Origin of the sequence: Pseudomonas sp. PA1(2017) (genome assembly GCF_001945375.1) — a bacterium.
In the GTDB taxonomy this organism is placed as follows: Bacteria; Pseudomonadota; Gammaproteobacteria; order Pseudomonadales; family Pseudomonadaceae; genus Aquipseudomonas.
This window is the reverse complement of the sequence record NZ_MSXU01000015.1, coordinates 547,798-604,046: the sequence shown is the minus strand read 5'-3', so window position 1 is coordinate 604,046 and position 56,249 is coordinate 547,798. Positions and strand designations below refer to the sequence as shown.

At 62.7% G+C, this 56,249-nt stretch carries 53 protein-coding genes, 2 tRNA genes and 1 pseudogene (2 of these 56 only partly in view); 34 read left to right on the top strand and 22 right to left on the bottom strand.

The window, feature by feature from the left end; translation table 11 throughout:
• Positions 1-1,102: the 3' portion of a cell division protein ZapE gene (gene zapE, locus BVH01_RS23375; protein ID WP_139317899.1), read on the top strand. It extends 29 nt beyond the left edge of the window; only the last 1,102 of its 1,131 coding nucleotides appear in the window; the start codon falls outside the window, past its left edge; its stop codon occupies positions 1,100-1,102.
• 4 nt (positions 1,103-1,106) lie between these two features.
• The gene (locus BVH01_RS23370; protein WP_075932597.1) at positions 1,107-2,048 is read left to right on the top strand and encodes an AEC family transporter; all 942 of its coding nucleotides are present in this window, start codon (positions 1,107-1,109) and stop codon (positions 2,046-2,048) included.
• A gap of 327 nt (positions 2,049-2,375) precedes the next feature.
• On the opposite strand, the gene BVH01_RS23365 is transcribed toward BVH01_RS23370, so the two are convergent.
• From BVH01_RS23365 to BVH01_RS23355, 3 genes are read right to left on the bottom strand one after another with little or no spacing between them, the layout of a single operon-like run.
• On the bottom strand, positions 2,376-2,996 hold the full coding sequence (locus BVH01_RS23365) for an NAD(P)H-dependent oxidoreductase (protein ID WP_075932596.1): 621 nt from the start codon (positions 2,994-2,996) through the stop codon (positions 2,376-2,378).
• The gene (locus BVH01_RS23360) at positions 2,989-4,383 is read right to left on the bottom strand and encodes a class II fumarate hydratase (protein WP_075932595.1); all 1,395 of its coding nucleotides are present in this window, start codon (positions 4,381-4,383) and stop codon (positions 2,989-2,991) included. The genes BVH01_RS23365 and BVH01_RS23360 overlap by 8 nt, the downstream gene beginning before the upstream one ends.
• Positions 4,384-4,443: 60 nt before the next feature.
• Positions 4,444-5,454, bottom strand: a complete 1,011-nt coding sequence (locus BVH01_RS23355) for a DUF2804 domain-containing protein (RefSeq protein WP_075932594.1) — start codon at positions 5,452-5,454, stop codon at positions 4,444-4,446.
• Between the two features lie 237 nt (positions 5,455-5,691).
• Here BVH01_RS23355 and BVH01_RS23350 point away from each other — a divergent pair, with 237 nt between their 5' ends.
• Positions 5,692-6,192 carry a DUF2059 domain-containing protein gene (locus BVH01_RS23350; protein ID WP_075932593.1) on the top strand — a complete coding sequence of 167 codons (501 nt, stop codon included), beginning with the start codon at positions 5,692-5,694 and terminating at the stop codon, positions 6,190-6,192.
• A gap of 50 nt (positions 6,193-6,242) precedes the next feature.
• The gene (locus tag BVH01_RS23345) at positions 6,243-6,548 is read left to right on the top strand and encodes a BolA family transcriptional regulator (protein WP_075932592.1); all 306 of its coding nucleotides are present in this window, start codon (positions 6,243-6,245) and stop codon (positions 6,546-6,548) included.
• A 161-nt stretch (positions 6,549-6,709) separates the two neighbouring features.
• Here BVH01_RS23345 and BVH01_RS23340 read toward each other — a convergent pair whose 3' ends face one another.
• Positions 6,710-7,723, bottom strand: a complete 1,014-nt coding sequence (locus BVH01_RS23340) for an NAD(P)-dependent alcohol dehydrogenase (protein ID WP_075932635.1) — start codon at positions 7,721-7,723, stop codon at positions 6,710-6,712.
• Positions 7,724-7,991: 268 nt separating this feature from the next.
• Here BVH01_RS23340 and BVH01_RS23335 point away from each other — a divergent pair, with 268 nt between their 5' ends.
• The 3 genes from BVH01_RS23335 to BVH01_RS23325 are packed head-to-tail and all read left to right on the top strand — an operon-like array spanning position 7,992 to position 11,340.
• A complete protein-coding gene (locus tag BVH01_RS23335; protein WP_075932591.1) occupies positions 7,992-8,933 on the top strand; it encodes a rhodanese-related sulfurtransferase in 942 nt (313 codons plus the stop codon).
• Positions 8,934-8,936: 3 nt separating this feature from the next.
• Complete coding sequence (locus BVH01_RS23330) at positions 8,937-9,569, top strand: DsbA family protein (protein ID WP_075932590.1); 633 nt, start codon at positions 8,937-8,939, stop codon at positions 9,567-9,569.
• Complete coding sequence (locus tag BVH01_RS23325; protein ID WP_075932589.1) at positions 9,562-11,340, top strand: ABC transporter ATP-binding protein; 1,779 nt, start codon at positions 9,562-9,564, stop codon at positions 11,338-11,340. The genes BVH01_RS23330 and BVH01_RS23325 overlap by 8 nt, the downstream gene beginning before the upstream one ends.
• Before the next feature lie 1,152 nt (positions 11,341-12,492).
• Here the strand turns inward: BVH01_RS23325 and BVH01_RS23320 are convergent.
• Positions 12,493-13,098 (bottom strand): hypothetical protein, encoded by a 606-nt coding sequence (locus BVH01_RS23320; RefSeq protein ID WP_075932588.1) that lies wholly within the window; start codon positions 13,096-13,098, stop codon positions 12,493-12,495.
• Between the two features lie 296 nt (positions 13,099-13,394).
• Here BVH01_RS23320 and hppD point away from each other — a divergent pair, with 296 nt between their 5' ends.
• The 7 genes and pseudogenes from hppD (at position 13,395) to BVH01_RS25360 (ending at position 21,130) form a co-directional block, all read left to right on the top strand.
• Entirely contained in the window at positions 13,395-14,489 is a 1,095-nt protein-coding gene (gene hppD, locus BVH01_RS23315; protein ID WP_075932587.1) for a 4-hydroxyphenylpyruvate dioxygenase, read from the top strand.
• 4 nt (positions 14,490-14,493) lie between these two features.
• Positions 14,494-15,633 (top strand): homogentisate 1,2-dioxygenase, encoded by a 1,140-nt coding sequence (locus BVH01_RS23310; RefSeq protein WP_075932586.1) that lies wholly within the window; start codon positions 14,494-14,496, stop codon positions 15,631-15,633.
• Positions 15,633-16,613 carry a fumarylacetoacetate hydrolase family protein gene (locus BVH01_RS23305; RefSeq protein ID WP_075932585.1) on the top strand — a complete coding sequence of 327 codons (981 nt, stop codon included), beginning with the start codon at positions 15,633-15,635 and terminating at the stop codon, positions 16,611-16,613. Before BVH01_RS23310 ends, BVH01_RS23305 begins: the two co-directional genes overlap by 1 nt.
• A 173-nt stretch (positions 16,614-16,786) precedes the next feature.
• Positions 16,787-17,437 carry a maleylacetoacetate isomerase gene (gene maiA, locus BVH01_RS23300; protein WP_075932584.1) on the top strand — a complete coding sequence of 217 codons (651 nt, stop codon included), beginning with the start codon at positions 16,787-16,789 and terminating at the stop codon, positions 17,435-17,437.
• Positions 17,438-17,518: 81 nt separating this feature from the next.
• On the top strand, positions 17,519-18,907 hold the full coding sequence (locus BVH01_RS23295) for an amino acid permease (RefSeq protein WP_075932583.1): 1,389 nt from the start codon (positions 17,519-17,521) through the stop codon (positions 18,905-18,907).
• 267 nt (positions 18,908-19,174) lie between these two features.
• Positions 19,175-20,275: pseudogene (locus BVH01_RS25365) on the top strand (HAMP domain-containing protein); the annotation flags it as partial.
• The gene (locus tag BVH01_RS25360) at positions 20,258-21,130 is read left to right on the top strand and encodes a methyl-accepting chemotaxis protein (RefSeq protein ID WP_371915622.1); all 873 of its coding nucleotides are present in this window, start codon (positions 20,258-20,260) and stop codon (positions 21,128-21,130) included. The pseudogene BVH01_RS25365 and the gene BVH01_RS25360, both read left to right, overlap by 18 nt.
• A gap of 147 nt (positions 21,131-21,277) precedes the next feature.
• On the opposite strand, the gene BVH01_RS23285 is transcribed toward BVH01_RS25360, so the two are convergent.
• Positions 21,278-22,405, bottom strand: coding sequence for a metal-dependent hydrolase (locus BVH01_RS23285; RefSeq protein WP_075932581.1), 1,128 nt, complete (start codon positions 22,403-22,405; stop codon positions 21,278-21,280).
• A gap of 145 nt (positions 22,406-22,550) precedes the next feature.
• Between BVH01_RS23285 and arfB the strand changes: the two genes are divergently transcribed.
• Entirely contained in the window at positions 22,551-22,964 is a 414-nt protein-coding gene (gene arfB / locus BVH01_RS23280) for an alternative ribosome rescue aminoacyl-tRNA hydrolase ArfB (RefSeq protein WP_075932580.1), read from the top strand.
• A 360-nt stretch (positions 22,965-23,324) separates the two neighbouring features.
• Here the strand turns inward: arfB and dkgB are convergent, their stop codons facing one another.
• Positions 23,325-24,128 carry a 2,5-didehydrogluconate reductase DkgB gene (gene dkgB, locus BVH01_RS23275; protein WP_075932579.1) on the bottom strand — a complete coding sequence of 268 codons (804 nt, stop codon included), beginning with the start codon at positions 24,126-24,128 and terminating at the stop codon, positions 23,325-23,327.
• 153 nt (positions 24,129-24,281) lie between these two features.
• Between dkgB and BVH01_RS23270 the strand changes: the two genes are divergently transcribed.
• The 13 genes from BVH01_RS23270 to BVH01_RS23210 all read left to right on the top strand — a co-directional run bounded on the left by BVH01_RS23270 (position 24,282) and on the right by BVH01_RS23210 (position 34,848).
• Positions 24,282-25,175, top strand: coding sequence for a LysR substrate-binding domain-containing protein (locus tag BVH01_RS23270; RefSeq protein WP_075932578.1), 894 nt, complete (start codon positions 24,282-24,284; stop codon positions 25,173-25,175).
• A gap of 162 nt (positions 25,176-25,337) precedes the next feature.
• Complete coding sequence (locus tag BVH01_RS23265) at positions 25,338-25,739, top strand: PA2779 family protein (RefSeq protein ID WP_075932577.1); 402 nt, start codon at positions 25,338-25,340, stop codon at positions 25,737-25,739.
• Positions 25,724-26,683, top strand: a complete 960-nt coding sequence (locus BVH01_RS23260; protein WP_075932576.1) for a PA2778 family cysteine peptidase — start codon at positions 25,724-25,726, stop codon at positions 26,681-26,683. The genes BVH01_RS23265 and BVH01_RS23260 overlap by 16 nt, the downstream gene beginning before the upstream one ends.
• Positions 26,684-26,993: 310 nt before the next feature.
• Positions 26,994-27,070 (top strand) — tRNA-Val (locus tag BVH01_RS23255).
• Between the two features lie 291 nt (positions 27,071-27,361).
• Positions 27,362-29,284, top strand: coding sequence for a threonine--tRNA ligase (thrS, locus tag BVH01_RS23250; RefSeq protein ID WP_075932575.1), 1,923 nt, complete (start codon positions 27,362-27,364; stop codon positions 29,282-29,284).
• On the top strand, positions 29,284-29,835 hold the full coding sequence (gene infC, locus BVH01_RS23245) for a translation initiation factor IF-3 (RefSeq protein WP_170833973.1): 552 nt from the start codon (positions 29,284-29,286) through the stop codon (positions 29,833-29,835). The genes thrS and infC overlap by 1 nt, the downstream gene beginning before the upstream one ends.
• Positions 29,836-29,894: 59 nt before the next feature.
• Positions 29,895-30,089: a 50S ribosomal protein L35 gene (gene rpmI / locus BVH01_RS23240; RefSeq protein ID WP_013791845.1), complete on the top strand. Its 195-nt coding sequence runs from the start codon at positions 29,895-29,897 to the stop codon at positions 30,087-30,089.
• 27 nt (positions 30,090-30,116) lie between these two features.
• Entirely contained in the window at positions 30,117-30,473 is a 357-nt protein-coding gene (gene rplT / locus BVH01_RS23235) for a 50S ribosomal protein L20 (RefSeq protein ID WP_013791844.1), read from the top strand.
• Positions 30,474-30,602: 129 nt separating this feature from the next.
• Positions 30,603-31,619 carry a phenylalanine--tRNA ligase subunit alpha gene (gene pheS / locus BVH01_RS23230; RefSeq protein WP_013791843.1) on the top strand — a complete coding sequence of 339 codons (1,017 nt, stop codon included), beginning with the start codon at positions 30,603-30,605 and terminating at the stop codon, positions 31,617-31,619.
• Between the two features lie 45 nt (positions 31,620-31,664).
• The gene (gene pheT / locus BVH01_RS23225) at positions 31,665-34,040 is read left to right on the top strand and encodes a phenylalanine--tRNA ligase subunit beta (RefSeq protein ID WP_075932574.1); all 2,376 of its coding nucleotides are present in this window, start codon (positions 31,665-31,667) and stop codon (positions 34,038-34,040) included.
• 3 nt (positions 34,041-34,043) lie between these two features.
• Complete coding sequence (gene ihfA, locus BVH01_RS23220; protein WP_013791841.1) at positions 34,044-34,346, top strand: integration host factor subunit alpha; 303 nt, start codon at positions 34,044-34,046, stop codon at positions 34,344-34,346.
• On the top strand, positions 34,327-34,683 hold the full coding sequence (locus tag BVH01_RS23215) for a MerR family transcriptional regulator (protein WP_013791840.1): 357 nt from the start codon (positions 34,327-34,329) through the stop codon (positions 34,681-34,683). Before ihfA ends, BVH01_RS23215 begins: the two co-directional genes overlap by 20 nt.
• Positions 34,684-34,771: 88 nt before the next feature.
• Positions 34,772-34,848, top strand: a tRNA-Pro gene (locus tag BVH01_RS23210).
• A 93-nt stretch (positions 34,849-34,941) separates the two neighbouring features.
• Here the strand turns inward: BVH01_RS23210 and BVH01_RS23205 are convergent.
• Complete coding sequence (locus BVH01_RS23205; RefSeq protein ID WP_075932573.1) at positions 34,942-36,141, bottom strand: tyrosine-type recombinase/integrase; 1,200 nt, start codon at positions 36,139-36,141, stop codon at positions 34,942-34,944.
• 35 nt (positions 36,142-36,176) lie between these two features.
• Here BVH01_RS23205 and BVH01_RS24750 point away from each other — a divergent pair, with 35 nt between their 5' ends.
• The 6 genes from BVH01_RS24750 (at position 36,177) to BVH01_RS23170 (ending at position 44,347) form a co-directional block, all read left to right on the top strand.
• Entirely contained in the window at positions 36,177-36,413 is a 237-nt protein-coding gene (locus tag BVH01_RS24750; RefSeq protein ID WP_075932572.1) for a hypothetical protein, read from the top strand.
• A gap of 292 nt (positions 36,414-36,705) precedes the next feature.
• Entirely contained in the window at positions 36,706-37,911 is a 1,206-nt protein-coding gene (locus BVH01_RS23190; protein ID WP_256562824.1) for a hypothetical protein, read from the top strand.
• A gap of 143 nt (positions 37,912-38,054) precedes the next feature.
• Positions 38,055-39,176, top strand: coding sequence for an AAA family ATPase (locus BVH01_RS23185; RefSeq protein WP_075932570.1), 1,122 nt, complete (start codon positions 38,055-38,057; stop codon positions 39,174-39,176).
• A complete protein-coding gene (locus tag BVH01_RS23180; RefSeq protein ID WP_075932569.1) occupies positions 39,173-39,607 on the top strand; it encodes a hypothetical protein in 435 nt (144 codons plus the stop codon). The genes BVH01_RS23185 and BVH01_RS23180 overlap by 4 nt, the downstream gene beginning before the upstream one ends.
• On the top strand, positions 39,607-41,439 hold the full coding sequence (locus tag BVH01_RS23175; RefSeq protein ID WP_075932568.1) for a hypothetical protein: 1,833 nt from the start codon (positions 39,607-39,609) through the stop codon (positions 41,437-41,439). Before BVH01_RS23180 ends, BVH01_RS23175 begins: the two co-directional genes overlap by 1 nt.
• Complete coding sequence (locus tag BVH01_RS23170; RefSeq protein ID WP_075932567.1) at positions 41,432-44,347, top strand: bpX6 domain-containing protein; 2,916 nt, start codon at positions 41,432-41,434, stop codon at positions 44,345-44,347. The genes BVH01_RS23175 and BVH01_RS23170 overlap by 8 nt, the downstream gene beginning before the upstream one ends.
• Before the next feature lie 355 nt (positions 44,348-44,702).
• Here BVH01_RS23170 and BVH01_RS23160 read toward each other — a convergent pair whose 3' ends face one another.
• The 14 genes from BVH01_RS23160 to BVH01_RS23095 form a co-directional block, all read right to left on the bottom strand.
• Positions 44,703-45,941 (bottom strand): type II toxin-antitoxin system HipA family toxin, encoded by a 1,239-nt coding sequence (locus tag BVH01_RS23160; RefSeq protein ID WP_075932565.1) that lies wholly within the window; start codon positions 45,939-45,941, stop codon positions 44,703-44,705.
• Positions 45,938-46,234: a helix-turn-helix domain-containing protein gene (locus tag BVH01_RS23155; RefSeq protein ID WP_017679281.1), complete on the bottom strand. Its 297-nt coding sequence runs from the start codon at positions 46,232-46,234 to the stop codon at positions 45,938-45,940. Before BVH01_RS23155 ends, BVH01_RS23160 begins: the two co-directional genes overlap by 4 nt.
• Positions 46,235-46,528: 294 nt before the next feature.
• Positions 46,529-46,783: a DUF2274 domain-containing protein gene (locus BVH01_RS23150; RefSeq protein ID WP_075932564.1), complete on the bottom strand. Its 255-nt coding sequence runs from the start codon at positions 46,781-46,783 to the stop codon at positions 46,529-46,531.
• A complete protein-coding gene (locus tag BVH01_RS23145) occupies positions 46,780-48,042 on the bottom strand; it encodes a TrbI/VirB10 family protein (protein WP_075932563.1) in 1,263 nt (420 codons plus the stop codon). Before BVH01_RS23145 ends, BVH01_RS23150 begins: the two co-directional genes overlap by 4 nt.
• 2 nt (positions 48,043-48,044) lie before the next feature.
• Positions 48,045-49,031 (bottom strand): P-type conjugative transfer protein TrbG, encoded by a 987-nt coding sequence (trbG, locus tag BVH01_RS23140; RefSeq protein ID WP_075932562.1) that lies wholly within the window; start codon positions 49,029-49,031, stop codon positions 48,045-48,047.
• A complete protein-coding gene (trbF, locus tag BVH01_RS23135; RefSeq protein WP_075932561.1) occupies positions 49,028-49,735 on the bottom strand; it encodes a conjugal transfer protein TrbF in 708 nt (235 codons plus the stop codon). Before trbF ends, trbG begins: the two co-directional genes overlap by 4 nt.
• A 12-nt stretch (positions 49,736-49,747) precedes the next feature.
• Positions 49,748-50,908 (bottom strand): P-type conjugative transfer protein TrbL, encoded by a 1,161-nt coding sequence (gene trbL, locus BVH01_RS23130; RefSeq protein WP_075932560.1) that lies wholly within the window; start codon positions 50,906-50,908, stop codon positions 49,748-49,750.
• Complete coding sequence (locus tag BVH01_RS23125) at positions 50,905-51,090, bottom strand: hypothetical protein (protein ID WP_075932559.1); 186 nt, start codon at positions 51,088-51,090, stop codon at positions 50,905-50,907. Before BVH01_RS23125 ends, trbL begins: the two co-directional genes overlap by 4 nt.
• A 12-nt stretch (positions 51,091-51,102) precedes the next feature.
• Entirely contained in the window at positions 51,103-51,837 is a 735-nt protein-coding gene (trbJ, locus tag BVH01_RS23120; protein WP_075932558.1) for a P-type conjugative transfer protein TrbJ, read from the bottom strand.
• Positions 51,834-54,263: a conjugal transfer protein TrbE gene (gene trbE, locus BVH01_RS23115; protein ID WP_075932557.1), complete on the bottom strand. Its 2,430-nt coding sequence runs from the start codon at positions 54,261-54,263 to the stop codon at positions 51,834-51,836. Before trbE ends, trbJ begins: the two co-directional genes overlap by 4 nt.
• Before the next feature lie 10 nt (positions 54,264-54,273).
• Entirely contained in the window at positions 54,274-54,546 is a 273-nt protein-coding gene (locus BVH01_RS23110) for a VirB3 family type IV secretion system protein (protein ID WP_075932556.1), read from the bottom strand.
• Positions 54,543-54,884, bottom strand: a complete 342-nt coding sequence (locus tag BVH01_RS23105; protein WP_075932555.1) for a TrbC/VirB2 family protein — start codon at positions 54,882-54,884, stop codon at positions 54,543-54,545. Before BVH01_RS23105 ends, BVH01_RS23110 begins: the two co-directional genes overlap by 4 nt.
• On the bottom strand, positions 54,856-55,824 hold the full coding sequence (gene trbB / locus BVH01_RS23100) for a P-type conjugative transfer ATPase TrbB (protein WP_075932554.1): 969 nt from the start codon (positions 55,822-55,824) through the stop codon (positions 54,856-54,858). The genes BVH01_RS23105 and trbB overlap by 29 nt, the downstream gene beginning before the upstream one ends.
• A 59-nt stretch (positions 55,825-55,883) precedes the next feature.
• A protein-coding gene (locus BVH01_RS23095; RefSeq protein WP_075932553.1) for a CopG family transcriptional regulator crosses the window boundary here: on the bottom strand, positions 55,884-56,249 show its 3' portion. It continues 69 nt past the right edge of the window; 366 of the gene's 435 nt are visible here — the last part of the coding sequence; its start codon lies beyond the right edge, outside the window; the stop codon is at positions 55,884-55,886.

The following is a 56,249-nucleotide window of genomic DNA, read 5'->3' as shown; positions in this document are numbered from 1 at the left end:
CGCCGAGCAGATCGACGCGCGCATCCACCAAGGTTTTACCGCAGCCCTCGAGGCCCGCGGTTTCCACGCCGACACCGAGCAGCAGCGCGCGATCGATACCCTGGGGCAGTGGCTGCAAGGTTGGTGCACCGGGCGGCGTGGCTGGTTGCGCAAGCCGGTTGCCGGCGTCTACCTGTGGGGTGGCGTGGGGCGCGGCAAGAGCTTCGTGATGGACGCCTTCTTCGCGGCGGCGCCATTGAGCGCCAAGCGCCGCGTGCATTTTCATGCCTTTTTGCAGGAGCTGCAGCAGCGCATGCAGGCCTTTGCCGGCCAGCCTGACCCGCTGGTGCTGGCGATCCGCGCGCTGGCCCAGGACATCCGCCTGCTGTGCTTCGATGAATTTCATGTGCATGACATCGGCGATGCCATGCTGTTGCGCCGTCTGCTTGACGTGCTGGTCGAGGAGGGCGTCGGCCTGGTGATGACTTCCAACTATCCGCCGGCCGGGCTGTGCCCCAATCCGCTGTACCGCGAGCGCTTCACGCCGGCCATCGAGATGTTCGAAAAGCGGTTCACGGTGATGAGCCTGGATGCCGGCACCGATTACCGCGAGCTGCCGGGCAACGCTCAGCAGTGGGGTGAGTACCTCTGGCCGCAATCGGCGGGCGGCCAGGCCTATCTGGAAAACTGGCTGGCGCTGGATGAGCAGGCGCAGCGCGATCAGCTGCTGACCGTCAATCATCATCCCTTGTCGGTGCGTGCCCTGGCGCCCGGTCGCGCCTGGCTGGAGTTCGCCGAGCTGTGCGGTAATGCCCACTCCACGGCAGATTTTCTCTGGCTGCTGCAGCGTTATCCGCGCCTTGCCCTGACCGGCGTGCCGACCCTGGATTCGCAGCCCACCGATGCCTGCCAGCGGTTCATCAACCTGGTTGATATCGCGTACGATGCCGGCGCCACGCTGCTGTTGTGCAGCGAATTCAGTCTCGAGCGCCTGTGCCGCGGCTCCGCCCATCAGGATTTCGTGCGAACCCGCAGCCGTCTTCGTCAATTGAGCAAACGAGAACTCGCGACGACCGAAGACACCGGCCTAGAGGCCCGCGCCACCTGCGACAAGGAATGCTGAACCCGTGCTGCAAATTCTCCAGATCACTGCGCCGATCTTCCTGCTGATCGGCCTCGGCTACCTCGCGGCCATGGGCGGCCTGCTCAATCGTGAGCAGGTGCGCGGCATCGGCGCCTTCGTAATCACCTTCGCCATGCCGGCGCTGCTGATCAAGACCCTGGGCACCTCGCCGATCCAGCAAACCATGGTGCCCAGCTACCTGATCGCCTATGCGTTCGGCTCCCTGGCGGCCTTTACCCTGGCGTTCGGCGTGTCGCGTTGGGTGCGTGGCGACAACCTGTCGGGCTCGGCCATCAACGCCATGGGCATGTCGGTTTCCAACAGCGGTTTCGTCGGCTACCCGCTGGTAGCGGCCGCCATCGGCTCGCCGGCGGTACTGGGCATGGCGATGGGCATGCTGGTCGAGAACCTGCTGATGATTCCCCTGGCGCTGGTGCTGGCCGAGGCGGGCAAGCAGCAGGGCGGCGGCGGCCTCAAGGTGTTGAGCATGACCTTCGGGCGGCTGCTGAAGAACCCGGTGATCATCGGCATCATCATCGGCCTGTGCGTCTCGCTGCTGGGCATCGAGATTCCGCCGCTGCTGTTCAAACCCATCGACATGCTGGCCGGGGTATCGGCGCCGCTGGCGCTGTTCGTGATCGGTGCCGGGTTGTTCGGCATGAAGGCCCGTGGCGTGTGGGTGGATGCCGCGTGGATTTCCGGCGGCAAGCTGATCCTGCATCCGCTGGCGGTGCTGTGCGCGTTCATGCTGGTGCCGGACGTCGACCCGGTGATGAAGGTGGTGGGCGTGCTGTTCGCCTGCTCACCGATGATGAGCATCTTCCCGATCCTCGGCCAGCGTTTCGGCCTGGAGGACCGCTGCAGCGCGACCCTGCTGGTGGCGACGGTGTTGTCGTTCGTCACCATCAGTGTGGCGCTGGTATTTATCGGCACGGGATCTTCGTAAGAGCGATTTATTTCCTAGATGGGGCGGGTCGTATAGGTGAAACCTTTCGAGGCCGCCTGATCGTTCCAGGAGCCCGTTCACGATCCTTCGGCTCGGCTTCGGCGTGTTGACTGCAATGTGGCGGTAGCGGCCGTTATCCGATCCATTGTGGGAGCCGCGACCTCGCGGCGAATCGCTCAGGCACCGCCGAAATAGGCAGTCAGGCTGCAATCGTTTCGCCCCGAGGTCGGGGCTCCCACAGGTTGGTTTGAGTGTCTGCTTCTGTCTTGTGGCAGCCTCTTTAGCGTTTCAACGTCGCCTAGAAAGATCGCAAGCAGAGTCCAACTATCAAACCCGACTACCCAGCAACTCCGCTCGCCTTATCCAGTTCTGTCGCTGATTCTCCGAAGAGGGACGCACCGGCGAGAACGTCTCCAGGCGGCGCGTTTTGATGCCGCAGAAGCCGAGGATGGTGCGCTTCATCTGCCGATGGGCCGGCGCGCCGTAGATCCAGTGAAAGTACCAGCGTGGCGTGTCGAGGGTGACCAGCAGGTCGGCGGTGCGGCCGCTGAGCAGCTTGTCCCAGAGCTGCGAATCGCTGCGGTATTTGAAGGCGAAGCCGGGCAGCAGCACGCGGTCGAAGAAGCCCTTGAGCTGGGCCGGCAGGCCGCCCCACCAGACCGGGTAGACGAATACCAGGTGCTGGGCCCAGTGAATCTGTCGCTGCGCTTCGAGCAGGTCCGGCTCCAGGGCCTGGCTCTGGCTGTAGCCCTCGTGCAGCACCGGATCGAAGCTCAAATCGCCCAGGCGGATCTGCCGCACCACATGGCCTTCGGTGCGCGCGCCCTGGGCGTAGGCCTCGGCCAGGGAATGGCAGAAGCTGTCGCTTTTCGGCGAGCCGATGATCATCAGGATCCGCTTGCCATCCCCCTCCAGCGGGGTGGCGCCACTCTTGGCGCCGTCAGTCATGTTGGCCGGCCTGCAGCATGGTTTCCGGGCGCACCCAGGCGTCGAACTGCTCCTCGGTGAGGTGCCCCAGCGCCAGGGCCGCCTCGCGCAGGGTGGTGCCTTCGCTGTAGGCCTTCTTGGCGATTTCCGCGGCCTTGTCGTAGCCGATATGCGGGTTCAGCGCGGTGACCAGCATCAGGCCGCGCTCCAGGTGCTCGGCCATGCGCGGGGCGTCGGGCTCCATGCCGAGCACGCAGTGCTCGCGGAAGTTACTGCAGCCATCGGCCAGCAGGCGGATCGACTGCAGCACGTTATGAATGATCACTGGCTTGTAGACGTTCAGTTGCAGGTGCCCCTGGCTGGCCGCGAAGCCGATGGTCACGTCATTGCCCATCACCTGGCAGGCCAGCATCGACAGCGCCTCGCATTGGGTCGGGTTGACCTTGCCGGGCATGATCGAGCTGCCCGGCTCGTTGGCCGGCAGGCGCACTTCGGCAAAGCCGCCGCGCGGGCCGGAGCCCAGCAGGCGCAGGTCGTTGGCGATTTTCATCAGTGCCACGGCCAGGGTTTTCAGGGCGCCGGAGAGGGCCGTCAGCGGCTCGTGGCCGGCGAGGGCAGCGAATTTGTTCGGCGCGCTCTTCAATGGCAGGCCGCTCAAGGCTGCCAGCTCCGCGGCAATCGCTTCACCGAAGCCGGGGGGCGAATTCAGACCGGTGCCGACGGCGGTGCCGCCCTGAGCCAGTTCGCAGACTGCCGGCAGGGTCGCGCGAATCGCCTGCTGCGCCAGCTCCAGTTGGGCGACGAACGCCGACAGCTCCTGGCCGAAGGTGATCGGCGTGGCATCCATCATGTGGGTGCGGCCGGTCTTCACCAGGCGGTTATGGCGCGCCGCCTGGTCGGCCAGGGCTTCGGAAAGCTCGGCGATGGCCGGCAGCAGGTCGCGCTGCACGGCGCCGGCAGCGGCGATGTGCATGGCGGTGGGAAAGCAGTCGTTGGAGCTCTGCGCACGGTTGACGTGGTCGTTGGGGTGCACCGGGCTCTTGCCGCCTCGCGGGTTGCCGGCCAGCTCGTTGGCGCGCCCGGCGATCACCTCGTTGACGTTCATGTTGCTCTGGGTGCCACTGCCGGTCTGCCAGACCACCAGCGGGAACTGCGCGTCGTGCTGGCCGGCGATCACTTCATCGGCAGCCTGCTCGATCAGCCGGGCGATGTCATGGGGCAGGTCGCCGATGCGATCATTGATGCGCGCTGCGGCTTTCTTGATCAGCGCCAGGGAATGCACCACCGCCAGCGGCATGTGCTCCTCGCCAATCGCGAAATTGATCCGCGAACGCTGGGTCTGGGCGCCCCAGTAGGCGTCCTCGGGGACTTCGATGGGGCCGATGCTGTCGGTTTCGGTACGGCTCATTGCGGGACTCTCCGTCGCGTTTCAATCACGTTAGGCTGCACTGGTGACCACACGTTCCAACTACCAGCGCGTTCGGCTCGTGCCCATCCAGCCCTGTGCCGCGCGTACCGGTACGCGCTCGCCGAGGGCATTGCGCAGCAGACCATCGTACTGGCCGAACCACTCGTAGGTGTCGGCATACAGCAGGCCGAAGCCGAGGCGCGGTTTGGCGACATGGGCCTGGCGCGGGGTGAAGGTGAGGTCGACCTGGCCGTCCTCGGTCGTCAGGTGCCAGGGCGCCAGCGGGTCGTTGCGCATCTGGCGGATTTGCACGGTCTGCTCCAAGTGCAGCAGGGCGCCGCCGAACCACAGGGCGTTTTCCGTCAACCCGCTGTGCTCGGTCCAGCCGCTGCCGAAGTTGCCACCGATGCCGCCGGGCGCCGCGAACACCGCGCGGGTCCACTGGCTGTAGAGCGGCCATACGCCACGGCCGAAATCCATGGAGGCGAAGCTGTGGCCGCTGGTGCATTCGTAGTCCTTGTCGCCCAGATGCACGCTGCCGGTCACCGGCAGGCCCACCTGGCGACAGGTGGCGTGGAAGCCCTTGTTGCCGAACGGCACCACCAGGTTCACCGACTCCAGGTGAGCGAGGCGCTGGATGTCCAGTGCCAGGTGCAGCGGCTGGCCGCCGATATTCGGTGAGGTGGCGGTCAGCCGCACGCGGCCGGGGTATTCGTTGAAATGCAGCTGCAGGCGATGGTGCTCGAAGGCGTGGCCGCCCTGGGGCGTGTCCGGCAGGTTGCAGCCGCGGGCAAACAGGCTGAGCTGATTGAGGGCTACGTGCTGGCCGCTGTTCAGGTCGAGAAAGTAGGCGGCGCCGTAGCCAACGTAATCCAGGTCGGCCTGGATCAGCGACAGCGTCCATTCTGGTGTGCTGATGTTCCAGTGATTCCAGCGCTTGCGACGCCCCAGGTTGCCGGGCAGGGAGCAGTCCACTCGCGGCCGCGGCGACCAGCCGACGGCCTCCGGGTTGAGGCGCCCACGCGCATCGCACAGCGGGATTGGCGGTGGTGGAACGAAGGGGCTATTCATCGGGCACGTCCATGTGTGCATGAAAAGAGCCGCCGAGCATGCAACTGTCCGGCGTGGCGGGCAAGTGCTGGCAGTTTGAACTTCGCCGCAAGGGTGCGCCAGTGGGCATTTACCGCTGAATCCCATGGGTAGACGGGCGCACATGGCATGCGAAAAGGCTTGAGAGGCGCGGCGCCGGGGCACAAAATGCGCCGCTGTCGGTCAAAGCACCTCACCCTTGTGTTCAGGAGTACCCCGATGTCCCGTATCCCCGCGTTCTGCATTGCCGCTCTGATGGCCGTCGGTAGCACCCAGGTACTGGCCGATGCCCGCAGCCATGCCGCCGATGCCGAGCGCTTCCTGCAGCTCGCCAACGCCGACAAGCTGGCTGTTCCGGTTTACGCTCAGGTTCAGCAGATGTTCGCCCAGCGCTTCGCCGAAACCAAGGCGCCGGAGAGCAAGAAGGCCGTGCTGGAAAGTTACCAGGCCAAGGCCAACGCCGAGCTGGACAAGGCGGTCGGCTGGGACAAGCTCAAGCCCGACATGGTCAAGCTGTACACCAGCAATTTCAGCGAGCAGGAGCTCAAGGACCTGATCGCCTTCTATCAATCGCCGCTGGGCCAGAAAGTGCTCAAGCAGATGCCGGCGCTTACCGCCCAGTCCGCACAGATCACCCAGGCCAAGCTGGAAAGCGCCGTGCCGGCGGTCAACAAGCTGCTCACCGATATGGGCAGTGAACTGGGCGCCAAGAAGCCCTGATACCCGCCGTGGCCAGCCAGGCGCTGGCCACGCCCTCCATGGAGCCCGCAATGCCCAAGATCGATCACCTGCGTACCGCCTTCGCCGCCCTGCAACCCGAGCAACTCGAGGTGCTGGACGAAAGCCACATGCACAGCCGTGGGCTGGAAACGCACTACAAGGCGGTGATCGTCAGCCCGCAGTTCGACGGCCTCAATGCCGTGAAACGCCACCAGAAGGTCTATGGCGTGCTGGGCGACCTGATGAGCCAGGTGCATGCGCTGGCCCTGCACACCTACACGCCGCAGGAATGGGCCCAGCAGGGCGTGGCACCGGATTCACCAACCTGCCGTGGTGGCAGCAAGCACGACCACTGATTGCAGCTTGCCTTACGATTTCTGCGGGTAGGGCGCCCGCGCTTCAATCGCCATTGGCTACATCGGTACAAGCGAAGTCCTGAGTGTCGCTTCGCTCGGCCCAGGCTACTTTACTGAGTATTGCCCGCACGCTCCTCAACTCTCGATGGCCGCAGCGCCTTTCACCACTCGACCACGATCTTGCCGAAATGGCTGCCGCTCTCCTGCAGGCGGAATGCGTCCGCGAGCTCGTCCAGCGGGAAGCTCTGGTCGAGTATCGGCCGTACGCCGGATCGCTCCAGCGCCCGGATGTAGTCCTGCTGGTGACGACGGCTGCCGACGATCAGCCCCTGCAGGCGCACCTGCTTGGCCATCAGCACTGCAGTTGGCACGTCGCCCTGGCGACCGGTCAGCACGCCGATCAGGGCGATATGGCCGCCCACGCGCACAGCCGTGATCGACTGCGCCAGGGTGCCTGGGCCGCCCACTTCGACCACCTGATCCACACCGCGGCCATCGGTCAGCTCCAGCACGCGCTTGCCCCAATCCGCGGTCTGCCGGTAGTTGATGGTGTGATCGGCGCCTAGCTGGCGCAGGCGCTCGAGCTTCTCGTCCGATGAGGACGTGGCGATCACCGAGGCGCCCATCATCCTCGCGATCTGCAGGGCGGCGATGGATACGCCGCCGCTGCCCAGCACCAGCACGCTGTCACCGGCCTTCAGCCCGCCATCGACCACCAGCGCCCGCCAGGCGGTCAGCCCCGCGGTGGTGATGGTGGCTGCCTCGGCATGGCTCCAGCCCCGAGGTGCGTGGGTGAAGGCGCTGGCCGCGCGTACCGCGTGCTGGGCCGCGAAGCCGTCGATGCCATCGCCCGGCGTGCCGGCGAAGTTGCTGACTGCCGCACCCACGTCTCCGTCCGGCCACTGCGGGAAAAAGCCCGATACCACATGATCACCTACCCTGAACTCACTGACGCCATCGCCGACCGCTTCGACTACGCCGGCGCCGTCGGCCATCAGCACCCGGCCATCGGCCGCGCTAATGCTGCCATTGGCCACCAGCAGGTCATGGAAATTCAGCGAGCTGGCATGCAGGGCGACGCGAATCTGCCCCGGCCCGGGCTGGCCGGGATCGGCGATTTCGACCACTTCGATCCGGTTCAGGCCTCCGGGCGTACGCACGACGACGGCTTTCATGGGCGGTTCCTCCTCAGGCTGCGAATGGTGTCGATCGATGGCGGCCATCGCGGCCGCCTCTCTTTCTCGACCATGCCCATCACCTGGCGTTCCGGCGCCGCGCCCTACACTTGGGCGGCCAACACCAGTAAACTGCACGGCCCATTTCTCCATTGCACCTCACTGAGGCCCAGGCGACGCTGTCGGGCAGTGCGATGCTTTGCCGAAGCGGCCGACATTTCGTACCCAGTCCGCCCTTTGCGAGGGCGACTACTGAAGGACATCTGCAATGACCGACAACACCATCGTCGTCGCGGCACTCTACAAGTTCGTTTCCCTGCCCGATTACGAAGCGCTGCGCCAACCTCTGCTCGACACCCTGGTCGCCAACGGTATCAAGGGCACCTTGCTGCTGGCCGAAGAGGGCATCAATGGCACCGTTTCCGGCAGCCGTGAGGGTATCGACGGGCTGTTCGCCTGGTTCGCCCGCGACCCGCGCCTGGCCGACGTCGACCACAAGGAGTCGTACTGCATCGAGCAGCCGTTCTATCGCACCAAGGTCAAGCTCAAGAAGGAGATCGTCACCCTGGGCGTGCCGGGCGTCGATCCCAACCAGCGCGTGGGCACCTACGTTGAGCCCAGAGACTGGAACGCGCTGATCAGCGACCCGGAAGTGCTGCTGATCGACACGCGTAACGACTACGAAGTATCGATCGGCACCTTCGAAGGCGCCATCGACCCCAAGACCAAGTCCTTCCGTGAATTTCCGGACTACATCCGCGAGCACTTCGACCCCAGCAAGCACAAGAAGGTGGCGATGTTCTGCACCGGCGGCATCCGCTGCGAGAAAGCCTCCAGCTACATGCTCACCGAAGGCTTCGAAGAGGTTTATCACCTCAAGGGCGGCATCCTCAAATACCTGGAGGAAGTGCCGCAGGAGGAGACCAAGTGGCAGGGCGACTGCTTCGTGTTCGACAACCGGGTGACCGTGCGCCACGACCTCAGTGAGGGCGATTACGACCAGTGTCACGCTTGCCGCACGCCGGTTTCGGTCGAGGATCGCGCATCGGAATTCTTCAGCCCAGGTGTCAGTTGCCCGCATTGCTGGGACTCGCTGCCGGAGAAGACCCGCGAGGGCGCCCGCGAGCGTCAACGCCAGATCGAACTGGCGAAAGCGCGCAATCAGCCCCATCCTCTGGGTAACAATCCCCGCCAGAAAAACGAGGCCTGAGCCATGGATGCGCGCCTGCTCTACGTAATGGATCCGATGTGTTCCTGGTGCTGGGGCTTCGCACCGGTGGTCGAGGCGCTGGCCGCCCAGGCTGCCGAGCGTGGCGTGCCCATGCAGCTGGTGCTCGGCGGTCTGCGCCGTGATCAGGTGGCCATCGATGCGGCGGCGCGGGTGCGCTATTTGGGCTACTGGCAGGCGGTCAACGCCAGCACCGGCCAGCTGTTCAACTTCGATGCCGGGCTGCCGCTGGGCATGCGTTACGACACCGAGGCGGCCTGCCGCGCGGTGGTCACCGTGCGTGATCTCGACCCGCAGAGCGCCTGGCCGATGGCGCAACGCATCCAGCGGGCGTTCTACCAGCAAGGCGCCGACGTGACCCTGGCCGCAACCTTGGTGCAACTGGCCGAGGAGGTCGGCATCCCGCGGATCGAATTCGCCGAGGCCTTCGACAGCGAGGCCCAGCACCGCGCTACCGCCGCCGACTTCACCTGGGTGCAGGACCTCGGCATCGCCGGTTTCCCGACCTTGCTGGCCGAGAAGGGCGGGCGCCTGGCACTGCTCACCAACGGCTACCAGCCGCTCGACGCCCTGTCGCCATTGCTCACGCGCTGGCTGGAGCACGCCGTCGATGGTTGATCGCCTGAGCTGGGCGGAAATCCGTCGCCTGGCCTTGCGCCACAAGCGTGCGTTGATCCTCGCCAACCTGGTCGCCGTACTGGCGACCCTGTGCAGCGTGCCGATTCCCCTGTTGCTGCCGCTGTTGGTCGACGAGGTGCTGCTGGGCGACGGCAACACCGCGCTGCAGGTGATGGACAACTTCCTTCCCGCGGCCTGGCAGGGCGCGGTCGGCTACATCCTGCTGATGCTGGCGCTGACTTTCCTGCTGCGCGGCGGCGCGCTGCTGTTCAACGTGGTGCAGGCGCGGCTGTTCGCGCGGCTTTCCAAGGACATCGTCTACCGCATTCGCATCCGCCTGATCGAGCGCCTCAAACGTATCTCCCTGGCCGAGTACGAAAGCCTCGGTGGCGGCACCGTGACCACCCACCTGGTCACCGATCTCGACACCCTGGACAAATTCATCGGCGAAACCCTGAGCCGCTTTCTGGTCGGCGTGCTGACCCTGGTCGGCACCTCGGGCATTCTTTTGTGGATGCACTGGAAGCTGGCGCTGCTGATCCTGCTGTTCAACCCGCTGGTGATCTACGCCACGGTGCAGCTTGGCAAGCGCGTCAAACACCTTAAGAAGCTCGAGAACGACAGCACCTCGCGCTTCACCCAGGCACTGACCGAAACCCTCGACTCGATCCAGGAAGTGCGCGCCGGCAACCGCCAGGGCTACTTCCTCGGTCGCCTCGGTGGGCGTGCCAGGGAAGTGCGCGATTACGCCGTGGCCTCGCAATGGAAGACCGACGCCTCGAACCGCGCCAGCGGCCTGTTGTTCCAGTTCGGCATCGACGTGTTCCGCGCCGCGGCGATGCTCACCGTGCTGTTCTCCGACCTGTCCATCGGCCAGATGCTCGCCGTGTTCAGCTACCTGTGGTTCATGATCGGCCCGGTGGAGCAACTGCTCAATCTGCAGTACGCCTTCTACGCTGCCGGTGGCGCGCTGACCCGCATCAACGAACTGTTGGCACGGCGTGACGAGCCGGACTACGTGGGCGGCGTCGATCCCTTCGACGGGCGCGAGACCGTCGGCATCGAAATTCGCGACCTGAGCTTTTCCTACGGCGAAGAGCCGGTGCTGGACGGGCTTAACCTGAGCATCGCGCCAGGCGAAAAGGTCGCCATCGTCGGTGCCAGCGGCGGCGGCAAGAGCACGCTGGTGCAACTGCTGCTGGGCCTCTATACGCCACAGGCCGGGGTGATTCGCTTTGGCGGCAGCAGCCAGGAGGAGATTGGCCTGCCGACCATTCGCGAGCATGTGGCGGTGGTGCTGCAGCACCCGGCACTGTTCAACGACACGGTGCGTGCCAACCTGTGCACGGGCCGCGAGCGCAGCGACGAGGCCTGCTGGCAGGCGCTGACCATCGCCCAGTTGGCCCAGACCGTACGCCAGTTACCGCAGGGGCTGGATACCGTGGTCGGGCGCTCCGGCGTGCGGCTGTCCGGCGGTCAGCGACAGCGCCTGGCCATCGCCCGTATGGTGCTGGCCGACCCTCGAGTGGTGATTCTCGACGAAGCGACTTCGGCCCTGGATGCCGCCACCGAATACGCCCTGCACCAGGCGCTGGCGCAGTTCCTCAATGGCCGCACCACGCTGATCATCGCCCACCGCCTGAGCGCGGTGAAGCAGGCTGATCGGGTGCTGGTGTTCGACGGCGGCAGCGTCGCCGAAGATGGCGACCACCGCCAGCTGATCGCCGAAGGCGGGTTGTACGCCAAACTCTACGGCAATCTGCAGCACTGATCAGCCGCGTCGCCTTCAAAATTCGCCGTGGTTCGCGACTCCCACAATGATCGCAGGCAGTTCACCGTCTGTGTGGGAGCGCCGACCCGGCGCGAAACGATGGCGGCCTTGCTGCAGGGTCGGCGTCGTGCCGACGATTCGCGGCGGGTCGCCGCTCCTACGAGATTGCGGGCAGCCCACCGTTTGCGTGGAAGCACCGACCCGGCGCGAAATGATTGCGGCCTTGCTGCAGGGTCGGCGTCGTGCACAGGATTCGCGGCGGGTCGCCGCTCCTACAGGATCGCGGGTAACCCACCGTTTGCGTGGGAGCGCCGACCCGGCGCGAAATGATTGCGGCCTTGCTGCAAGGTCGGCGTCGTGGACAGGATTCGCGGCGGGTCGCCGCTCCTACAGGATCGCGGGCAATCCACTGTCTGTGTGGGAGCACCGACCCGGCGCGAAATGATTGCGGCCTTGCTGCAAGACCGGCGTCGTGCAGACGATTCGCGGCGGGTCGCCGCTCCTACAGGATCGCGGGCAATCCACTGTCTGTGTGGGAGCGCCGACCCGGCGCGAAATGATTGTGGCCTTGCTGCAAGACCGGCGTCGTGCAGACGATTCGCGGCGGGTCGCCGCTCCTACAGGATCGCGGGCAATCCACTGTCTGTGTGGGAGCGCCGACCCGGCGCGAAATGATTGCGGCCTTGCTGCAAGACCGACGTCGTACACAGGATTCGCGGCGGGTCGCCGCTCCTACGAGATTGCGGGCAGCCTACCGTTTCCGTGGAAGCACCGACCCGGCGCGAAATGATTGCGGCCTTGCTGCAAGACCGGCGTCGTGCACAGGATTCGCGGCGGGTCGCCGCTCCTACAGGATCGCGGGTAATCCACTGTCTGTGTGGGAGCGCCGACCCGGCGCGAAATGATTGTGGCCTTGCTGCAAGGTCGGCGTCGTGCAGACGATTCGCGGCGGGTCGCCGCTCCTACAGGATCGCGGGCAATCCACTGTTTGTGTGGGAGCGCCGACCCGGCGCGAAATGATTGTGGCCTTGCTGCAAGGTCGGCGTCGTGCAGACGATTCGCGGCGGGTCGCCGCTCCTACAGGATCGCGGGTAACCCACCGTTTGCGTGGAAGCGTCGCTCCCGCCGCGAAACGGCGGGCTACCAAGAGGACTACTCCTGCGGCAGCTTGCTGCCCCACTGCTGAATTGCCTTGACGCGCTGCATGCTGGCGTTGACTGCCTTGTCGATCTCCTCGTTGTAATCGTCCAGCCAGCTGCGTGAGCCGGGCACCATGTCCGCCAGGTCGCGCATGCCGTTCTTCAGGGCGGCCAGGCTCTGCTGGTAGCTCTGTTCCTGGCCGAGCAGGGTGCGGCCCATCAGCTTCAGCGCAGCGATGTCCTGGGAAGGTGGCGCTGCTGGTGCCGCAGAAGCGGGCGCCGGTGGCGGGGGCGTGGCGGCCAGTTTCAGCAGGGCGTCCTGGCGCTTCTGATCTTCCTTGAGCGTGTTCAGCTCCGTTTCCAGCTGCTCGGCGCGGTGCTGCAGGGCGGCGAAAGCTTCGGGGTCGAAGGGGGGCGGCTCGTCGGCAAGCATCTTCACCACGGCCGAGGTCGCCAGGCTGGAGAGGATGATGAACAGCAGCAGGGCCAGGGCAAAGATTAGAATGCGGTTCAGGCGATTGGCCTTTTCCAGCTTGGCCAAGCGTTCGTCGTCGCTGGCGGGCGCCAGGTCGAATGCGGCGGGAGCGCTTTCGGCTTCGGTAGGCGTTTCACTGCTCATGGCGGCCTCATTGTTATGGCGCAGTTGGATGCTGTCATTGTGGCAGCGTTTTCGGCGCTCTGCCCGCACATCGTCGTCATCCCGTCGGCAGGTTAATCGACCGCGCTGTAAAGAAAGGTTTACGAGATAGGCCGTCCAACCGGTCTGCCTGCAGCGATTGCCGGCTGATTACGCCGATATGTACCGAAGCCTTGCCAACGACCGGGGCTGTGGCCCGGTTCAGGCATGCCGAGCGGCCTTGTTAGCCCGCGGCGCCTCGATTGTCATGAGGGCATAACGACAACGAGGTCACCCCCATGAATGCCGTGTCCAGAATCGAGCAGCACAATCCCATCGGTACCGACGGTTTCGAATTCGTCGAATTCACCGCACCGACGCCCGAAGGCATCGAGCAACTGCGCCAGCTGTTCACAGCCATGGGCTTCACCGAAACCGCCAAGCACCGCAGCAAGCAGGTGTGGCTGTTCCAGCAGCACGACGTGAACTTCGTGCTCAATGGCAGCCCGACCGGGCATGTGCACGCCTTCGCCGAAAAACACGGGCCGAGTGCCTGCGCCATGGCATTCCGGGTCAAGAACGCCGCCCAGGCCGCGGCCTACGTGAAAGAGCAGGGCGCCACGCTGGTCGGCAGCCACGCCAACTTCGGCGAACTGAACATTCCCTGCGTCGAGGGCATCGGCGGCTCCTTGCTGTATCTGGTGGATCGTTATCGCAACGAGAGCGGCGAGCACAGCATCTATGACGTCGATTTCCAATTCATCGAGGGCCGCTCAGCCAACGACAATGCCGTCGGCCTGCAATGCATCGATCACCTGACCCACAACGTCAAACGCGGGCAGATGGACGTTTGGTCCGGCTTTTACGAGCGCATCGCCGGTTTCCGCGAAATCCGCTATTTCGATATCGAAGGCAAGCTCACCGGCCTGCTGTCCCGGGCGATGACCGCGCCGTGCGGCAAGATCCGCATCCCGATCAACGAATCGGCGGACGACAAGTCGCAGATCGAGGAATTCATCCGCGAGTACCACGGCGAGGGCATCCAGCACATCGCCCTGTCCACCGACGACATCTACGCCACGGTGCGCCAACTGCAGGCCAACGGCGTGTCGTTCATGATTACCCCGGCCACCTATTACGAGAAGGTTGACCAGCGCGTGGCCGGCCATGGCGAGCCGCTGGAGGTGCTGCGCGAGCTGAACCTGCTGATCGATGGAGCGCCCGAGGACGACGGCATCCTGCTGCAGATCTTCACCAATACGGTGATCGGCCCGATCTTCTTCGAGATCATCCAGCGCAAGGGCAACCAGGGCTTTGGCGAGGGCAATTTCAAGGCGCTGTTCGAGTCCATCGAAGAAGACCAGCTGCGTCGCGGTGTGATCAGCGAGGAGTGAGGCCATGAGCCGTAAATGGATCAGCTTTCCCCTGCGCGAAGGCGAGCACTCGCGCCAGGCCCACTGCGATTTTCCCGCCGATACCTACGAACGGGAAATGGGCCGCGAGGGCTTCTTCGGCCCGGTGACGCACCTGCACCACAAGCATCCGCCCACCGGCTGGATCGACTGGCAGGGGCCGCTGCGCCCCCACGCCTTCAACTTCAACAGGATTCCCAGCGAGCACGACTGTCCGTTCGAGGCGCCGCTGACCCTGCACAACGCCGACATTCGCCTGCGCGTATGGAAGACCGCCAGCGCCATGCGCCACCTGGTGCGCAACAGCGACGGCGACGAGCTGTTGTTCGTGCACGACGGTGCCGGCCACTTCCATTGCGATTTCGGCCACCTGGAATACCGCGATGGTGATTACCTGGTGATTCCCCGCGGCACCGCCTGGCGTTTGGAGCCGACTGCGCCGAGTCATTTCCTGCTGGTCGAGAACACCGACGGTGCCTACCAGTTGCCGGACAAGGGCCTGCTCGGCGGCCAGGCGATCTTCGACCCCGCGGTGCTCGATCACCCGCATATCGACGACGCCTTCAAGGCTCAGCAGGACGAAAACACCTGGCAGGTCCGAATCAAACGACGCAACCAGATCAGCACCGTGACCTATCCCTACAACCCCCTCGATGCGGTGGGCTGGCATGGCGACAACACGGTGGTAAGGCTGAACTGGCGCGATATCCGTCCGCTGATGAGCCATCGTTACCACCTGCCGCCGTCGGTGCACACCACCTTCGTGGCCAAGGGTTTCGTGGTTTGCACCTTCACGCCGCGGCCGGTGGAGTCCGACCCCGGCGCGCTGAAGGTGCCGTTCTTCCATAACAACGACGACTACGACGAAGTGCTGTTCTACCACCGCGGCAACTTCTTCAGCCGCGACAACATCGAGGCCGGCATGGTCACCCTGCACCCGTGCGGCTTTCCCCACGGCCCACATCCCAAGGCGCTGAAGAAGGCGCAGACCGACCCGGCGACCTTCGCCGAAGAAGTGGCGGTGATGATCGACACCCGCCGTGCCCTGGAGGTGACCGACGCCGCTGCTGCCGTGGATATCGCCGAATACGTGAATTCCTGGCGCGCGCCGGGAGAGGAGTCCTGATGAAACTGGCATCGCTGAACCAGGGCCGCGATGGCGCCCTGGTGGTGGTTTCCCGCGACCTGACCCGCGCGGTGCGCGTGGCGCAGATCGCCCCGACGCTGCAGGCCGCCCTGGATGACTGGGCGAGCAAACGCCCGCAGCTCGAAGCGGTGTACCAGCGCCTCAACGACGGGCTGGAGGCGCAAGCCTTCGACTTCGATCAGAGCGCCTGCCACAGCCCGCTGCCGCGTGCTTATCACTGGGCCGATGGCAGTGCCTACGTCAATCACGTCGAGCTGGTGCGCAAGGCGCGGGGTGCCGAGATGCCGGAGTCGTTCTGGCACGACCCGCTGATGTACCAGGGCGGCTCGGACACCTTCATCGCGCCCCACGCGCCGATTCGCCTGGGTGACGAAGCCTGGGGCATCGACCTGGAGGCCGAGCTGGCGGTGATCACGGATGACGTACCCATGGGCGCGACGCCGGCCCAGGCGGCCGGGCATATCCAACTGCTGATGCTGGTCAACGACGTGTCGCTGCGCAACCTGATTCCCGGCGAGCTGGGCAAGGGCTTCGGCTTCTACCAGAGCAAGCCGTCGTCGAGCTTCTCGCCGGTGGCGATCACCCCGGACGAACTGGGCGATAGCTGGCGCGACGGGCGCGTGCACCGGCCGCTGGTGTCGTACATCAACGGCGCGCTGTTCGGCCAGCCGGATGCAGGCACCGACATGACCTTCGACTTCCCGACCCTGATCGCCCACGCCGCCCGCACCCGGCCCCTGGGCAGCGGCACCATCATCGGCTCGGGCACCGTCTCCAATTACGACCGCAGCGCCGGCTCCAGCTGCCTGGCCGAGAAGCGCATGCTCGAAGTAGTCGAACAGGGCGAGGCGAAGACACCATTTCTCAAGTTCGGTGACCGGGTACGCATCGAGATGTTCGATGCCGCCGGGGCGAGCATTTTCGGCGCCATCGACCAGCAGGTGGAGCGCTATCCATAACCTCAAGTAAGGACACATCGCCTGGTGCGAAGCCAAGGTCGGCTTGACGTCAGATCGGAGTCGACCGCGAGATTCGCCCCGGGTCGGGGCTCCCACAGGGTTGGTCTCTCGTGGGAGTTGAATCTGCCTCGCGATTGCCTTCTAGCAGAGGTAGCTTAGGTACGGAGGTTCACGTGTTGACGTTATACGGCTACTGGCGCTCCAGCGCTGCCTACCGGGTGCGTATCGCCCTCAACCTCAAGGGCCTGGCTTACCGGCATGTGCCGGTGCATCTGGTGCGCGATGGCGGCGAGCAGCATGGCCAGGCTTACCAGGCGCTGAATCCCCAGGGCCTGGTGCCGCTGCTGGTGGACGACGAAAACGGCGGGGTGCCCATCGCCCAGTCCTTGGCGATCATCGAGTATCTGGAGGAGATTTTCCCGGTGCCGGCCATCCTGCCGGCCGACCCCGTCGCCCGTGCCCAGGTACGCGCCCTGGTGCTGCATCTCGCCTGTGACGTGCACCCGCTCAACAACCTGCGGGTGCTGCAGTATCTGAGCCGCGAGCTGGGCGTGGACGACGCGGCGAAAAACGCCTGGTACCGCCATTGGGTGGCCGAAGGCCTGGCAGCGGTGGAGCAGGGGTTGGCGGCGTACGGCGATGCATTTTCCCTGGGCACGCGGCCTGGCTATCTGGAAGCCTGTTTGGTTCCACAGGTGTACAATGCGCGCCGTTTCGACTGTGACCTCGATGCGTACCCACGCATCCTCGCGCTGACCGCCCGTTGTGAGGCCCTTGAAGCATTCCGGCATGCCGCGCCGGATGCCCAGCCCGACGCGCAGTAACCGCAAGCACCCAAGCCATTCCGCAAGGCCACGAGCCGGGCGGGTTCGATCCCGTCACGGTCGATCACCCACAGGTGACAGATGCCAAGCGAAATGCTCCAGACCGGCCCGCTCAAGCGCGGCCTGAAGAACCGCCACATTCAGTTGATTGCCCTGGGCGGTGCCATCGGTACCGGCCTGTTCCTGGGCTCGGCCGGGGTCATGGCCTCTGCCGGGCCATCGATGATCCTCGGTTATGCGATCGGCGGTTTCATCGCCTTTCTGATCATGCGCCAGCTTGGCGAGATGATCGTCGAGGAGCCGGTGGCCGGCTCGTTCAGCCACTTCGCCCATAGCTACTGGGGGCCGTTCGCCGGCTTTCTGTCCGGCTGGAACTACTGGGTGCTCTACGTGCTGGTGGGCATGGCCGAGCTGACCGCGGTGGGTAAGTACGTGCAGTACTGGTGGCCGGAAATCCCCACCTGGGCAACGGCGGCGGCGTTCTTCGTGCTGATCAACGCCATCAACCTGACCAACGTGCGGGTGTTCGGCGAGGCCGAATTCTGGTTCTCGATCATCAAGGTGGTGGCGATCATGGGCATGATCCTGCTCGGCTGCTACCTGCTGTTCAGTGGCGCGGGCGGTGAGCAGGCCTCGGTCAGCAACCTGTGGAGCCACGGCGGCTTCTTCCCCAACGGGGTTTCCGGTTTGGTGATGATGATGGCCATCATCATGTTCTCCTTTGGCGGCCTGGAGCTGGTGGGCATCACCGCGGCCGAGGCCGACCAGCCAAAAACCGTGATTCCCAAGGCCATCAATCAGGTGGTCTACCGCATCCTGATCTTCTACATCGGCGCACTGACCGTGCTGCTGTCGCTGCATCCCTGGGACGATCTGGTGGCGACCCTGACCGCTGGCGGCGACTCCTACGGCAGCAGCCCCTTCGTGCAGATCTTCTCGCTGATCGGCAGCGACACCGCCGCGCACCTGCTCAACTTCGTGGTGCTCACCGCGGCGCTGTCGGTCTACAACAGCGGCGTGTACTGCAACAGCCGCATGCTCTACGGCCTGGCCGAGCAGGGCAACGCACCGAAGGCGCTGCTCAAGGTCGACAAGCGCGGCGTGCCGGTACTGGCGATCTTCTTTTCGGCGCTGTTCACGCTGATCTGCGTGGTGATCAACTACCTGGTGCCCAAGAGCGCGCTGGAGCTGCTGATGTCCCTGGTGGTCGCCGCCCTGGTGATCAACTGGGCGATGATCAGCCTGGCCCACATCAAATTCCGCAAGGCCATGCAGGCCAAGGGCGTCGAGCCGTCGTTCAGGGCGTTCTGGTTCCCCTTCGCCAACTACCTGTGCCTGGCCTTCGTGCTGTTCATCCTGGGCGTGATGCTGTTCATCCCCGACATTCGCATCTCGGTGTTCGCCATTCCGTTCTGGCTGCTGTTCATCTGGGGTTGCTACCAGATCCGCCAGCGCCGCCTGGCTCGCTGAGATTCGTCCCACACCCGCAGCGGAATGCTGCGGGTGGCATTTGTGCCTAATCATCGACTCCCACGTACGCGCTGTAACCTTTTGTCGCAGGCTTGGCCATGCGTACGGGCTCGTGGCGGTATAGTGGCGACTTGATGGCGCCAGTGATCGGTTTTTTTTCGCTCAGGCTTTGCCCCTTGCGGCCGATTAACTGGCTGACGCCATGAGTCGCGCGGTCATCAACCTGTCCGCGCACTGCAATCTATAAAAACAAATGGAGCCGCTTGGATGTTGCATTCTGCCACTCGACTGTTCGTCGACCTCTCCGTAGGCAAGAAACTTCTGGTCGGTTTTGGCCTGGTATTGCTGCTGACCGTTGCCGTGACGGCCAGTGGCTTCGTTGCCGTGCAGGCGGTGATGAAAGGCCATGCCCAGTCCGTATCGCTGTCGACCATCGACGCGCAGATCCTCGGCGCCCGGCGTATGGAGCGCGACTACGCGATCAGCCACAGCGAGGCCGACGCCCAGCGCATGCGCGAGCAGCTCGCCAAGGTGCGTGCCGGCCTGGCCGAGCAGATCGCCAGCGCCACGCCTGCCGAGCGCGAGCGCCTGCAGGCCATGGATACCGCCACCGCCGACTATCTGCAGCAGTTCGACGCCAGCGTGCAGCAGCAGGTGCGCGCCAACGAGGCCCGCACCCAGATGGGCGAGGCCGCCCAGGAAGCGCGCAGCCAGTTCGAGATGATCGAACTGGGCATGTACGACGCCGTGCGCGAGTTGCGCCTGGCCGGTGACCAACTGCGCGGCAGCGACCCGCTGACCCTGGCCGAGACCGCCTCCAACCTCAGCAAGCGCATGCTCGAGCTGCGCAGCCACGAGAGCCAGTTCATCATCGATGGCTCGCCCACGGCGCTGGAGGACTGGAACTTCGTCAGCTACGACCTGCAGTCCTCGGCCAATGGCCTGATGGTCTGGCTCAACGATGACCAGAAGCGCGCCATCGAAGCGGCGCTGGTGGCCTTGACCAACTATCAGCAAGCGTTCACCAATTTCCAGCAGGTGCACGAGCAAAGTCTGGCCAGCGATGCCGCCATGCTCAAGCAGGCCGACCAGGTTCTGGCACTGGCCGAGCAGGCCAAGAACATCGAAGAGCAGACCATGAGCGGCGACAGCCGCAGCGCCATGCTGCTGCTCGGCAGCATGGGCCTCGCGGCGGTGCTGATCGGCCTGTTCGCCGCCTTCACCATCAGCCGCTCCATCGTCGCGCCTCTGCGCCAGACCGTCGAGTTCGCGCGGCGTATCGCCGGCGGCGACCTGAGCCAGGATCTGCCGCAGAACCGCCGCGACGAGCTCGGCCAGTTACTCGAAGCCATGCAGGGCATGACCAGTAGCCTGCGCGATCTGGTCGGCCGCATCGGCACCGGTGTCGGGCAGATTGCCGCGGCTGCCGAGCAACTGTCGGCCATTACCGCCCAGACCAGTGCCGGCGTGCAGACCCAGAAGGTGGAAACCGAACAGACTGCCACCGCCATGCACCAGATGGCCGCCACCGTGCAGGAAGTGGCGCAGAACGCCGAGCAGGCCTCGTTGGCCGCCGCCGATGCCGACCGCGAAGCGCAGCAGGGCAACCAGGTGGTGCAGCAGGCCATCAGTCAGGTCGGCAAGCTGGCCCAGGAAGTCGAGCAGTCGGCTGAGGCCATGCAGGCGCTGAATCAGGAAAGCGGGCGCATCGGCAGCGTGCTGGAAGTGATTCGCGCGGTGGCCGAACAGACCAACCTGCTGGCGCTCAACGCCGCCATCGAGGCCGCACGCGCCGGTGACCAGGGCCGCGGCTTCGCGGTGGTGGCCGATGAGGTGCGCGCGCTGGCCCGCCGCACCCACGATTCGACCCAGGAAATCGAGAACCTGATCGCCAACCTGCAGCGCCTCGCCGACGGCGCGGCCACGCAGATGGAAGGCAGTCGCGCGCTGACCCAGCGCACCGTGGGCCTGGCCGGCGAGGCGGGCGATGCCCTCGGCCGCATCACCCAGGCGGTCAGTACCATCGAGCAGATGAACCAGCAGATCGCCGCCGCCGCGGAAGAGCAGAGCGCCGTGGCGGAAACCATCAGCGAAAGCGTCACCCGGGTGCGTGATATCGGCGAGCAGAGCGCCAGTGCCAGCCAGCAGACCGCCACCTCGAGCGCCGAACTGGCGCGCCTGGGCGTCGAGCTGCAGGGGCTGGTGCGGCAGTTCCGGACCTGAGATCGCGGATGCCCGGGAGAAGGCTTCCCGAGTATCGCTTCGCTCCACCCAGGCTACGGTCTGGGCTGATGTTGCGGGCTGCAGTGGTAGCCCGGGTCGAGCCTGCGATACCCGGGGTGACTTCCCGCCTACCGCAGCCTGGCGCCGTTACAGCGCCGGGTCGCCTTTGTCGTTCGCGGAACTGGCGGCTTTGCGGCCTGGGGCCAGGTCGCTGTCGGACGGGCCGTCACCTTTGGGATCGACGCTCAGCTCGCTGGCCCACAAGGCCAGTGGCACGGGCGTTGACGGCTGCCAGATGCGCTGCCAGAGCAGGGCCAGGCGCTGCATGTCGCCGCGTTCCGAAGGCCAGCGCTCGATATAAGGTTGCACCTGCCAGGCGCCGTTCTGCCAATGGGCGAAGTCGAAGCGGAACGGGTGAAAGCCGGTCATGCCCAGGCGGATATCGGTGACCACCAGGTGATCGCCGATGCGGTCGTAACGCAGCACGTCATTGGTGAACCACTTCAGGCGCTGGTGGGCGTGGGAATCGTCCAGGGCCTGGCCCAGCGCCGCACCGCGCGGCATGCGCTCCAGTACTGGCGGCGCACTGTCGAACCAGCCAACCAGCGCTTCGTGATAATCCTCGCCCTCGATGGCCACCACGCGCCACAGCAGCGTGTTGAAGGGTGTCGGCGAGCTGAAGATGGCCTCGGCTTCGATACCCTGGCGCGCCAGTTCCTGCTCCACGCGATGTTCGGCCATGTACTTGCCGCCCAGGGTCGAGGCGAGATAGACCGTGGAAAACGCCAGGGCCCAGTTGACCACCGGGTTGGCCTTATCCTTCAAACCAGCGATCAGCCCGTAGATCACCGCGCCCAGCAGCGGCAGGCTGTAGATCGGGTCGATGATGAAGATGCTCGACCAGGCCGCCGGCGTCGGCGCGAACGGCCAGAGTAGTTGCGTGCCGTAACTGGTGAAAGCATCGAGAAGGGGATGGGTGATCAACACCAGCCAGATGGCCAGGAACAATCGCCGTGACGAGTAGCCGGGGTTGGGCCGCCATTGTCGCAGCAGCCAGGTCAGCAGCAGGGCGAAGCCGGTCAGCACGAACAGCGAGTGGCTGAAGCCGCGGTGGTAGGTCATCGCCGCCACCGAGTCGCCGTAGTCGATGACCACGTCGAGATCCGGCAGGGTGCCCAAGACGGCGCCGTACAACAGGGCCTTGCGGCCCTGCCAGCGCCCCAACAGCGCGCCCTGGATGCTGGCGCCGAGTACGGCTTGGGTGATCGAATCCATGGGTGTTCTCGCAGGCTGGGAGGGCGGGTCGCTTAACTTACTTGAGCGCCTCAAGGGGCGTAGAGGGAAATTTCAAGCAAAGGTTTCAGCCATGCTGGCGTCTACCCTGGGCTATCCTGCACGCCCACTCGAAACAAGGCGCCCCATGCTGGTCATCTCCAACAGCGTTCATCTGCCAGACGACGAAGTCGAACTCACCGCCATCCGCGCCCAGGGCGCGGGCGGGCAGAACGTCAACAAGGTGTCCAGCGCCATGCACCTGCGCTTCGACAGCCAGGCGTCCTCACTGCCGCCGTTCTACAAGGAGCGGCTGCTGGCCCTGCGTGACAGCCGCATCACCGCCGATGGCGTGGTGATCATCAAGGCCCAGCAATACCGCACCCAGGAACAGAACCGCGCCGATGCCTTGGAGCGCCTGGCCGAACTGATTCGCTTGGCCGGCAAGACCGAAAAGGCCCGGCGCCCGACCAAACCGACCCTCGGCTCGAAGAAGCGCCGGCTGGAAGGCAAGGCCAAGCGTGGGGCGATCAAGGCGGGCAGGGGCAGGGTCGACTTCTGAGAGCCTGCTCATAATCGTTCAGCCCGGGCTCGCGGATTTTGGCAGCTAACTGGCGGTATCGGATGTAGGGTGGATGACGCTTTTTTCATCCACCATTGCGGGTTTCGGAGCTGTGGGCGGGGCGGTCTGCGTAGGTGAAGCGTCAGCTACGCGCCCCGATCCACCCTACGAGCCAAGCCTGCTTCGGTGGCAGCCGCGACCTCGCGGCGATTCGCTCAGGCACCGCCGAAATAGGCAGTCAGGCTGCAATCGTTTCGCCCCGAGGTCGGGGCTCCCACAGGTCGGTTTTAGTGGCTGCTTCTGCCTTGTAGTTGCTGCTTCAGGCGTATAAAGGTCGTGAACAGGCTCTGAGCCGAGCACTTAGTCCCACTGCGGCGCGAAGTCCGGATTGGCCAGGCGTTCGCCGCGCTCCAGTCCGGCGATGGCGGCCATGTCCTGGTCGCTGAGGGTGAGCTTCAAGGCGCCGAGGTTGCTCTCCAGGTTGGCGCGTTTGGTCGACGAGGGGATTACCGCGAAGCCCTGTTGTAGCGCCCAGGCCAGTGCAACCTGCGCCGGGTTGGCGGCATGCCGGCTGGCGATTTCCTGGATCACCGGATCGGTCATCACCTTGCCATAGGCCAGTGGCATGTAGGCGGTCAGGTGAATGCCGTGTTCCTGGGCGAATTCGACCACCTTGCGATTCTGCAGGAACGGATGGATCTCAACCTGGTGGGTGGCGATCTGGTCCGCGCCGACCACTTCCATAGCCTGCTGCAGGTGCGCGTTGGTGAAGTTGGAAACGCCCAGCTGCGCGGTTAGGCCGGCAGCCTTGGCTTCCAGCAGGGCGGCCATGTATTCGGCGACCTGGAGTTCATCGTCTGGCGACGGCCAGTGAATCAGCGTCAGGTCGACCTGCTCCATACGCAGCTTGTGCAGGCTCTCCTTGAGGCTGGGGATCAGCTTGTCGGCGCCCAGGTTGTCGACCCAGATCTTGGTGGTGACGAACAGTTCGCTGCGCGGCACGCCGCCATCGGCGATGGCCTGGCCAACCTCGGCTTCGTTGCCGTAGATCTGTGCCGTATCGATATGCCGGTAGCCGAGCTCCAGGCCATTGCGTACCGAGTCGATGACCTGCTGGTCCTTGAGGCGGTAGGTGCCGAGGCCGAGGGCGGGAATCTGTGGCATGGGAGTCTCCTGTGAAATGAACGACTGTCTGTAGCTGACAGCACTGCCCAGCGCTTGTTGCGCTGGATTGGCGAGTGAGTATGGAACGTGGACTTGTGCAGAAAAACCGCGTTTCATGGCAAACATATTTGCTGCCCGGTCACGAATGCCGCCATGAAAACCTCCCTCGACGAACTCCTCGCGTTTAGCACCGTGGTCGCCGCCGGCTCGATCAGCGCCGCCGCCCAGCAACTGGGGCAGACCGCTTCGGGCATCAGCCGCGCCCTCAGCCGGCTGGAGGAGAAGCTTGATGTCACCCTGCTGCAGCGCACCACCCGGCGCCTGGAGCTGACCGAGGAGGGCCAGGCTTTTCTGCTCCAGGCGCGGCGCATCCTCGCCAGCGTCGAGGAGGCCGAAGAACAGATGCGCGTGCGCCGGCAAACGCCAGCCGGGCGGCTGCGCGTCAACGCTGCGGCGCCGTTCGTGCTGCATGCCGTGGTGCCGCTGATCAAGGGGTTTCGCGAGCGCTACCCGAACATCGAACTGGAGCTGCACAGCAGCGACCAGATCATCGACCTCATCGAGCAGCGCACCGACGTGGCCATCCGTATCGGCCAATTGCGCGACTCGACCCTGCATGCGCGGCCGCTGGGCAGCAGCCGGTTGCGGGTGCTGGCCAGCCCTTCATACCTGGCCGCCCATGGCGCGCCCGCTAGCGTCGCCGCGCTGCAAGGCCATAGCCTGCTAGGCTTCACCCAGCCCGACAGCCTCAACCGTTGGCCACTGCGCCACGCCGGGGGCGAAAGCCTGGACATCGTGCCGACCTTGCAGGCCTCCAGCGGCGAAACGCTGCGGCAGTTGGCGCTGGAGGGCGTGGGGATTGTCTGCCTGGCGGACTTCATGACCCACCTCGACCGCAGCCGTGGCGACCTGGTGCAGGTGCTCGCCGAGCACACCGTGGAGGTTCGCCAGCCGATCCACGCCGTGTACTACCGCAACACGGCGCTAACCTCGCGCATCACCTGTTTTCTCGATTACCTGAGCAGCGAGTTGGGCACCATGGACTGAGCTTTTGGTTAATGGAGAAAGGCCTTTGCTCAGGGGCGGCCGATGCGGCTGCAGGCCGCGCAATTACAGGCGTGTAGGGGAGGGCGAGCGGGCAGCAGATATAGGCGGAACTGGCTGTGTGCCACACGGGTCTAGGATGATGGTTGATAAGGAGATACCAAAATGACCAAATCCCCGTTCTTTCGTCGCTTGGCTGCCATGCTGGCAGTGTTCCATGTCCTGATGATCGCCCAGGTTCCACTCGCCAATGCCGCGATGATCGGCACGGGTGAAGTGCTGACCGAGCAGCAACAGCAGGTCGACCGTCAGCAACTGATGTCGATGCTCGATGATCAACAGGTCAAGGACAAGCTGCTCGCCATGGGTGTGGAGCGTGATCAGGTAGAGAACCGCATCAACAACCTGACCAGTGCCGAACTCGCGCAATTCAACCAGCAACTGTCTGAAGCCCCGGCCGGTGCCGGCGTGGTCGGCGTGATCGTGTTGTTCTTGGTGATCTTCATCATCACCGATATGCTCTGCGCCACCGACATCTTCAGTTTCGTGAAATGCATAAATCGCTAAGACTGCTCTCCGTTTCACTTCTGATCGTTCTGCTCAGTGCATGCGCCAGGTCTCCGGTGTTGTCACCGGAGGCCCAGCGCCTGCCTGAGCGGGTCGAGCTCAGCAGCGTTCCCTTCTATCCGCAGAGCGCTTACCAATGTGGGCCGGCCGCCCTGGCGACCATGCTCAACCAGCGCGGTGTGCTGACCACGCCGGGCTTCCTGCAGGATCAGGTCTACATTCCTGGCCGCGAAGGCAGCCTGCAGGTCGAGATGGTCGCCGCGGCGCGATCTCACGATCTGCTCGTCTACCCGCTCAAGCCGAAGCTCGACTCGCTGCTCGCCGAGGTCGCTGCCGGCAACCCCGTGCTGGTGCTGCAGAATTTGGGCTTCGACTGGTACCCACAGTGGCATTTCGCGGTGCTGGTGGGCTACGACCGTCGTGAGGAGAAACTCATCCTGCGCTCTGGCACCACCCGCCGCTGGGTGACCGAATTCGCCGCCTTCGACAAGACCTGGGCCCGTGGCAATCGTTGGGCCGTGGTCACCGTGCCGCCCGATACCCTGCCCGCCACTGCCGAGCCGACCGTATGGCTCAAAGCCGCGGCGGATCTGGAAGAGGTTGGCCGCAAGGACGTTGCCCAGCACGCTTACCGCACCGCGACCCAGCGCTGGCCCGAACAGGCCGTGGGCTGGTTCGCCCTGGCCAACAGCCGCTATGCCGGTGGTGACCTGCGCGGCGCCGAAGCGGCGTTTCGCGAGAGCGTCAGCCGCCAGGCGGATTTCGCGCCCGGCTGGTTCAACCTGTCCCAGGTGCTCGACGAGCGCGGCTGCAAGGCCGAAGCCGCCAGCGCCCGCCAGTGCGCCCAGCGCCTGAAGCCGGACGACAAGCGCTTCAGCGTCATCGGCAAGCAGGGCACCGCCAGTGAGCAGTGCGCTGCGCCCGTGGCCTGTCCGGTTCAGTAGCGCTACTTGCGGGAAAACCAACGGCGCTCATCGAGCGCCGTTTTTTGTTTGTGTCGAAAATAGAGTAGGGCAACTCCCTAATAGTCGGAAGCGGCTTAATTGTGGGAGCGAGCTCCCACGGAGATCACCGCTCCCCATAATTGACCGTAGGATGGGTCGAGTGAAGCGATACCCAGGAATTTCCGGCAGCCTCGCGCCAAGGGGCAGGGCATCCAAACCCACCAAATCAAAAAAACTCAGTTTTTTTAGTCAGTTAGCGAAAAAAGGTGTTGACTCTTTTTCGCCGCTCCGTAGAATGCGCACCCACAGCAGGCACATAGCTCAGTTGGTTAGAGCACCACCTTGACATGGTGGGGGTCGTTGGTTCGAATCCAATTGTGCCTACCAAATTCTTTAAATGGTCGCTTCGGCGGCCATTTTTTTTGCTCGTCGTTTTTGCGTTCCCGTCGCGGGTTGCGCCCGGTGCTTCGGAATTTCTCGAAGATGGCCGGTTTGCCTTGTCAGGCCCGCGCGATTCTGAAAGCATCCACCGTTTCACATCCTCCAGTGACTGCGGTTCGTTCTCGGTTGGCCTCACGGCCCCTGCCTCTGTATGGCAGATACGCCACCGGATCGCTTACTGGCTCATCCCAACCCATGTGGCCTTTGGTAGAGGTCACCACTAGGAGAGGAGGCGCCATGCCCACCATTACTCTTCCCGATGGCAGTCAGCGTTCGTTCGATCACCCGGTATCCGTACTCGAGGTGGCGCAATCCATTGGCGCCGGTCTGGCCAAGGCCACCGTTGCCGGCAAGGTCGACGGCCGTCTGGTCGACGCCTGCGACCTGATCGAAAACGATGCGACCCTGCAGATCATCACGCCGAAGGACCAGGAGGGTGTCGAGATCATCCGCCACTCCTGCGCCCACCTGGTCGGTCACGCGGTCAAGCAGCTGTACCCGACTGCGCGCATGGTCATTGGTCCGGTCATCGACGATGGCTTCTATTACGACATCGCCTACGAGCGCCCCTTCACGCCTGAAGACGTGACCGCCATCGAAGCGCGCATGAAAGAGCTGATCGACAAGGATTACGACGTCATCAAGAAGGTGACGCCGCGTGCCGAAGTCATCGACGTGTTCAAGTCCCGTGGCGAAGACTACAAGCTGCGCCTGGTCGACGACATGCCGGACGAACAGGCCATGGGCTTGTACTATCACGAGGAGTACGTGGACATGTGCCGCGGCCCGCACGTGCCCAACACCCGCTTCCTCAAGGCGTTCAAGCTGACCAAGCTGTCCGGCGCTTATTGGCGTGGCGACGCCAAGAACGAGCAGCTGCAGCGCGTCTACGGCACCGCCTGGGCGGACAAGAAGCAGCTGGCGGCCTACATCCAGCGCATCGAAGAAGCCGAGAAGCGCGACCACCGCAAGATCGGCAAGCAGCTCGACCTGTTCCACCTGCAGGAAGAAGCGCCGGGCATGGTGTTCTGGCACGCCAACGGCTGGACCGTCTACCAGGTGCTCGAGCAGTACATGCGCCAGGTGCAGCGCGAGAACGGTTACTCGGAAATCAAGACCCCACAGGTCGTCGATCGCATCCTTTGGGAGCGCTCCGGTCACTGGTCCAACTACGCCGAGAACATGTTCACTACCTCGTCGGAAAGCCGTGACTACGCGGTGAAGCCGATGAACTGCCCGTGCCACGTGCAGGTGTTCAACCAGGGCTTGAAGTCCTACCGTGACCTGCCACTGCGCCTCGCCGAGTTCGGTGCTTGCCACCGTAACGAGCCGTCCGGCGCGCTGCACGGCATCATGCGCGTGCGTGGCTTCGTGCAGGACGATGCGCACATCTTCTGCACCGAAGAACAGGTGAAGAAAGAAGCGGCCGATTTCATCAAGCTGACCCTGGACGTCTACAAGGACTTCGGCTTCACCGACATCGCCATGAAGCTGTCGACTCGCCCGGCCAAGCGCGTGGGTTCCGAAGAGTTGTGGGATCGCGCCGAAGGCGCCCTGGCCGATGCGCTGAACGAATCCGGCCTGGAGTGGGAATACCAGCCGGGCGAGGGCGCGTTCTACGGTCCGAAGATCGAGTTCACCCTGCGCGACTGCCTCGGCCGTAACTGGCAGTGCGGTACCCTGCAGTACGACCCGAACCTGCCGGAGCGTCTCGACGCCAGCTACATCGCCGAAGACAACAGCCGTGTGCGCCCGGTCATGCTGCACCGTGCCATCCTCGGTTCGTTCGAGCGCTTCATCGGCATGCTGATCGAGCACTATGCCGGCGTGTTCCCGGCGTGGCTGGCGCCGACCCAGGCGGTGATCATGAACATCACCGACAAGCAGGCCGATTTCGCCCTCGAAGTCGAAAAAACGTTGAATCAAAACGGATTTCGTGCCAAGTCGGACTTGAGGAACGAGAAGATTGGCTTTAAAATCCGCGAGCATACTTTGCTCAAGGTTCCCTATCTGCTGGTGATCGGCGATCGGGAAGTCGAGACAAGAACTGTCGCTGTGCGCACTCGTGAGGGTGCCGATCTGGGCTCCATGCCCGTCGCTCAATTCACTGAATTGCTCGCGCAAGCGGTTTCCCGGCGTGGTCGCCAAGAATTGGAGTAATCATTATTAAGCGTGATATGAGACAAGATAAACGAGGCGCCCCGAAGGCTCCGATCAACGAGAATATCTCGGCACGCGAGGTTCGGTTAATTGGCGCTGACGGTGAGCAAATTGGCATCGTCTCTATTGATGAAGCGCTTAGGATCGCTGAAGAGGCCAAGCTGGACCTGGTAGAAATCTCTGCCGACGCCCAGCCGCCTGTGTGCAGGATCATGGACTACGGCAAGCACCTCTTCGAGAAGAAGAAGCAAGCTGCCATTGCCAAGAAGAACCAGCACCAGCAGCAGATCAAGGAAATCAAGTTTCGTCCAGGGACGGAAGAAGGGGATTACCAGGTAAAACTACGCAACCTGGTACGTTTCCTGATGGAAGGGGACAAGGCCAAGATCTCTCTGAGATTCCGTGGTCGTGAGATGGCCCACCAGGAGCTGGGTATGGAACTGTTGAAGCGGGTCGAAGCCGACCTGGCCGAACACGGTACCGTCGAACAGCATCCTAAGATGGAAGGACGCCAGCTAATGATGGTCATCGCTCCCAAACGCAAGAAATAACCTCCAGGGCACGGCAGGCCTTATGGTTATCTATATCAACTGAATGCGGAGTTACGAACATGCCAAAGATGAAAACCAAGAGCGGCGCTGCCAAGCGCTTTCTCAAAACGGCTGCGGGCTTCAAGCACAAGCATGCTTTCAAGAGCCACATCCTGACCAAGATGTCCACCAAGCGTAAGCGTCAACTTCGCGGTAGCGAACTGATGCATCCGTCGGACAAGGCAAAAGTCGAGCGCATGCTGCGCGTTCGTTAATCTCGGTCAAGATAGAGGAAATTACTCATGGCTCGTGTTAAGCGTGGCGTTATCGCTCGTGCTCGTCACAAAAAAATCCTGAAACTGGCTAAAGGCTACTACGGCGCACGTTCGCGTGTATTCCGTGTTGCCAAGCAGGCTGTCATCAAGGCGGGTCAATACGCCTACCGTGACCGTCGCCAGAAGAAGCGTCAGTTCCGCGCTCTGTGGATCGCTCGTATCAACGCTGGTGCTCGCATCAACGGTCTGTCCTACAGCCGTCTGATCGCTGGCCTGAAAAAAGCGTCGATCGAAATCGACCGCAAGGTTCTGGCTGATCTGGCAGTGAACGAAAAAGCGGCGTTTGCTGCGATTGTCGAGAAAGCGAAAGCCGTACTGGCTTAAGTCCCCGACAATCACCGGGTTTCCCGGTGCACTAGAGGCGACAGGCGTAACCCGCAGGTCGACTCTAAACGTCATCGACAGGGGAAGAGCCTTCAAGCTCTTCCCCTGTTTCGTATCTGGAGTCTGTAAATGGAAAATCTGGATGTGCTGGTCTCGCAAGCGCTCGAGGCTGTCAGTCACACCGACGATGTGAACGCCCTGGAACAACTGCGGGTTCACTATCTGGGCAAGAAAGGCGAGCTGACCCAGGTCATGAAGACTCTGGGCAACCTGTCTGCCGAAGAACGCCCCAAGGCGGGCGCGCTGATCAACTCGGCCAAGGAGCGCGTCCAGGACGCCCTCAACAGCCGTAAAGAGATTCTCGAGTCGGCGGCCCTGAGTGCCAAGCTCGCTGCCGAACGTATCGATGTCACCCTGCCGGGCCGCGGCCAGGCTTCCGGTGGCTTGCATCCGGTTACCCGTACCCTGGAGCGCGTAGAGCAGTTCTTTACCCGCATTGGTTACGGCATCGCCGAAGGCCCCGAAGTGGAGAACGACTACCACAACTTCGAGGCGCTCAACATTCCGGGCCACCACCCGGCGCGTGCCATGCACGACACCTTCTATTTCAACGCCAACATGCTGCTGCGCACCCATACCTCGCCGGTACAGGTACGCACCATGGAAGCCCAGCAGCCGCCGATCCGTATCGTCTGCCCGGGTCGCGTGTACCGTTGCGATTCCGATATCACCCACTCGCCAATGTTCCACCAGGTCGAAGGCCTGTTCGTGGACGAAGGCGTGAGCTTCGCCGACCTCAAGGGCACCATCGAGGAATTCCTCCGCGTGTTCTTCGAGAAGCCCTTGGGCGTGCGTTTCCGTCCTTCCTTCTTCCCGTTCACCGAGCCTTCGGCCGAAGTCGACATGCAGTGCGTGATGTGCAGCGGCAAAGGCTGCCGCGTGTGCAAGCAGACCGGCTGGCTGGAAGTGATGGGCTGCGGCATGGTGCACCCCAACGTGCTGCGCATGAGCGGCATCGACCCGGAAAAATACTCCGGCTTCGCCTTTGGCATGGGCGTCGAGCGCCTGGCCATGCTGCGCTACGGCGTCAACGATCTACGGCTGTTCTTCGATAACGACCTGCGGTTCCTGGCGCAATTTCGCTAGCCCCCAGCAGTTTCGTAATCGAATTCGATCAGGAGAACAGACAACATGAAATTCAGTGAACAGTGGCTGCGCAGCTGGGTGAGCCCCCAGGCTAGCCGTGACGAACTGGTCGCGCGCCTGTCCATGGCCGGCCTGGAAGTCGACAGCGTCAGCCCCGTGGCCGGTGCCTTCAGCGGCGTGATCGTCGGTGAAGTGCTGAGCACCGAGCAGCACCCCGATGCCGACAAGCTTCGCGTGTGCCAGGTCAGCAACGGCAGCGAAACCTTCCAGGTGGTGTGTGGCGCGCCTAACGTGCGCCCCGGCTTGAAGATCCCGTTCGCCACCATCGGCGCCGAGCTGCCCGGCGACTTCAAGATCAAGAAGGCCAAGCTGCGCGGCGTCGAGTCCAACGGCATGCTCTGCTCGGCCTCCGAGCTGCAGATCAGCGAAGACAACGACGGCCTGCTGGAACTGCCGGCCGATGCGCCGGTAGGCCAAGACATCCGCGAGTACTTCGAACTCAACGACGTCAGCATCGAGGTCGACCTGACCCCCAACCGCGGTGACTGCCTGTCCCTGGCCGGCCTGGCCCGTGAAGTCGGCGCGCTGTACGACGCCCCGGTCACCCGCCCGCAAATCGCTGCGGTCGCCCCGGCCCACGATGAAGTGCGCCCGGTCGACGTGCTGGCTCCGCAAGCCTGCCCGCGTTACCTGGGCCGCGTGGTGCGCAACGTCGACCTGTCCAAGCCGACCCCGCGCTGGATGGTCGAGCGCCTGCGCCGCGCCGATGTACGCAGCATCGATGCCGCCGTCGACGTCACCAACTACGTGATGCTCGAACTCGGCCAGCCGATGCACGCCTTCGACCTGAACGTGATCCAGGGCGGCATTCGCGTGCGCATGGCCGAAGAGGGCGAGAAGCTGGTGCTGCTCGACGGCCAGGAAGTCACCCTGCGTGCCGACACCCTGGTAATCGCCGACCACCAGCGCGCCCTGGCCATCGCCGGCGTTATGGGCGGCGAGCACAGTGGCGTCAGTGACACCACCCGTGATCTGTTCCTGGAAAGCGCCTTTTTCGACACCATCGCCGTGGCCGGCAAGGCCCGTTCCTATGGCCTGCACACCGACTCCTCGCACCGCTTCGAGCGTGGCGTGGACTCGCAACTGGCCCGCGAAGCCATGGAGCGCGCCACCGCGCTGCTGCTGGAGATCGTTGGCGGCGAAGCCGGCCCGATCATCGAAGCGGTCGACCCGGCACAACTGCCGAACGTTGCGCCGATCAGCCTGCGTGCCGAGCGCGTCGAGCAGATGCTCGGCCTCAAGCTCGACGACGAACTGATCGTCAAGCTGCTGGGTGCCCTGGGCCTCAGCGTCGAAGGCGGAGCAGGGCAGTGGCAGGTCAAGGTGCCGAGCCACCGCTTCGACATCAGCCTGGAAGTCGACCTGATCGAAGAGCTGGCCCGCCTCTACGGCTACAACCGCCTGCCGGTGCGTTACCCGCAAGCGCGCCTGGCGCCGCAGACCAAGGCCGAGGCCGTCGCCGACCTGCCGGTGCTGCGCCGCCTGCTGGTGGCCCGTGGTTACCAGGAAGCGATCACCTACAGCTTCATCGATCCCAAGCTGTTCGAGCTGTTCAGCCCGGGCGTCAAGCCGCTGACCCTGGCCAACCCGATCTCCGCCGACATGGCCGCCATGCGCGCCTCGCTGTGGCCGGGCCTGGTCAAGGCGGTGGAGCACAACCTCAACCGCCAGCAGTCGCGGGTGCGCCTGTTCGAAAGCGGCCTGCGCTTCGTCGGCCAGCTGGACGAGCTCAAGCAGGAGCCGATGCTCGCCGGCGTGATCACCGGCAGTCGCCTGCCGGAAAGCTGGGCCCATGGCCGTGACAGCGTCGACTTCTTCGACGCCAAGGCCGACGTGGAAGCGCTGCTGGCCGCCGCAGGCGACGCCGCCAGCTTCGCCTTCGTGCCGGGCGAGCACAGTGCCCTGCACCCGGGCCAGACCGCCCGCATCGAGCGCGAGGGGCGCCTGGTCGGTTACCTGGGTGCCATCCACCCGGAACTGGCCAAGACCCTCGGCCTGGATCAGCCGCTGTTCCTGTTCGAGCTGCTGCTGAGCGAAATCACCGCAGGCCGCATGCCGGCGTTCAAGGAGCTGTCGCGCTTCCCCGAAGTGCGTCGCGACCTGGCGTTGCTGGTCGACCGTGACGTGCCGGCCCAGAACCTGCTGGCCGACATTCGCGAGCAGGCCGGCGAGTGGCTCACCGACCTCAGGTTGTTTGATGTTTATCAGGGTAAAGGTATTGATCCGCTTAGAAAAAGCCTAGCGGTCGGCTTGACCTGGCAGCATCCATCGCGCACTCTAAATGACGATGAGGTGAGCACCGCCACGCAAAACATCCTCACCTCCCTGGAACAAAGGTTCAACGCCACGTTAAGGAACTAGCGTATGGGGGCACTGACGAAAGCTGAGATGGCCGAACGTCTGTACGATGAGCTGGGCCTGAACAAGCGAGAAGCCAAGGAACTGGTGGAGCTCTTCTTCGAAGAAATCCGCCAGGCACTGGAACTCAATGAGCAGGTGAAGCTCTCAGGCTTCGGTAACTTCGATCTGCGCGATAAGCGTCAGCGCCCCGGTCGTAATCCAAAAACAGGGGAGGAGATCCCGATCACGGCCCGCCGTGTCGTGACCTTCCGCCCCGGCCAGAAGCTCAAAGCCAGGGTTGAAGCCTATGCTGGAACCAAGTCATAACGACGAACTGCCTGTCATACCCGGCAAGCGGTACTTCACCATCGGCGAGGTCAGTGAACTCTGTGCGGTCAAACCGCACGTGCTTCGTTACTGGGAGCAGGAGTTTCCACAGCTCAACCCGGTCAAGCGTCGCGGCAACCGTCGGTATTACCAGCGCCAGGACGTGTTGATGATCCGCCAGATCCGCGCCTTGCTGTACGACCAGGGCTTCACCATCGGTGGCGCACGCCTGCGCCTGACCGGCGAAGAAGCCAAGGACGACACTACCCAGTACAAGCAACTCATCAAGCAGATGATCGCCGAGCTGGAGGATGTACTCCACGTCCTGCGCAAATGAATTTGTAGAAAAACCTTCCACAATTCAGATGCTTAGTTTATAGTCTCTCCCGCTTTCGGCTAACGCCAAAGGCACCAGCAACACCCGTCGGGGCGTAGCGCAGCCCGGTAGCGCACTTGCATGGGGTGCAAGGGGTCGAGTGTTCGAATCACTCCGTCCCGACCAAAATACCCTAGAAAATCCAGTCACTTAGCGGTGGCTGGATTTTTTTATGGGCGCTTCACACGTAGAAGCGTAGGGACTTTTGCGGGACTTTTTTCATCCTGCCATTCTCCTCAAAATTGTCAGGGCCGGACCGCGCGAGTCGGTGGCCGAAATCCTGTTGGCTTCATCGATCAGTTTGCCCAGCTCGGCGGCTGAGTAGTGACTGGTGATGCTACCGTTCTTGTGCCCCAGCAGAGCCTTCCTGTCTTCCTCCGTTACCCCAGCTGCCCGAAGTCTTCGGCCGAAGGTGTGCTTCAGATCGTGAACGCGGATCGAAGCAAATCCAGCTGGGGCAGGGCGCATAAAACACTCCTGGAACTTCTTCGCTGCTCTGACCCTGGCTTTCTTCCATGCCGAATCGTTCATCCGGTGAACGGGAGTGGCCTTGCCGTTTTGATCGGGTTGTCCGTAAGGAAATACCCAAACCGGATCAAGCCCACGCTGTCCCTCGATGACCGACTTGGCTACGTTGTTGAGTACAACGAGGCGCTCGTCGCCGTTCTTGACCCCGGAGCTCTCATGCCGGCCACCAAAATCCGCCGGTATAAGAAATACGCTGGTGTTGAGCTCAGGAATCGGTATCTCCCAATCCCAGCGAAGCTTCACAACCTCCTGTTCGCGTGAGCCGCTGTTGACCTTGTACAGGGCCATGCGGCGCAAATGATCAGGCAGTTCGGCGAAGAGAATCGACTGCTCTTCCCAGGACATCGGGTAGGGCATGCGTCTGGTTTTCTTCTCTTCCAGCTTGGTGATCATCGGTACTACGTCGAGCCAGGGACGCTTCTGCTCATCACGCCATTTTCGGGCGCACAGGTTCAGAATGCGTATGACGCGCTCCAGGGCGATGTTCACCGTGCGGTGTGAAACGCCAGGCTTCAACTTGCCATCGCTGGTTCTGCTGCTCTTGAGTCGATCCCTTATGTAGGGAGCCAGGGTCTCATCGTCGACATGAGTCAGAGGCTGGTCGCCAATATACGGATCCAACTGCTCCAGATAGATGGCCGTGAGGCCTATCGACGGCTGATCCTTGTACTCGATCAGGTAACGCGTAGCGGCTTCCCGCCAGGTTCTGATCGTGCGGACGCCATAAATCTTCTGTTCCCGGAGCTTTTCCAGCTTGTGTATCAGGTATTGCTCTGCCTCCTTCCTATCGCTTGATCCAGTGCTTTCCTGAATTCGCTGACCTCTGAAGACCTTGTCGATGTGCCAGATCCCGTTCCTTTTGTAGAGGCCGCTAATGGTTTTTCGCGCCATGGTTTTTCTCCTTGGCGCTCGCTGCGGGAGTGATCATGTCCCTTGGCACCTTCCTTTTCAATGATGGCCCGGTCGATGTAGGCGTCTGCCCAGGCATCCAACTCTTTGCGATCAAAGCCGATGCCTTGCACTCCAATGCGGAATTCCCGCACGTAAGGCCGGACGGTTTTGTTGAATTCTGTGCGGCACATGCCGAGGTAGGCGGGGGCCGCACTGGCTCGCAGGATTCGGGGTGGGCAGGTGATCAAGCGTGCGGCTATCTGTTCAGATGATGCGGGCATGAATGTCGCCTCCTTATCGGCCCTGATCCGTGCTGCAGATGCTGTCCGCTGCTCGCTGGGCGAACAACGTGGTGGAGGGGGCTGCGGAGGGTTTGGTACAAGAATCGTTTTGGCTCGGTTTGACCTGATGGATCGTGGCGTATTGCCTGTCGCTGGCTGGTACGGTGATATCAGGCTTAAGGATTTATGCGTGTCTTCCGAAGAGGTATCCCAGCAACCTAGTTCCAGTCCTGGTGGCCCAGTCAGTCGTGAGGATATGTACGCAGAGGTGTGGCGGTTTCCCATGACCAAGATCGCGGATCACCACCGTGTTTCCTCCAGCTTCTTGGCGCGCGTGTGCACCCGCATGGATGTTCCGCGGCCGCCGCGTGGGCACTGGGTAAAGCTGGAGAATGGAGTGCCCAGTCCTCAGCCACCCCTGCCTGAGGCTGGACCTGGTGATCTGCAGGTTTGGCGCAGGGGACATGCTCTTGGTGCTGTTTCTCGACCTGTGCCGAAGGCACCTGTACCGCGCAAAATCAAACCCGAGCAGCTCCGTATATCGCGATTAAGGCAGCATCCTGTTGTCGTGGGGGCGTATGAGGTCTTTGAGCAGGGACGCGTCATCGATCAAGGGTTCCTCAAGCCCGGGAGACAGCGCCTGGTGGATGTCGTTGTGACCAAGCCTCAGCTTGAGCCTGCCCTAAAGCTGGCGAATCAGCTGTTTCTCAAGCTGGAGGCTGCCGGCCATCGCGTGATGTTTGCACCAAGTGACCGAATCTATGCTCGGGCCTCGTTTGATGAACATGAACACCCACCCAAGAAACCAAGGCACCGGCATCCGGCGTTGTGGTCACCCTCCAAGCCCACAGTGGTCTTCGTCGGGACGGTTGCCATTGGGCTGACGTTGTTTGAGATGACTGAGGAGCTGGAGGCCCGCTACATCGATGGCAAGTACGTCCCCACCTCCAAGATACCGTCGCAGCAAATGCGCCGCTTAAGCTCAACCTGGAACTGGTCGACGCGCATGGACTTTGCGACCGGCCGCCTATGTATAAGAGCGTTCTCGCCATATCCGTGGACTGATTGGTCTCAGAGTTGGAAGGAGGCTAAGCAAAGCTCGCTCCGTGGCCAACTGGATGAGATCGTCCAGCAGCTCACGGACGCCGCGCCTGTAATTGCCCGATTGGTAGAGGAGGCCGAGGAGCAGGCCAGAATTCGGCAGCAGGAGGGGATGGAGCAGATTCGCCGGCGTGAGGAGAGAGAGCGGATTCGACTCGAGCATGAGGCAAAGGAGCAGGCGAAAACTGATTTATTGAGTGCCATCAAGCATTGGGATGACATAAAGCGGATCCAGGCCTTTTTCAGTGATGCGGAGAGCTCCGTATCGAATCTGTCCGAAACCGAGCGATGCATTGCTATGGACAAGCTCGCCCAGGCACGTGAGCTTGTTGGTGAGCTGGATGCGCTCAAGGCGTTGCTGGAGTGGAAGGGGCCTCAAGAGCGCTGAGCTTGGTTCTTTCCAGATTTGCATTACCCACCGTCAGTCGTGCATTGAGGCGACTGAAAAGTCGCTGCTAATGTCTTCGCTTAACCTGTTACAGAACCTCGCACTCAGGCAGAATTCCCGGTTCCAGCTTCAGGGAAGATCTCATGATTGCTTCATTGCAAAGTGCTGCCGCGCATATTCGCCAAGCTGTTCGTGTCGCTACCGAAGGCTTGGTCGGGCGTGAACAACTGGCTGAGCTGATTGTTCTATCCGCCGTTGCCCAAGAACACATCTTGGTGATCGGCCCGCCGGGCACCGCAAAAAGCGCTGTGGTGCGTCGGGTTGCGCAATCCATGGGTGGGCGCTATTTCGAATACCTGTTGGGCCGTTTTACCGAGCCATCGGAACTGTTCGGTGCGGTAGACCTAAAAAAGCTGCGCGAAGGCACGGTGGAAACTGACGTCAGCGGCATGCTGCCCGAAGCCGATATTGTGTTTCTCGATGAGGTCTTCCTGGGATCTACAGCAATCCTCAATACGCTGCTGGGGGTCCTCAACGAGCGACGTTTTCGTCGAGGCCATACTCAGATCCAGTGCCCGCTGCGGGTCTGTGTCGGCGCAGCAAATAGCCTGCCGGACGACGAGGCCCTAGCGGCATTCGGTGATCGCTTTCTATTGCATCTATTTGTCGAGTCAGTACCGGATAATCAGCTGGAGGCGATGTTAGCTGGGGGGTGGCAATCCGAGCAGCGGCCGGTTCAGCAACTGCTTGGTTTGAGTCAACTGGACACCCTCAGTCAGGCGTTGAAGCAGGTCGACCTTACTCTGGTTCGCCCTTCCCTGGCCCAGGCCATCCGACGTCTGCGTGAAGCCGGCATCCAATTGTCGGATCGACGCATCGTCAAATCCCAACGGTTGATCGCTGCTGCGGCTTTGCTCGGCGGGCGTCTTGAAGCCACTGACGCTGATCTGTGGCCGCTGTTATACGTATTACCAACCAAGGAAGCCCAGCAGCATGGCCGCGAAGTTCTGCGCGAAATCTTCGCGCAGTCCAGTAATAGCCATTTGTTCAGCGCTGTGGAGGAGGCGACCTTACAACCGATGTCACGGCTCAATCGTCTGCTGGAAACGGCTGAGGAATACCTGGCGAGTAGCGAACCGCCAGCCAATTCGTTGCTTGAAGGCCTGCTACGAGAGATCGATGCCAACTTCAATAGCGAAACCATGCCCGCGCGGTTGCAGGAACTACGAGGGCAAATGGCCGGCCTTTTGAAGCCCTCGACATGAGTGTTTTGGTAATGGGCTGGACCTGGCGACCTCGCCTGGCGCCTGCCGAACCCCAGGCTGCCGTGGCCTGGGGAGATACCGCACGACGCCTGCATGCAAGGTTGTTGCTGATTCCAATCGAGCAGGCAGGACGCTTACAAGCTACGGCCAACCGCGACGTGATAGTGGTATCGGGTGTTGCCAGCGATCTACCCTGGGTCGACGGTGTGGAATATGCGGCAGCGGATCAACGTGCGCCAGAGCTATGGTTGCCTACTAGTTGGGAGCCTGAGGTGCCGGCCGATCTGCTTGGCCAGGCGCTGTCGGCGCGTTTCACACGCTCCCCACTGTTGCTGTGGCGCGAGCCATCGGTAGTGATTCCCCTGGATCGACAACTTCCGGTGACCCCGCAGCATTTGCAGAAAATCCATGCTTATTGGGCAGGAATTTGATGCAGTTACCTGAAGCCCTGCACCCGTGGCGTCAATGGTTGGAATGGTTTGCGCCCGAGCAATTGCCGCTGTTCGTCGACCTGCTGGGTCGGCTCAATCTGGTGTTGGGGCCATTGCGCGGACAGCATCAGGGTGGCGTGCCCGAGCCCGATGGCTTGGGTGACCTGCAGCGCCGTGGTCCCTATGAGCGGCTGTTGTCCAGCGAATGGCTGCTGGCCGACGAGTTGCCCGACGAATTCCTGCGCCGGGCGGCGGTGGGTGAGCATATGTTCCTTGCTCCGCAGCACCGCGCGCACCAGGCCAACCGGCTGATTGTCGTGTTGTTTGATGCCGGTCCCTTGCAATTGGGTGCGGCGCGGCTTGTTCACCTCGCTTTGCTGATCTTGCTCGCGCGGCGCGCTCTGGAGGCCGGCGCTGAGTTGCGCTGGGGCATTTTGCAAGACGCGCCTCGGCTCTATGAGTTCGATAGCACGGAGCAACTCAAGCGCTTGCTTAACGCCCGCACCTGGCAATTGGTGGGCGACGAACACTGGCATGCCTGGCGTGCCTGGTTGGCCGAACAGCAACAGGATGCGGGGGAATGTTGGATGGTGGGTCAGCGTTTGCCCGACACCGACAGCCGGTCCTGCACCCACCGGGTTCATCTGCACCGCAGCCTTGACGGTCGAAGCCTGTCCTTTGAAATGCACGCGGCGACTACCCGGCGTGTGTCGCTGCCGATGCCTGACGAGCGTTTGGCCTTGCAGTTGCTCAAAGGTCAGTTTGATGGCCAGGTGGTGGTTGCGCCATCGTTTAAAAATAGTGTGCCGCGTGTCGCCGTGACATTGCCACCTGTGATTTCCAGTGCTGGCACCCATGTGGCAATGAAAATGCTTGATCAGGCTGGCATGGTGGTGATCAAGCTGCCAGCCCAAAATCAGAAAAAGCCTTTGGAAATCCGCCGCAGCCTCTGGAGCGCCGGGCGGGTGCCTCTGACCGTAACCTTCCTGAATCGCAACCCCGGCGCGGTGTTGAGTGACGAGCAGCATCTGTCGTTCTGGAATATGCCTGGCCTCATACCCGTCTATAAGCCCAGTCGCGAAGAGTTACAGTTACCGCCCGGCACCGCCACATTGTTACCTGTGGCTTGGTTACGCAGCCGCTCGTCCTGTCGCCTGTTCATGTTGGATACCTTGGGCCATTTGGCCTATTGGACGGCAAAAACTCGAGGAGCTCCTGCCCAGCCGCAGCCTGGGAAAACCCATCGTCTGGCCAGTGGGGTTCTGGGTATGGCCAAGGTCGACAGCGAAACAATGGCCTATGTGCGCAATGATGGTGGCCGCTTGTACGCCCATTCGATCAATGCCGATGGGGCCGTATCTGCGCCACACGTAGTTGGTGTCGCTGAAGGCGTTAGCCAAGTGCTGTTTGCCGCCAGTTCGCTCTGGCGCCGGTCTTTTGGTGGTTGTGCGCTGCTCTCGGTTGATAATGGCAGCGAAAGCTGGCGGATAATTTCGGCTGCCAGTCACATAGAACAGATGGAACGCATCGACCTAGCCAAGGGCTGGAAGGGTTTGGGTTTGCTGCTGCAAGAGGGTGATGAGCACTATTCCTTGATACTGCTTAGCCCCAATCAGCAAACCATCGCCCTGTACTGCGGCGGGCAGCAGCGAGTCTTATTCACGACTTCCAGTGCCATTGCCAAGGTTAGCTTCTGCCCCATGAGTGGCCTTGTCGCCGCTTTGACCAGCGCCCGTGAGCTGCTGGTGTACTCAGTTCGCTTGGATAGCATGCGCCTGCAAGTGTTCTGTAACCAGGTACCGGAAAAGCACAAGGACGGTGCTGATGCTTGAGTCCGACGAGGTATTGATTCGCCGTCCGATCCTTACCGGTCATCAACAGATCGAAGGGTTGTGGTTTTCCTTCGAGCGTTTTGATGAATTCGAACGTGTGCGCTTGATTATTGATCAGTGGCAAAGCGGCGCCAGCGTCTACCGTTTTGCCGAAGGCGATTTGGTGCGTTTCTGCCAACCGGTTTCGGTTCAATGCGAAACACTAGTCGGGTGGCCGCTGGTACGTCAGGGCCGGGCCTTATGTTCCGCACTGCTTGATCCGGAGGAGATGCGCAGCTTGCCCGTCGGTGATCTCTGGCTCGTACGCGGCAGCCACGTCTGTGCCTTGCAGTTGCGCGACGCCATGCCGCTTGCGCCGGGGCATTGGATCGACGTTAGTGGTTACACCTTGCTGGATACCTATGACTGTCGCAGTACTCTACCGGATCCGGTGCTGGAGCCGCTCGTGGTGTCAACCGATGTACGAGAAATCCTTGGCGGCGGGTTGGGGCCAGTTAGCCCTGAGAGAGAGGCGGTGATGCAAGCGCTGCTTGAGCGCCAGCGCAATACTCCAAAAAAACTATCCCCTAAAGCCAGCACGAGCGCGCCAGCGGACAGCGGCTGGACGAGTACCGAAAAGCCTACAAGTACCTGGTTGAAGCTCAGTGTGTGTTTTGTAGTGGTGGCGGCCGTGTTCTGGATAGGGGGGCACGACAATAAACAGGATCTCTACAAGGCGTCGGCAAGCCCGGTGACAACTGTATGGACCGAAATAGGCGGCTTGCTGATGGGAACACTGATCAGCGCGCTACTGTTCACTCTTTTGCTGATTGGCGTGCGCAAGTTACTGAGGCGTACACCTGTGCAAGGCAAGGCGTCGCAACCTTCGGTACAGCCACCGCTTGCATCGCGTGCCAAGCCCGTACAGCACAAGTCCGCTGCGTGGCGTCGTTGGTTGACCCGCCTGACCCTGCATTCACGCCTTTCCGCGCTGTATGGCAGGCGCCAAGCCGCGTATATGCGCCGCATGCTGGAGATGTTCGAGAACGGGGATCTAGAAGAAGCACTGCGCCATGCCATCCCCTTGGGCAGTGGGCAGAGTGTCGGCGAGCAAGAGTTCGGTACGCCACAGCGGCGTCAGGAGTTGGTGGTCAATCAGCACACCGGGCCTACTCGCTCCATGATGTTCGAGCAAGATCTGGAGTCGCACCTGAGACAAATCTACCGCCACACCTTTGAACGTCTGGATCGTGAGGGGCGTATCGAAGAAGCGGTGTTCGTTCTTGCTGAGCTGCTCAAGGTGCGCCAGGAATCCCTCGATTACTTGGAAAAACACGGACGTCACCAGCAAGCGGCCGACCTTGCTCTGGCGTGGGATATGCCGGCAGCAGTGATCGTGCGTCTGTTGTGTCTGGCCGACAACTGGCAGCGCGCGTTGCTGGTGGCACGTCGTGACGATGCCTTTGCCGATGCGGTGGTGATGCTGCAGGACAGGTGGCCCGAGAGCGCCGACCGTCTGCGCCTGGAGTGGGCTGAGTCCTTGACCGGCAAGGGCCTTTGGCTGCAAGCCGTGGATGTAATCTGGAGCCTGCCGGCCGAGCGTGAGCGGGCCGCCCAATGGTTGCTCAATGCCGAAGCCGCCGGCGGACGTCTGGCCGTTGGTGCGTTAGTCAAACGAGCGATACTGTTGCCCGATACCTTGGTGGCCTACGGAGTTTGGGTCGAGCAACTACGTGATGATCCCCAGCGCTTTACCGAGCGTGCTGTCCTGGCCGAAACCTTGCTGCTGCACAAGAATCAGACGGAAGCCCTGGCATGGCTTACCCGCGCCACAATACACGCCATCATTGCCGATCAGGCCTGCGGTCGTGGGCGGTTAACCCAGAGTCAGCTACAGACGCTGGTCAAGATGAGCAAGGACAAACTATTGCAAGCTGATCTGCCTGCTAAGGCGTTGGCACGTCCTTCTGACTTGTCTCTGCGCAGCGTCGACTCGACTCTCGAATTGACCGCGCCGGTGATGGGGAGTCGGGCCATTCTCGATGCAGTGCCGCTGGACGATTCACGTTACTTGCTGGCGCTGGGGGAGGCCGGGGCGTTGGTGATCGATGCAGTTGGCAAGACGCTATTTCATTTCCCGGTACCTGCGCAGGCCATCGTCTTGGCCCACAGCCGGCAGATGGCGCTGGTTCTGGCCCGCCGCGGCGACGTCTGGCGTATCAGCAAATTGGATATGGTCAACCGTACCGCGACGGGTCTAGGCGTGCAGATGCTCGACGTATTCGCCAAGTCATTCGATGGCTCGGCTTGGACCATCGGCCGCGGCCATCAGTTGCGGGTAGTGGACGTCGATCGCGGGTTTGAAAACCTGTGGCATGTCAGTGACTTACCTGGCCGAATCGTGAGCATGCATGACAATGCACATGGAGAGTTTCTGTGGTTGGTAGATCCTGAGCAGGGCAGCCAGCTATGGCACTATCGCCTACCCGATCGCCGACTGCTAAGCCGCGAGCCTATCCCCGCGAGGATTCGTGAGGACGGCTACCAGCTGTTTAGTGCATCCAGCGAAGTCACTGAGTTCTGGATCAAGTCCGAGGGGCAGGACGATCCAATTCTTGTGCTGGAACAGCGTGGCAATCGCAAGGGCTATCATTTGCCGGGTTGCGTCGAAGGGTTTGCCGATGACGATCCGCTGCGTCTGTTTCTGTTCGAACACTGGCTGTTGATCGGCTATGTCGTTGCTGACCAAGACACCCGCTGGCATTTCATCCATAACAGCAGTGACCGCCTCTGCGCCACGCTGCAATGGCCGCTGCACGGTGTGCAAGTGCGCTGTCTGGGCGCTGACTGGTTGCTATTCGACCACCAGGGCCGACTGAGCCATATCAACGTTGATGATGCGAGTCAGCGCAATCTTTCCCTTAACTAACTGACTCCGTTGCGGTAATCAGCGACCGTATCGTTCTTGACTAGCTCTTGTTTATCTATTGGCTCAAATATGATCCATTAATTTTCTTGGGCTAGATTGGTCAGGTGGGCGCGTCGGCATGTCCTGATCTTCATACTCAAGCGCGTGATCTTGTTGGTGAGTTGGATGTGACACAGGGATTGCTGGAGTTGAAGAGGCCTCGAGAGCGCTGAGACTGATGTTGTCTGGTTTACGAAATGCGGAAAATGCTCACTGATGGTGAGCATTTTCTGGATTTTATAAACCTGTCGACCCGGAGGTATGTGCCTGCCCCTTGGTATGTATTCAACGTCCGTGACGTCGACCGATGCCTGCATCAGTCGAGGCGCTTGCGGATTTCGTTGAATGCCCGCTGAATTATTCTCTGCTGATTGGGATCGATCTCAAGTTCATTGCATAGTGAAGACCACCCAGAGAGCACATCAAGGGTCTGCTCGATGTAAAGATCCGGATCCAGATAGCGGAAAGCAGAGCAGACTTGTTTGAGGTTTTTACGAGTTGCCAGTCCGGAGCCGTTGAAAGAGGTAGTGTGCTCGTCCGCGAAACCCTGGACAGGGGCATAGGTCAGGTCATAGGCCGGAGCTAACGTCCACCGTCCTTGGTCGTGCAGGAATGCGAAGTTCTTGGCGTGATCATCATGGTTGTGGGTCAGCGCATTAAAAACCATGAGTCTTGCCATGCGCTCTACCTCCGCTGCATGGTTGGTGACCGCGTGGGTTGTTTTCAAGAGATCTGAATAGTCCAGTGAGGGCACGCGGTGATCTGCATAGAGAATACCGCTGGCAGTCATCATGTGGAGTTTGCTATTGCCGTGTCGGTCGAAACGTTGGGCAGCAAAGAATCGCTCGGTGCCGTTTGCAGAGCTGACTGTGAGCAAGTCGCTCGCAGCCATCTTCACTCCAGCGCGTTCTGCCAAGAGCGCGTAGGCATATTCGATGGTGCCGGTATCACGATGTTCGGTTGGTGATCGGAATTTCACTAGCCAGTGTTGGTAGCCGGCTGGGAGCTGCTGGAAAGATGTATTGCATTGTTTTCTGTCTGGGGACAGTGCAACGACGACCTTGGGGCGAGCGCCGGCAGGGGAGCCACCAGCGAGGCGCAGAGCATCAAGAATGGACGAGGTTTCTCCTTCGTAGACCGCCTGGGACTCCTGATAGAGCTGGGCCAGATCAATATCATCTTCACCGGTGGCGTGCTCAAGCACCGGGCGATATTCCAGTGCACCCATGCCCCTGTCCGCCATGTAAGCCAGCCGATCGAGCGGGGAAATGTGTCTACGGTCTATGCCATGACTGGCAAGGAAATAACGATCCATTAGGAGCATGCCCCATCCGTCCGGAAGGGAGTCGGCAAGCGCGCCTGGTAGGCCTGCGAAAAGGACTGGATCAGCAGCTTTCTGGGGTTGGGTTGTAAAGTCCATGTTCAGGGGCGACAGGTTGAAGCCTTGCGCCACCCACTGTGGGTGATAGGCAAAGTAGATTCCCTGTCGGCTGGCGACCAGCTCCCCGACCGGTGTGCCGGCGAGCAATACCTCTACGGCGTTGATGGATTTCATTGGCGCCCCCGGGTACGTCCTGTTTGTTTGATTTCTTCAAGCGAGACAGGCCGCTCATGCTTGAACAGTTCAGCGATTTGGCGTGTTGCACCAAGTGCTGTAGCGATGAGCACAAGAGCATCAAGGGTGATCTGCCCAGTGGACTCGAATCGCTTGATGGTCGATTCTGAAACACCCGCCATCTTCGCCAAGGATTTGCGGGAGAGGTTCTGTGCGAGTCGCGCTTCTCGAGCGTTGGCGCCGATCTTCTGGGCCAGTTCGCCTGGAGCGAGCAGAGAATGGGTTAGGGCCAAGGATAAGCCTCGTATAATGGTTCATTTTAGGTCCATTATAGGCCATTATCACTTTTATTGGTTCAAATATGGCCCATTGATTTTTGCCTGACCTAGATTGGTCCGGGGTGGAGAGACCGCACGCCCTGGCCTTCAATGCTCAAGCGGACTGTGCTGTCATAAGTCTGTTCCAGTCATCAATCCGCATATCGTGAGGATTAATGGCGGTGGACCGTCGATAGCATCAAAAACCTCACGATCTTGAGGATTTTTATCAATTCAGTTGGGTGCATAAGAAAATCCACTTTCCGCTATTCAGCGTGGATCGGTGGTTTGTGGCGCAACAGATTGTGCAGGCTTGTTAGTTCTTTTGAACACCCGATCCCTCGCCATAAAAGCTTCCAGCATGTGCGGGACGAGCGTCAGGGCGTCGACCTCTTCGCCATAGGTATGCGAATGCAGTGCCGCGTAGCGCTCGAGGTCGGCCTTCAGGCTGGCCGGGCAGGTGAAGGTCAGCTTCAGGTTCTCGGTTCTCGGCAGTGGGCCGAGGCGCAGCTTGGTCATGCTCATTGCGGGTTCCTCTGTTGAGTGGAGAAAGGCTGATAGGGACGCAGCACCAGATCGCGGTTGACGATCACGCGCAGGGGCAGCCCAGGGCGCTGGGTCAGCGTGGGCTGGATGTCGAGGTTGCGGCGGGTGACCTCCTGGCCGACCTGATTCACTGTGTCCTGCAGGCTGTCGCGCCCGGCGATGATGATGCGGTCGCCGTCGGTGCGACTGGCCGGTGCGGACAACTCGGCACCAATACCCAGCAGGCTGGTCATGGCGGCGCCGGCGACGATCCGATCCCAGTGCCAGTCGACGCCATCCTCGAGACCGGCATAGCCGGCCGCATCGGTTCCGACCAGGTTGTCGAGTTGGAAGGACGAGGTGTCCGGCAAGATCACCCGTTGCCACACCACCTGCACGCGGCTTTGTCCGTAGCTCACCTGGCTGTTGTAGCGGCCCAGCAGGCGGGCGCCTTGGGGGATCAACACATGCTGGCCGGTGGCGCTGTCGTAAACCGGTTCGGTCACAGTGGCGATCACATCGCCGGGTAGATCCGACTTGATGCCGGTGACCAGCGCCGCCGCGATGACGGTGCCGGCCATCACCTGGTAAGGCGACTCAGGCATCTGCAGCAATCCGGAATTACGGATTTGTGCGTTTACGGATCTACTGAGAAACGCCTCGTTCCGCTCCTGCTGCGTTGGTGTTCCTGCGGCGGCTACTGCGCCTGACGAAGCCATACCCAGAGCCGGGGAATCGAGTTGAGCGCCACTAACAGATGCGACGTTCGATTTCCGCGCGCTGCTGGTCTGGAAAAACACCGAGGACTGCGCTGCTTCCTCAGCTTCCTTGAGCAGGGCCAGGCGCTCTGCTTCGGCGGCATCTGGCCCATGTCCATAACCTTGCGCCTGCTGCTCCGCCCTGAGGATTGGCCCGCCCAGATCGCCGGGCAGCGGCGGCCCCAGTTGCGGTACTTCGGGCGCAGGTGGTGGCGGCAGTTGCGAGTAGTCTGCCGGCAACTGTTCCAGCCCCTCGGAGCGTGCCACGCGGTCGACGTTGTATAACTCGTTCGGGTCGGCGCCCTGGCGGCGCTGCTGAGGCTGCAGCGACCACAGCATGGCTCCGAGTACCGCAGCCGATAGACCGCCCACCACTACCGCCAGCATGCGCGGATTGAGTCGGGTGACCGGACGCGGCTTGGCGCGCAGCTCCAGCGACTCCGGCGCTTCCTTGTGCGGTAGCGAGGTTGCCGCGGTTTGTTTGTCGTCTTTGGCCGTCATGCTCAGGGCCTCCGTGCCACGCCATCGGTGCGCTCGATCCGCACCACGTCACCCTTGTCGGCGCCCAGGCGCAGCTCGGCTGCGCCGAATAGACGGTCGACGATGTAGTAGGGCGAGCGAAAGCGATAGTTGACCAGCTGCCCGTCGCCTTCGAGGCCAATTACGAACAGCGGCGGCAACTCACTCTGGGCGATGCCTGCCGGGAACTGGATATACACCTTGCGTCCGTCGTCGAAGGCGCGCAGCGGCCTCCAGGGTGGATTGCTGCCGCTGATCGCATAGCGAAAGCGCAACTGCTCCAAGACCAAGCCTTCGTCCACTGGCGCCGCGGCCTGAGCGGCACTGGCACTGCGTTGCAGGGCGAGTATGCGATCCTTCGGATAGTCCCAGGACACCGAAGCCATCCAGGCGTGCTCGGTGGAAGCCAGCTCGATCAGGTAGGTGCGGCGCGTGGTGGTGATCACCAAGTTGGTCTTGAGGTCGACCCGCGTCGGTTTGATCAGCACGCTGGTGCGCAGCTCATCGCCGCTGCCGCTGGTGGTGTCACCGACGATCCAGCGCACGGTGTCGCCAGCGGCTACGGTGACAAGTTCCTCGCCGGGCTGCAGGTTGATTGCGGTCACCCGTCCTGGGCTGGCGTACACCTGATACAGCGCGCCATCGGAGTAGGGCCAGACCTGGATGGCGTTAATATAGCCCTCGTGGCTCGGCGCGACCCGAGCCTCGCGATTGGCGCGCGAGACCCGCACTCGCTCATCGGCTGGTTCCTTGGCCGGCTTGCTGGGGTGAGTTTCCGGCAGTGGCTTGAGCTGTGCGGGCAGGGCCAGGGGCTTGGGTACTTCCACTACCTCGATGGGCTTGGGCGGCTCCGGCAGGCGCTGTGCTTCTACCGGTTCATCCAGTTCGATCACTGGCGGCTGCTGGCTGGCGCAGCCGGCCAGCATGCTCAGCAGCAGAGGGCAGATTGAGAGGTTAATGGAGGTTTTCATGGTTTCTTGGCTCCTTCCGTAGTGTCCAGTTCACGGCTCCAGGACAGGCCGTTTACGTAGATGCCGAGCGGGTTGCGGCGCAGCTTTTCCTCGGTACGTGGAGGCTGCAGCACCAGTGAGATCACCGCGGTCCAGCGCTCCAGGCCGGCGCCCGAACCATTCACGAAACGACGTTCGACCCAGCGCACCTGGAACGAGCTGTCGCTGGCACGCACCACGCTGGTGACTTCCACCGATACCGACTCCTTGCCGACCCGGGTGAAGGGATCGTTGGCGCGGGCATAATCGTTGAGGGTGGCGGCGCCTCGGTCGGTGGTGGAGTGATAGGCCTCCAGCCAGTTCTGTCGCACCACCACCGGATCGATAGATAGCGAGCGCACCTGCTCGATAAAGCGCGCCAGGTGGTGGGCGATTTGCGCATCCTGGGGCTGGTAAGGACTGGCGGCTTCGCCGACAGCGCGTACCTGACCGAGGTTGTCTACCTCCACCACGTAGGGCGTCACCGTCGACTGCGCCGAACGCCAGACCAGTCCGCCAGCCATCAGCAGCGCCAGGCCCAGGCAACCGAAGGCCATCAGTCGCCAGTTGCGTGCCTGCGCCCGGCTGCTGCCCATGCGCAGGTCCCAGGCCTGTGCCGCGGCCTGGTAAGGGGTGGCAGGTTGAGGAGTGTCGCTGTAGCGCACCCGTGGACGTGTGAATCGCATCTTCGTCCTCCTTTACGAATTCGATGGGTCGCGGATCTGCGGCCCAGTTGATGAACCACCGCCATCGCCACCACGCAGGGTGTGGGCGACCGTGCTGGTGGCCTGTGAGAGTTGTTGCCTGCGCTGCAGGCGCCTGGCCCAGTCGGGCTGTTTGGCTGGAGCAGTTGCAGGATCGGAAGCTGCGGGGGCGCCATCTGCTGCAGCGCCGGAAGAGGCCCCTGCCAGAGAGCGAGCGCTGCCCATGGCCAAGCGTGCTGCACCGGGTGCCATGCGTGCGCCGGCCAATACCGAGCCGCCGACACCTGTGGTGACTGCAGCAGCACCCGCTGCCATACCTGCCGCGCCTAGCGCAGTACCGGCTGCTGTACCAGCACCCAGTTGCGGCGCGCCGGAGACCAGCCCGGTGGCAATGCCCGGCCCGAAAATGCCCAGGCCCAGCAGGGCCAGCGAGGCGAGCATGACCACCAGCGCATGGTCAATGGAGGGCTCGTCCGGCATAGCCTGGAATTCGGCGAAGAGCCCGCTGCCAATGCCGACGATCACCGCCAGCACCAGCACCTTGATGCCGGACGCGACCACGTTGCCCAGCACCTTCTCGGCGAGAAAAGCGGTCTTGTTCCACAGTGCGAAGGGCACCAGCACGAAGCCGGCGAGGGTTGTGAGCTTGAACTCGACCAAGGTCACGAACAGCTGAATGGCCAGAAAGAAGAAGCTGACGATCGCCACCAGCCAGGCGAGAAACAGCACCAGAATGCTGTGCAGGTTGCTGAAGGCTTCGGGAAAGCCGCTGAGGCTGCTGATCTGCTCGAGCAGCGGCCCTCCGGCATCAACCCCAATCGCGGCCAATCGCCCTGGCTGCAGAAACTCCGCATGACTCAACCCGGAACCTGAGGCCAGCAGACCCAACCCAGCGAAGGAGTTGAAGACGATCTTGGCCAGGGCATTGAAGTTGCCGATGATGAAGGCGAAGGTACCTACATAGAGAGTCTTGCGGATCAGCTTGGCGCTGACGTCCTCACCGCCCATGGCCCAGAACAGCCCGGCCAGGGTTATGTCGATCACTATCAGGGTCATGGTGAGAAAGGCCACCTCACCGCCGAGCAGCCCGAAGCCGGTGTCGATATACAGCCCGAACACCTCGAGGAAACGGTCGATCACGCTGACGTCGTTCATTGCACGTCCTCGTCGAAGCTTGGCGGGATCGCGGGCAAGTCTGTAGACCGGAGAAACTCGCCGGGCCGAGCACAGCCCGAGTAGAAGCGTTCAGCCGCATCGTCTTGCCGAGCCATGACCCCGTTGTCGACCTGTCCGCAGGCGACCAGCACCAGCAGCGGTAGCAGTGTCAGGAATCTCATGAGGACGCCTCCCTACCGGTAGAACTGCACGGGGTAGGGGGTGTACGGCGTGCCGTTACCCATAAAGCGCCGCCGCCGTTCCCGTGCCTCCTCGGCCGCTGCAGACTGACGGGCAAGCTCTAGCGCGACGGCGCGGTTCTGGGTGATCTGCAATTGCTGCGCCTGAATCGACTGCTTGGCCTGCAGGGCCAGCAACTGGTTGGTGGCCTGAGCAGCCTGCAAGGCACCACCCGCCGACTGGCTCTGCTGCACCAGCGCGGCCAAGGCGCTTTCATCCTCGGCCAGGCTCTGTGTTACCTGAGCCTGCACGCGCAGCGCCGTATGCAGCCCATCAAGGCCCTGCTGCCAGCGCTCCCGCGCTTCGTCTGCCAGGCGTTGGCTGCTGACGTCGCCGGTGTACTCGTTCGGGTAGAGTCGGCTGAACTCCTGATCCAGGCGTTGCACTTCGTAGGCCAGTCCTCGGGCTTCGGCGAGCAGTCGCTCGGTATTAGCCAGGCTCGCGCGCAACTGGCTCACCACGTTGTAGTCCAGACGCTGTAGGTGACGGGCCTGGTTCAGCAGCATCTGGGTCTCGTTCTGCAGTTGGCGTACCTGGTTGTTCGCCATCTCCAGGGTGCGTACTGCAGTCAGGGTGTTCTGCACCAAGTTGGTCGGATCGATCACGGTGAAAGCGCTGGCCGGCTTCACGGCCAGCAGACCCAGTACCAGCAGCGTGGCGCAGGGGAAACGGTGAACAGGGGATCTCATGGCAGGCACTCCTTGCGTGACGAGGGATAAGCGGTGAGCAGGTCGGCGGCCCAGCCCAGGCCGCGGTGATGCAACCAGGCAGGGGCAAAATCGGCGGCGCCGGACGTCTGCAAAATGCGGTCGATCTCGCGCTGCTCGGCCGGGCTGGCCGAGGCGGCGAAGGCCAGCGTCACTGGCCCCAGGTCGAGGTCGAACAGGCGGTTGCCCAGACGCGACTGGTAGTAGTAATCACGCTTGGGCGTGGCCTGGGCGATGATCTCGATCTGCCGGTCGTTCAGTCCGAAGCCTTGGTAGGTGCCGCGGATCTGCGGCTCGCCCGCCTGCGGGTTGGGCAGCAAGATGCGGCTGGCGCAGCTCTCGATGATCGCCGCAGCGATGCTGGAGTCCTTGATGTCGGCCAGCGACTGGGTGGCGAAGATGACGCTGACGTTCTTCTTGCGCAGGGTCTTGAGCCACTGGCGGATGCGCGCGGCGAATAGCGGATCGTCGAGAAACAGCCAGGCCTCGTCGAGGATCAGCAGTGTCGGCGCGCCGTCAAAGCGCTCCTCGAAACGGGCGAACAGGTAGCTCAGCACGGCAGCCACCGCCGACTTGCTGTGCATGAGTTCCTCCATCTCGAAACACTGCACGTCGGCGTTGCCCAGACGATCCTGGTCGGCATCCAGCAATGCGCCATGCGCGCCGCCCAGCACGTAGGGCTGCAGAGCCTGGCGCAGGGCGTTGTCCTGCAGCAGCACGGACAAGCCGGTCAGTGTGCGCTGCGTCTCCGGCGCGCCGGCCAGGCTGTCCAGCGCCGTCCACAGAGCAGTCTTCTGCTCGGGACCGACGGCCACGCCTTCCCGCAGCAGGCGCGCCTCCAGCCATTCGGCGGCCCAAGCGCGGTACCCCGGCTGGTCGATGCGCGCCAGGGGCTGGAAGGCCAGGTCACCATCGCCGCCTAGGTCGTAGTGCTCGCCACCCAGGCCCAGCACCGTTGCGCGCAGCGAGCGCCCCATGTCGAAGAGAAACAGGCGCGAGCCTGGGTAGCGGCGAAACTGCAGGGCCAAGGTCGCCAGCAGCACCGACTTACCCATACCGGTAGGACCGGCCACCAGGGTGTGTCCGACATCGCCCACGTGGGTGACCAGGCGAAACGGCGTCGCCCCATCGGTGCGGGTGATCACCAATGGCGGGCCATCCAGATGTTCGTTGCCTGCCGGGCCGGCCCAGACTGCCGAGACCGGCATCAGGTGCGCCAGATTGAGCGTGGAGATCAGCGGTTGGCGGACATTGGCGTAGGCGTTGCCGGGGATCGACGATAACCAGGCCTCCACCGCGTTGAGACTCTCGGCGATGGTGACGAAACCGCGGCCCTGGATCACACGCTCGACCCGGCGCAGCTTCTCGTCGGCGACCTGGGCGTCGGCATCGCTTACCGTCACCGTGGCCGTTACATAGCCGAAGGCGATCTGGTCGGCGCCAAGTTCCTGCAGCGCCGCGTCGGCGTCGCTGGCCTTGTTCGCCGCATCGCTGTCGAGCAGCGGGCTTTCCTGCTGGAAAATTGCTTCGCGCAGTAGTGCCAGGACGCCCTTGCGTTTCGCGAACCACTGCCGGCGCAGGCGCACCAGTTCCTTCTCGGCCTCGTCCTTTTCCAGGCAGATAAAGCGGGTCGTCCAGCGATAGGCGAAGCCCAAACGGTTGAGGTCGTCCAGCACGCCTGGCCAGGTCGAAGTGGGGAAGCCACGTACTGACAGCGTGCGCAGATGCTGCTCACCGAGACGCGGCGCCAGGCCGGTTGTCAGGGGACTGTCTGCCAGCAGGGCATCTAGGTGGAAGGGCACCTCGGGTACTGCCACCCGCTGGCGATGGGTCGAAACCGTGGTATGCAGGTAAGTCAGCGTCTGGCTGTCGTCGAGCCAGGCGAGCTCTGGCATTACCCCATCCAGCAGATCGAAGAAACGATCCGTCTCGGCGACGAAAGCAGACAGTCGTTCCCGCCAGTCGACGCCGCGCTGCGCCTGGTGCTCGTAGAGCAGGCCGGCGGCGCGCGAGCGCGATTCCTCCGGCGGCAGGTAGAGCAGCGTCAGGTGATAACTGCTCTCGAAGTGGCTTCCGTGCGCCTCGAAGGCGGCACGGCGCTCCTCGTCCACCAGCCAGGACAAGGGTTCAGGAAAGTCGTTGTCAGGGTAGTTGGCTGCCGCTAGGCGCTCGGCCTCGATAAACAGCGCCCAGCCCGAGCCAAGGCGACGTAGGGCATTGTTCAGGCGCGCCGAGGTTGCCACCAGCTCGCCTTGGGTGGCGCTGTCCAGGTCTGGCCCGCGAAAGCGCAGGCTGCGTTGGAGTGAACCGTCCTTATTCAACACGACGCCGGGGGCGACGAGGCCGGCCCAGGGCAGCCAGTCTGAAAGCTGGGCGGGGCGGCGCTGGTATTCGGTGAGGTTCAGCATGGCGGCCTCCTCACACATCCAGCAGCGACGGCTGCTTGATGTGTCGTGCGAATACCTGCAGGAACTGCGGGTCCAGGCGGGCGCCCCACACCGCCAGCGAGTGGCCAACCAGCCACAGCACCAGGCCCGGCAGCCACAGCTGCAGGCCCAGGCCTACCACTGCCGCAAGAGTACCGTTGAGAATCGCCACGTTGCGCGGGGCTCCACCGAGCAGAATCGGCTCGGCCAGCGAGCGGTGCAGTGGCACCTCGAAACCGGGGATGAGTTCGCGCTCGCCGTTCATACGATCACCGCCCCGCCGGCAAAGCTGAAAAAGCTGAGGAAGAATGACGACGCGGCGAAGGCAATCGACAGGCCAAAGACGATCTGGATCAGCTTGCGAAAGCCGCCGCTGGTATCGCCGAAGGCCAGCGTCAGGCCTGTGGTAATGATGATGATCACCGCGATGATGCGCGCCACCGGCCCCTGTACCGAGTCAAGGATCGATTGCAGCGGCCCTTCCCAGGGCATTCCGGAGCCGGCTGCGAGAACCGGCAGGGAGGCGCCTAGACATAGGGCTCCTAGCATCAAGGCACCGACGGAGCGGCGACGATTAGCAACGCGAGGATGGCAGGCAGTCATGGCTGTTTTCCTGAGTAAGCGAAGGAATGAATGCGGGGGCGATGGAGGTGAGTTGATAGCCGCGCTCGTCATAGCCGGTGACGCGGGCGATTTGCTGGACATAGCGCGTGCTGCCACGCCCGGCGAGAAACACCACCAGATTGACCGCCTCGGCGATCAGCGCCCGCGGCGCGGTCAGGGCGACTTCCAGAATCAGTTGCTCCAGGCGAAGCAGTGCGCCCTGTGCAGAGCCGGCATGAATGGTGGCGATACCGCCGGGATGGCCGGTGCCCCAGGCCTTGATCAGATCCAGCGCCTCGCCGCCGCGCACCTCGCCGACCACCACGCGATCGGGGCGCAGACGCAGCGTGCTGCGCACCAGGTCAGCCATGGAGACCACGCCGGGCTTGGTACGCAGGGCTACGTGATCGAGCGCCGGACACTGCAGTTCGACCGTGTCCTCCAGCACCAGCACACGGTCGCCGCTGCCGGCCGCCTCGGCCAGCAGCGCGTTTGCCAGAGTGGTCTTCCCGCTGCTGGTGCCGCCTGCCACCAGGATGTTTTGCCGCTCGCGCACGGCTACGCGCAGGTACTCGGCTTGCGCCGCGTTGAGGATGCCGTCGGCCACGTACTGCTGCAGCGGGATGACGCCGGCTGCGCGTTTGCGTAGGGCGAAGGTCGGCCCGGCTACTACGGGCGGCAGTACACCTTCGAAGCGCTCACCAGTCTCTGGCAGTTCGGCACTCAGCAGCGGCTTGTTGCGATGTACCTCCTGGCCGACATGCGCTGCCACCAGGCGGATGATCCGCTCGCCGTCGCCAGTTGCCAGCGTGCCCAACCGGGCGCGGCCGGCTGACAGGCGATCCAGCCAAAGCACGCCATCGGGGTTGAGCATCACCTCGACCACGTCCGGGTCATCCAGAGCGGCAGCTATCAGCGGGCCCATCGCTGTGCGCAACATGCGCGTGCGCCGATCCAGAGAAGTTGCCGCAGCGCTCAGCATTGGGGAGGAGGCGACAGTCATGGACGCTCTCCCGAGACCTGAGCCTCTGCCTGAACCTCTTCGTGCACGTCTCTGACCAGGCTGCGTCCGCGCTGCAGGTGGCGCCCCAGTTGTTCGACGAACTGGCTGAATCGCAGCTTGCCCTGCGCGCGTGCTGCTTCTTGGTGAGCCTCAGGTACAGGCGTGCTCACCGTGAGGTAGTAGCGCACGTAGAGCGCCACGGTCTCGATCAGGATGTGCTGGTCGCGCTCCAGGCGCTCGAACTGACGTGATAGGCGATCTAGGCGTTTGGCCATGGCCACCTCGCGCTGCTCGCCAGAATCGGGAGAGAGCCAGGAGGCGAGCGCCGCGGCGATGATCGAAGACTTCGAAACGCCTTTGGT

Coding starts and splice junctions, on each gene's coding strand:
- BVH01_RS23365 (WP_075932596.1), bottom strand. CDS start 2,996: ATGACTGACGGCGCCAAGAGTGGCGCCACCCCGCTGGAGGGGGATGGC.
- BVH01_RS23360 (WP_075932595.1), bottom strand. CDS start 4,383: ATGAGCCGTACCGAAACCGACAGCATCGGCCCCATCGAAGTCCCCGAG.
- BVH01_RS23355 (WP_075932594.1), bottom strand. CDS start 5,454: ATGAATAGCCCCTTCGTTCCACCACCGCCAATCCCGCTGTGCGATGCG.
- BVH01_RS23350 (WP_075932593.1), top strand. CDS start 5,692: ATGTCCCGTATCCCCGCGTTCTGCATTGCCGCTCTGATGGCCGTCGGT.
- BVH01_RS23345 (WP_075932592.1), top strand. CDS start 6,243: ATGCCCAAGATCGATCACCTGCGTACCGCCTTCGCCGCCCTGCAACCC.
- BVH01_RS23340 (WP_075932635.1), bottom strand. CDS start 7,723: ATGAAAGCCGTCGTCGTGCGTACGCCCGGAGGCCTGAACCGGATCGAA.
- BVH01_RS23335 (WP_075932591.1), top strand. CDS start 7,992: ATGACCGACAACACCATCGTCGTCGCGGCACTCTACAAGTTCGTTTCC.
- BVH01_RS23330 (WP_075932590.1), top strand. CDS start 8,937: ATGGATGCGCGCCTGCTCTACGTAATGGATCCGATGTGTTCCTGGTGC.
- BVH01_RS23325 (WP_075932589.1), top strand. CDS start 9,562: ATGGTTGATCGCCTGAGCTGGGCGGAAATCCGTCGCCTGGCCTTGCGC.
- BVH01_RS23320 (WP_075932588.1), bottom strand. CDS start 13,098: ATGAGCAGTGAAACGCCTACCGAAGCCGAAAGCGCTCCCGCCGCATTC.
- hppD (WP_075932587.1), top strand. CDS start 13,395: ATGAATGCCGTGTCCAGAATCGAGCAGCACAATCCCATCGGTACCGAC.
- BVH01_RS23310 (WP_075932586.1), top strand. CDS start 14,494: ATGAGCCGTAAATGGATCAGCTTTCCCCTGCGCGAAGGCGAGCACTCG.
- BVH01_RS23305 (WP_075932585.1), top strand. CDS start 15,633: ATGAAACTGGCATCGCTGAACCAGGGCCGCGATGGCGCCCTGGTGGTG.
- BVH01_RS23295 (WP_075932583.1), top strand. CDS start 17,519: ATGCCAAGCGAAATGCTCCAGACCGGCCCGCTCAAGCGCGGCCTGAAG.
- BVH01_RS25360 (WP_371915622.1), top strand. CDS start 20,258: ATGCAGGGCATGACCAGTAGCCTGCGCGATCTGGTCGGCCGCATCGGC.
- BVH01_RS23285 (WP_075932581.1), bottom strand. CDS start 22,405: ATGGATTCGATCACCCAAGCCGTACTCGGCGCCAGCATCCAGGGCGCG.
- arfB (WP_075932580.1), top strand. CDS start 22,551: ATGCTGGTCATCTCCAACAGCGTTCATCTGCCAGACGACGAAGTCGAA.
- dkgB (WP_075932579.1), bottom strand. CDS start 24,128: ATGCCACAGATTCCCGCCCTCGGCCTCGGCACCTACCGCCTCAAGGAC.
- BVH01_RS23270 (WP_075932578.1), top strand. CDS start 24,282: ATGAAAACCTCCCTCGACGAACTCCTCGCGTTTAGCACCGTGGTCGCC.
- BVH01_RS23265 (WP_075932577.1), top strand. CDS start 25,338: ATGACCAAATCCCCGTTCTTTCGTCGCTTGGCTGCCATGCTGGCAGTG.
- BVH01_RS23260 (WP_075932576.1), top strand. CDS start 25,724: ATGCATAAATCGCTAAGACTGCTCTCCGTTTCACTTCTGATCGTTCTG.
- thrS (WP_075932575.1), top strand. CDS start 27,362: ATGCCCACCATTACTCTTCCCGATGGCAGTCAGCGTTCGTTCGATCAC.
- rpmI (WP_013791845.1), top strand. CDS start 29,895: ATGCCAAAGATGAAAACCAAGAGCGGCGCTGCCAAGCGCTTTCTCAAA.
- rplT (WP_013791844.1), top strand. CDS start 30,117: ATGGCTCGTGTTAAGCGTGGCGTTATCGCTCGTGCTCGTCACAAAAAA.
- pheS (WP_013791843.1), top strand. CDS start 30,603: ATGGAAAATCTGGATGTGCTGGTCTCGCAAGCGCTCGAGGCTGTCAGT.
- pheT (WP_075932574.1), top strand. CDS start 31,665: ATGAAATTCAGTGAACAGTGGCTGCGCAGCTGGGTGAGCCCCCAGGCT.
- ihfA (WP_013791841.1), top strand. CDS start 34,044: ATGGGGGCACTGACGAAAGCTGAGATGGCCGAACGTCTGTACGATGAG.
- BVH01_RS23215 (WP_013791840.1), top strand. CDS start 34,327: ATGCTGGAACCAAGTCATAACGACGAACTGCCTGTCATACCCGGCAAG.
- BVH01_RS23205 (WP_075932573.1), bottom strand. CDS start 36,141: ATGGCGCGAAAAACCATTAGCGGCCTCTACAAAAGGAACGGGATCTGG.
- BVH01_RS24750 (WP_075932572.1), top strand. CDS start 36,177: ATGTCCCTTGGCACCTTCCTTTTCAATGATGGCCCGGTCGATGTAGGC.
- BVH01_RS23190 (WP_256562824.1), top strand. CDS start 36,706: ATGACCAAGATCGCGGATCACCACCGTGTTTCCTCCAGCTTCTTGGCG.
- BVH01_RS23185 (WP_075932570.1), top strand. CDS start 38,055: ATGATTGCTTCATTGCAAAGTGCTGCCGCGCATATTCGCCAAGCTGTT.
- BVH01_RS23180 (WP_075932569.1), top strand. CDS start 39,173: ATGAGTGTTTTGGTAATGGGCTGGACCTGGCGACCTCGCCTGGCGCCT.
- BVH01_RS23175 (WP_075932568.1), top strand. CDS start 39,607: ATGCAGTTACCTGAAGCCCTGCACCCGTGGCGTCAATGGTTGGAATGG.
- BVH01_RS23170 (WP_075932567.1), top strand. CDS start 41,432: ATGCTTGAGTCCGACGAGGTATTGATTCGCCGTCCGATCCTTACCGGT.
- BVH01_RS23160 (WP_075932565.1), bottom strand. CDS start 45,941: ATGAAATCCATCAACGCCGTAGAGGTATTGCTCGCCGGCACACCGGTC.
- BVH01_RS23150 (WP_075932564.1), bottom strand. CDS start 46,783: ATGAGCATGACCAAGCTGCGCCTCGGCCCACTGCCGAGAACCGAGAAC.
- BVH01_RS23145 (WP_075932563.1), bottom strand. CDS start 48,042: ATGACGGCCAAAGACGACAAACAAACCGCGGCAACCTCGCTACCGCAC.
- trbG (WP_075932562.1), bottom strand. CDS start 49,031: ATGAAAACCTCCATTAACCTCTCAATCTGCCCTCTGCTGCTGAGCATG.
- trbF (WP_075932561.1), bottom strand. CDS start 49,735: ATGCGATTCACACGTCCACGGGTGCGCTACAGCGACACTCCTCAACCT.
- trbL (WP_075932560.1), bottom strand. CDS start 50,908: ATGAACGACGTCAGCGTGATCGACCGTTTCCTCGAGGTGTTCGGGCTG.
- BVH01_RS23125 (WP_075932559.1), bottom strand. CDS start 51,090: ATGAGATTCCTGACACTGCTACCGCTGCTGGTGCTGGTCGCCTGCGGA.
- trbJ (WP_075932558.1), bottom strand. CDS start 51,837: ATGAGATCCCCTGTTCACCGTTTCCCCTGCGCCACGCTGCTGGTACTG.
- trbE (WP_075932557.1), bottom strand. CDS start 54,263: ATGCTGAACCTCACCGAATACCAGCGCCGCCCCGCCCAGCTTTCAGAC.
- BVH01_RS23110 (WP_075932556.1), bottom strand. CDS start 54,546: ATGAACGGCGAGCGCGAACTCATCCCCGGTTTCGAGGTGCCACTGCAC.
- BVH01_RS23105 (WP_075932555.1), bottom strand. CDS start 54,884: ATGACTGCCTGCCATCCTCGCGTTGCTAATCGTCGCCGCTCCGTCGGT.
- trbB (WP_075932554.1), bottom strand. CDS start 55,824: ATGTTGCGCACAGCGATGGGCCCGCTGATAGCTGCCGCTCTGGATGAC.